The sequence below is a fragment of the Plantactinospora sp. CA-290183 genome (assembly GCF_050936375.1).
Lineage (GTDB): Bacteria > Actinomycetota > Actinomycetes > Mycobacteriales > Micromonosporaceae > Plantactinospora.
In genome coordinates this window covers 1-57,504 of the sequence record NZ_JBNJMX010000012.1, presented here as the reverse complement: position 1 = coordinate 57,504, position 57,504 = coordinate 1, and the positions used below count along the sequence as shown (strand labels likewise).

General features: G+C 69.2%; 56 protein-coding genes and 1 pseudogene. 14 read left to right on the top strand and 43 right to left on the bottom strand.

Annotated features, from left to right (window positions below; translation table 11 throughout):
- Window positions 1-274 precede the first annotated feature (274 nt).
- Both ACQEUR_RS18270 and ACQEUR_RS18265 read right to left on the bottom strand, forming a co-directional pair.
- Window positions 275-736, bottom strand: coding sequence for a prepilin peptidase (locus ACQEUR_RS18270; RefSeq protein WP_433032371.1), 462 nt, complete (start codon window positions 734-736; stop codon window positions 275-277).
- A gap of 307 nt (window positions 737-1,043) precedes the next feature.
- Entirely contained in the window at window positions 1,044-1,364 is a 321-nt protein-coding gene (locus ACQEUR_RS18265) for a winged helix-turn-helix transcriptional regulator (RefSeq protein WP_433032368.1), read from the bottom strand.
- Between the two features lie 608 nt (window positions 1,365-1,972).
- Between ACQEUR_RS18265 and ACQEUR_RS18260 the strand changes: the two genes are divergently transcribed.
- The 14 genes from ACQEUR_RS18260 (at window position 1,973) to ACQEUR_RS18195 (ending at window position 14,837) form a co-directional block, all read left to right on the top strand.
- Window positions 1,973-2,176 (top strand): hypothetical protein, encoded by a 204-nt coding sequence (locus ACQEUR_RS18260; RefSeq protein WP_433032365.1) that lies wholly within the window; start codon window positions 1,973-1,975, stop codon window positions 2,174-2,176.
- A 416-nt stretch (window positions 2,177-2,592) separates the two neighbouring features.
- The gene (locus ACQEUR_RS18255) at window positions 2,593-3,234 is read left to right on the top strand and encodes a hypothetical protein (RefSeq protein WP_433032363.1); all 642 of its coding nucleotides are present in this window, start codon (window positions 2,593-2,595) and stop codon (window positions 3,232-3,234) included.
- Window positions 3,228-4,085, top strand: a complete 858-nt coding sequence (locus tag ACQEUR_RS18250; RefSeq protein WP_433032360.1) for a hypothetical protein — start codon at window positions 3,228-3,230, stop codon at window positions 4,083-4,085. Before ACQEUR_RS18255 ends, ACQEUR_RS18250 begins: the two co-directional genes overlap by 7 nt.
- 107 nt (window positions 4,086-4,192) lie before the next feature.
- Window positions 4,193-4,786: an SAF domain-containing protein gene (locus tag ACQEUR_RS18245; protein WP_433032479.1), complete on the top strand. Its 594-nt coding sequence runs from the start codon at window positions 4,193-4,195 to the stop codon at window positions 4,784-4,786.
- Window positions 4,787-4,792: 6 nt separating this feature from the next.
- On the top strand, window positions 4,793-5,530 hold the full coding sequence (locus ACQEUR_RS18240) for a hypothetical protein (RefSeq protein WP_433032358.1): 738 nt from the start codon (window positions 4,793-4,795) through the stop codon (window positions 5,528-5,530).
- Window positions 5,531-5,538: 8 nt separating this feature from the next.
- Entirely contained in the window at window positions 5,539-6,867 is a 1,329-nt protein-coding gene (locus ACQEUR_RS18235) for a CpaF family protein (RefSeq protein WP_433032476.1), read from the top strand.
- A 2-nt stretch (window positions 6,868-6,869) separates the two neighbouring features.
- Window positions 6,870-7,715: a type II secretion system F family protein gene (locus tag ACQEUR_RS18230; protein ID WP_433032355.1), complete on the top strand. Its 846-nt coding sequence runs from the start codon at window positions 6,870-6,872 to the stop codon at window positions 7,713-7,715.
- Window positions 7,712-8,584: a type II secretion system F family protein gene (locus ACQEUR_RS18225; protein WP_433032352.1), complete on the top strand. Its 873-nt coding sequence runs from the start codon at window positions 7,712-7,714 to the stop codon at window positions 8,582-8,584. Before ACQEUR_RS18230 ends, ACQEUR_RS18225 begins: the two co-directional genes overlap by 4 nt.
- A 30-nt stretch (window positions 8,585-8,614) precedes the next feature.
- Window positions 8,615-8,815, top strand: coding sequence for a hypothetical protein (locus tag ACQEUR_RS18220; protein ID WP_433032349.1), 201 nt, complete (start codon window positions 8,615-8,617; stop codon window positions 8,813-8,815).
- A 9-nt stretch (window positions 8,816-8,824) separates the two neighbouring features.
- Window positions 8,825-9,271, top strand: a complete 447-nt coding sequence (locus ACQEUR_RS18215) for a TadE/TadG family type IV pilus assembly protein (protein ID WP_433032346.1) — start codon at window positions 8,825-8,827, stop codon at window positions 9,269-9,271.
- A gap of 86 nt (window positions 9,272-9,357) precedes the next feature.
- Window positions 9,358-9,738 carry a hypothetical protein gene (locus ACQEUR_RS18210; RefSeq protein ID WP_433032473.1) on the top strand — a complete coding sequence of 127 codons (381 nt, stop codon included), beginning with the start codon at window positions 9,358-9,360 and terminating at the stop codon, window positions 9,736-9,738.
- Window positions 9,735-10,175 (top strand): pilus assembly protein TadG-related protein, encoded by a 441-nt coding sequence (locus tag ACQEUR_RS18205; RefSeq protein ID WP_433032343.1) that lies wholly within the window; start codon window positions 9,735-9,737, stop codon window positions 10,173-10,175. The genes ACQEUR_RS18210 and ACQEUR_RS18205 overlap by 4 nt, the downstream gene beginning before the upstream one ends.
- Window positions 10,176-10,218: 43 nt before the next feature.
- On the top strand, window positions 10,219-13,398 hold the full coding sequence (locus tag ACQEUR_RS18200) for a BTAD domain-containing putative transcriptional regulator (RefSeq protein WP_433032340.1): 3,180 nt from the start codon (window positions 10,219-10,221) through the stop codon (window positions 13,396-13,398).
- A 125-nt stretch (window positions 13,399-13,523) separates the two neighbouring features.
- Window positions 13,524-14,837 (top strand): hypothetical protein, encoded by a 1,314-nt coding sequence (locus ACQEUR_RS18195; protein ID WP_433032337.1) that lies wholly within the window; start codon window positions 13,524-13,526, stop codon window positions 14,835-14,837.
- Between the two features lie 45 nt (window positions 14,838-14,882).
- On the opposite strand, the gene ACQEUR_RS18190 is transcribed toward ACQEUR_RS18195, so the two are convergent.
- The 41 genes and pseudogenes from ACQEUR_RS18190 to ACQEUR_RS17990 form a co-directional block, all read right to left on the bottom strand.
- A complete protein-coding gene (locus ACQEUR_RS18190; RefSeq protein ID WP_433032334.1) occupies window positions 14,883-15,164 on the bottom strand; it encodes a hypothetical protein in 282 nt (93 codons plus the stop codon).
- 106 nt (window positions 15,165-15,270) lie between these two features.
- A complete protein-coding gene (locus ACQEUR_RS18185) occupies window positions 15,271-16,131 on the bottom strand; it encodes a tetratricopeptide repeat protein (RefSeq protein ID WP_433032331.1) in 861 nt (286 codons plus the stop codon).
- Entirely contained in the window at window positions 16,055-18,190 is a 2,136-nt protein-coding gene (locus ACQEUR_RS18180) for a tetratricopeptide repeat protein (RefSeq protein WP_433032328.1), read from the bottom strand. Before ACQEUR_RS18180 ends, ACQEUR_RS18185 begins: the two co-directional genes overlap by 77 nt.
- A gap of 192 nt (window positions 18,191-18,382) precedes the next feature.
- Complete coding sequence (locus tag ACQEUR_RS18175; protein ID WP_433032326.1) at window positions 18,383-18,856, bottom strand: DUF4262 domain-containing protein; 474 nt, start codon at window positions 18,854-18,856, stop codon at window positions 18,383-18,385.
- A 240-nt stretch (window positions 18,857-19,096) separates the two neighbouring features.
- Entirely contained in the window at window positions 19,097-20,227 is a 1,131-nt protein-coding gene (locus tag ACQEUR_RS18170) for an HAD domain-containing protein (protein WP_433032323.1), read from the bottom strand.
- Window positions 20,224-21,276, bottom strand: a complete 1,053-nt coding sequence (locus ACQEUR_RS18165) for a hypothetical protein (protein ID WP_433032321.1) — start codon at window positions 21,274-21,276, stop codon at window positions 20,224-20,226. Before ACQEUR_RS18165 ends, ACQEUR_RS18170 begins: the two co-directional genes overlap by 4 nt.
- Window positions 21,277-21,734: 458 nt before the next feature.
- A complete protein-coding gene (locus tag ACQEUR_RS18160) occupies window positions 21,735-22,271 on the bottom strand; it encodes a hypothetical protein (protein WP_433032318.1) in 537 nt (178 codons plus the stop codon).
- Between the two features lie 572 nt (window positions 22,272-22,843).
- On the bottom strand, window positions 22,844-23,383 hold the full coding sequence (locus ACQEUR_RS18155; RefSeq protein WP_433032315.1) for a hypothetical protein: 540 nt from the start codon (window positions 23,381-23,383) through the stop codon (window positions 22,844-22,846).
- A 121-nt stretch (window positions 23,384-23,504) separates the two neighbouring features.
- On the bottom strand, window positions 23,505-24,167 hold the full coding sequence (locus tag ACQEUR_RS18150) for a hypothetical protein (protein WP_433032312.1): 663 nt from the start codon (window positions 24,165-24,167) through the stop codon (window positions 23,505-23,507).
- Window positions 24,168-24,550: 383 nt separating this feature from the next.
- The gene (locus tag ACQEUR_RS18145) at window positions 24,551-25,126 is read right to left on the bottom strand and encodes a hypothetical protein (RefSeq protein ID WP_433032309.1); all 576 of its coding nucleotides are present in this window, start codon (window positions 25,124-25,126) and stop codon (window positions 24,551-24,553) included.
- Between the two features lie 201 nt (window positions 25,127-25,327).
- On the bottom strand, window positions 25,328-25,933 hold the full coding sequence (locus tag ACQEUR_RS18140) for a hypothetical protein (protein WP_433032306.1): 606 nt from the start codon (window positions 25,931-25,933) through the stop codon (window positions 25,328-25,330).
- Window positions 25,934-26,240: 307 nt separating this feature from the next.
- A complete protein-coding gene (locus tag ACQEUR_RS18135; protein ID WP_433032303.1) occupies window positions 26,241-27,836 on the bottom strand; it encodes a VWA domain-containing protein in 1,596 nt (531 codons plus the stop codon).
- A gap of 20 nt (window positions 27,837-27,856) precedes the next feature.
- Window positions 27,857-28,993: an AAA family ATPase gene (locus ACQEUR_RS18130; protein WP_433032300.1), complete on the bottom strand. Its 1,137-nt coding sequence runs from the start codon at window positions 28,991-28,993 to the stop codon at window positions 27,857-27,859.
- A 324-nt stretch (window positions 28,994-29,317) separates the two neighbouring features.
- Complete coding sequence (locus ACQEUR_RS18125) at window positions 29,318-29,668, bottom strand: hypothetical protein (RefSeq protein ID WP_433032297.1); 351 nt, start codon at window positions 29,666-29,668, stop codon at window positions 29,318-29,320.
- Entirely contained in the window at window positions 29,665-30,192 is a 528-nt protein-coding gene (locus ACQEUR_RS18120; protein WP_433032294.1) for a hypothetical protein, read from the bottom strand. Before ACQEUR_RS18120 ends, ACQEUR_RS18125 begins: the two co-directional genes overlap by 4 nt.
- Window positions 30,193-30,388: 196 nt before the next feature.
- A complete protein-coding gene (locus tag ACQEUR_RS18115) occupies window positions 30,389-30,979 on the bottom strand; it encodes a hypothetical protein (RefSeq protein WP_433032291.1) in 591 nt (196 codons plus the stop codon).
- Between the two features lie 178 nt (window positions 30,980-31,157).
- Window positions 31,158-31,319: a hypothetical protein gene (locus tag ACQEUR_RS18110; protein ID WP_433032288.1), complete on the bottom strand. Its 162-nt coding sequence runs from the start codon at window positions 31,317-31,319 to the stop codon at window positions 31,158-31,160.
- 18 nt (window positions 31,320-31,337) lie between these two features.
- The gene (locus ACQEUR_RS18105; protein ID WP_433032285.1) at window positions 31,338-32,276 is read right to left on the bottom strand and encodes a hypothetical protein; all 939 of its coding nucleotides are present in this window, start codon (window positions 32,274-32,276) and stop codon (window positions 31,338-31,340) included.
- Between the two features lie 907 nt (window positions 32,277-33,183).
- A complete protein-coding gene (locus ACQEUR_RS18100) occupies window positions 33,184-33,684 on the bottom strand; it encodes a hypothetical protein (RefSeq protein ID WP_433032282.1) in 501 nt (166 codons plus the stop codon).
- Window positions 33,685-33,913: 229 nt separating this feature from the next.
- Entirely contained in the window at window positions 33,914-35,008 is a 1,095-nt protein-coding gene (locus ACQEUR_RS18095) for a hypothetical protein (RefSeq protein WP_433032279.1), read from the bottom strand.
- Between the two features lie 200 nt (window positions 35,009-35,208).
- Window positions 35,209-35,592, bottom strand: a complete 384-nt coding sequence (locus ACQEUR_RS18090; protein ID WP_433032276.1) for a hypothetical protein — start codon at window positions 35,590-35,592, stop codon at window positions 35,209-35,211.
- A 789-nt stretch (window positions 35,593-36,381) separates the two neighbouring features.
- Complete coding sequence (locus ACQEUR_RS18085) at window positions 36,382-36,840, bottom strand: hypothetical protein (protein ID WP_433032273.1); 459 nt, start codon at window positions 36,838-36,840, stop codon at window positions 36,382-36,384.
- Between the two features lie 26 nt (window positions 36,841-36,866).
- Window positions 36,867-37,292, bottom strand: coding sequence for a hypothetical protein (locus ACQEUR_RS18080; RefSeq protein ID WP_433032270.1), 426 nt, complete (start codon window positions 37,290-37,292; stop codon window positions 36,867-36,869).
- A gap of 940 nt (window positions 37,293-38,232) precedes the next feature.
- Window positions 38,233-39,450 carry a hypothetical protein gene (locus tag ACQEUR_RS18075; RefSeq protein WP_433032268.1) on the bottom strand — a complete coding sequence of 406 codons (1,218 nt, stop codon included), beginning with the start codon at window positions 39,448-39,450 and terminating at the stop codon, window positions 38,233-38,235.
- 264 nt (window positions 39,451-39,714) lie between these two features.
- Window positions 39,715-40,251, bottom strand: a complete 537-nt coding sequence (locus ACQEUR_RS18070; RefSeq protein ID WP_433032265.1) for a hypothetical protein — start codon at window positions 40,249-40,251, stop codon at window positions 39,715-39,717.
- Window positions 40,252-40,767: 516 nt separating this feature from the next.
- Complete coding sequence (locus ACQEUR_RS18065; RefSeq protein ID WP_433032262.1) at window positions 40,768-41,214, bottom strand: hypothetical protein; 447 nt, start codon at window positions 41,212-41,214, stop codon at window positions 40,768-40,770.
- A gap of 471 nt (window positions 41,215-41,685) precedes the next feature.
- A complete protein-coding gene (locus ACQEUR_RS18060) occupies window positions 41,686-43,653 on the bottom strand; it encodes a hypothetical protein (protein WP_433032259.1) in 1,968 nt (655 codons plus the stop codon).
- 119 nt (window positions 43,654-43,772) lie between these two features.
- Window positions 43,773-44,114, bottom strand: coding sequence for a hypothetical protein (locus tag ACQEUR_RS18055; RefSeq protein WP_433032257.1), 342 nt, complete (start codon window positions 44,112-44,114; stop codon window positions 43,773-43,775).
- 122 nt (window positions 44,115-44,236) lie between these two features.
- Window positions 44,237-45,310 carry a M23 family metallopeptidase gene (locus ACQEUR_RS18050; RefSeq protein ID WP_433032254.1) on the bottom strand — a complete coding sequence of 358 codons (1,074 nt, stop codon included), beginning with the start codon at window positions 45,308-45,310 and terminating at the stop codon, window positions 44,237-44,239.
- Between the two features lie 70 nt (window positions 45,311-45,380).
- Window positions 45,381-45,683 carry a hypothetical protein gene (locus ACQEUR_RS18045; protein WP_433032251.1) on the bottom strand — a complete coding sequence of 101 codons (303 nt, stop codon included), beginning with the start codon at window positions 45,681-45,683 and terminating at the stop codon, window positions 45,381-45,383.
- Window positions 45,684-45,875: 192 nt separating this feature from the next.
- Window positions 45,876-46,553, bottom strand: coding sequence for a hypothetical protein (locus ACQEUR_RS18040; protein ID WP_433032249.1), 678 nt, complete (start codon window positions 46,551-46,553; stop codon window positions 45,876-45,878).
- A gap of 305 nt (window positions 46,554-46,858) precedes the next feature.
- Window positions 46,859-47,581, bottom strand: a complete 723-nt coding sequence (locus ACQEUR_RS18035; protein ID WP_433032246.1) for a diguanylate cyclase domain-containing protein — start codon at window positions 47,579-47,581, stop codon at window positions 46,859-46,861.
- Window positions 47,582-47,673: 92 nt separating this feature from the next.
- A complete protein-coding gene (locus ACQEUR_RS18030; protein WP_433032243.1) occupies window positions 47,674-48,435 on the bottom strand; it encodes a hypothetical protein in 762 nt (253 codons plus the stop codon).
- 121 nt (window positions 48,436-48,556) lie between these two features.
- A complete protein-coding gene (locus tag ACQEUR_RS18025) occupies window positions 48,557-48,955 on the bottom strand; it encodes a histone-like nucleoid-structuring protein Lsr2 (protein ID WP_433032240.1) in 399 nt (132 codons plus the stop codon).
- A 129-nt stretch (window positions 48,956-49,084) separates the two neighbouring features.
- Window positions 49,085-50,245 carry a monooxygenase gene (locus tag ACQEUR_RS18020; protein ID WP_433032237.1) on the bottom strand — a complete coding sequence of 387 codons (1,161 nt, stop codon included), beginning with the start codon at window positions 50,243-50,245 and terminating at the stop codon, window positions 49,085-49,087.
- Between the two features lie 472 nt (window positions 50,246-50,717).
- Entirely contained in the window at window positions 50,718-51,299 is a 582-nt protein-coding gene (locus tag ACQEUR_RS18015) for a hypothetical protein (protein ID WP_433032234.1), read from the bottom strand.
- 115 nt (window positions 51,300-51,414) lie between these two features.
- Window positions 51,415-51,918 carry a hypothetical protein gene (locus ACQEUR_RS18010; protein ID WP_433032231.1) on the bottom strand — a complete coding sequence of 168 codons (504 nt, stop codon included), beginning with the start codon at window positions 51,916-51,918 and terminating at the stop codon, window positions 51,415-51,417.
- 264 nt (window positions 51,919-52,182) lie between these two features.
- Window positions 52,183-52,566: a hypothetical protein gene (locus ACQEUR_RS18005; RefSeq protein ID WP_433032229.1), complete on the bottom strand. Its 384-nt coding sequence runs from the start codon at window positions 52,564-52,566 to the stop codon at window positions 52,183-52,185.
- Window positions 52,567-52,687: 121 nt separating this feature from the next.
- Window positions 52,688-53,671: a hypothetical protein gene (locus ACQEUR_RS18000; protein WP_433032226.1), complete on the bottom strand. Its 984-nt coding sequence runs from the start codon at window positions 53,669-53,671 to the stop codon at window positions 52,688-52,690.
- A gap of 486 nt (window positions 53,672-54,157) precedes the next feature.
- Window positions 54,158-55,069, bottom strand: a complete 912-nt coding sequence (locus tag ACQEUR_RS17995) for a replication-relaxation family protein (protein WP_433032223.1) — start codon at window positions 55,067-55,069, stop codon at window positions 54,158-54,160.
- A gap of 211 nt (window positions 55,070-55,280) precedes the next feature.
- Window positions 55,281-57,504 (bottom strand): annotated as a pseudogene (locus tag ACQEUR_RS17990) (type IV secretory system conjugative DNA transfer family protein); the annotation flags it as partial.

Below are 57,504 nucleotides of genomic sequence, written 5' to 3'. Positions count from 1 at the left end.
CATGACGCCTCCTTCATACCTGTGGGTGGCGCATAGACAGGATGGCATTTGGCCGGCCATTGTCGTAACCGGCTCGGCCTTGGTTGTGGATTGGTTGGGCTTCGCGTGGCGCGCTGGGTCCCTGGAAGCGGCGGTGCCGCGTGATCCGTACGGCTACGTCGTCGAGTAGGGGTGTGAGACGGGCGCTCGGCGTCCCGGTGGTGGACGGCGGGCGCCGTGACGTAGCCGCGTTGGCGTACGTCGGCTGGCGGCCACTCACCGTCCCGGTGAGGTGTCATGGTGCGAGGAGGAACCGGGTCAGTAGGGCGCCGCCGACGAGGTACGGTCCAAACGCGAGCCGACCGGGCCCGCGACTGTGGCGCTCGCTCAGATGTAGGAGGGCTTGAGGCACGGCCAGGACGTACGGCAACATCGCTCCGAGCAACACGGCGGGCCAACCGATCGTGCCTAGGCCCAGACCGAGTAGGCCCGCGAGGCGAACGTCGCCCATTCCGATGCCGCCGCGGCTTGTGAGGGAGAGCAAGCCATAGCCGCTGGCGACAGCCGCGCCGGCGATCAGCGCGTCGAGTACCAGTCGGGGATCGTCGGTCACGCAGGCCGCTGTGCTCAGGAGGGTCAGCACCACCACGGCAGTCCTGGCGATCAGTGGCGTGGGTAGCCGTCGGACGAGGACGTCGATGGCGGCCAACATCACCCCGACGCCGCTCAGCACGAGCCAAGCGGCAAGCATCAGCATGTCGCGCACGGTCCCTGGCGGTGGCCGCCACGCCAGCGCGGCGGACGTCACCGCGAGCAGGCAGCTGAACAACGTCCACGGGGGGCCACCCCTTGCGCCGTGGCCACGACGACCGCCCAGGGTGAACCGACCCGGCATCCCTCGACGGATCGGCGGGTCATAGAGATGCCGACGGACCAGTGGCGCGGATGCCTCGGGGACGGCCCAGCGGTGCACCACCCGGGGCGCCAGAGCGCCGGCGGCGGCGCCGAGCACCGCGCACGCCACGATCTGAGTTGCCAGGAGCCGATTCATGGGGCCGGGGCAGTCATCCCGGCGTGGTGGGGGCGTTGCGGTGGGCCGCGTCCCACTGGTCCAGGTCATGGATGAAGGCCCCCAGCAGCGGTAGCAGCTGTCGGCCCGCCGAGCTCAGCTGGTAGCGGCCCCGATCTTTCGCACGGCCCACGAGTTGTTCCACCTGGAGGCGTTGGAGCGCTTCGTGCAACGATTTCGGGCTCGGTCTCGGTTGGATCGTCTGCAGAAGGTCCGTGAACCGCATCGGCTCACTCTCCAAGGCCGTCAAGATCTCTAGAGTCCACCGATAACCGCAGATTCTGAATGCGATATAGGCGGTTGAGAAATCCCGCACCCGCCTCCCCCTCCCCAAGCTTGGCTGTGCGGCGAGTGTACGACCGTGCAGCGGTTGCGCCTAGATGACACCACTTGACGCGCTCGCTGCGGTGTCGAATACCGTGAATGGTGAATCGGCGGCCGGCTCCCTGCATCGCCACCCACGCCGGTCGCAGACGGGGGTGCCGTTAACGCCTGACGAGTCCGATGCCGCATCCGTGTCGAAGATCCGGCCTCGTCGGGTCAAGTAGTGGCAACGCATGTCAACTAGTCCCACGCAGCGACGCTGCATAGCGTGAGGTGGAGACAGCCGGTAGATGTGGCTTGAGTCGGCCTTTCGTTGGTCTCGTGGGAATGCCCGCGTAGGCCGTTGCTGTCCGAAAGCTGGAACTCAAGCCGGAGAGGAGGGACATCGCCATGCGAAGCCGAAACTCATTGTTCGCCGTTGTGGTTGCGGTCTTGGTGGCCGTGGCGGGGGTCGTTGTAGCCGCCACGGGAACGTCGGCTCGGGCCGCTGCGTGTAGGGCCTCGCCCTACTCGGCGACGTTGGCGGAGAGTATCGACAGTGATTCCATGTCGCCGGTCTGGCGCACCACGAGTCAGTGCAGCGATATTCAGATCCTAGGGATGAGCTGGCCCCAGTCGGACCGGTCGTACATCGCATGCGTCATCTTCATCGACAGAACAAACGCCTGCAACTACTGGTCGACGGTGAACGCCGGCCGGTGGACGAACCTCGCAACCAGCGTGCGGGACGGAACCCGCTTCCGCGTCTTGGCGGTATGGGACACCAGGCAGTACTACCGGGCCATGGGGCGCATGGAGTTCTAGCCAACCGCTCCTTGCGGCAACCATAGGGATCGGCGCGGCAATGGGCGGACGACTCAGGTAATCGCGCCGTCGATCCAAGCCGCGACGGCTGGCCGTGATCAGTAGTGGACAAAGGTAGGTGTGACGGTGGAGGGCGCCCCTTCAGTCGAGGCGGCGTCCGCTGCTGCCCGCCGCGCCTCGTCGACAGCGTCTCGTGTTTCTCGCAGGTAATCCGGCAGAACTCTACCGATCCTCATCGACTCGGGACTTCCGGCGCCCGACCGTTCGTTTTGGGTAGATGCATCCGCATCCGGCGGCTCCGGGACGGGCCCGGAAGTTGGTGACTACCGATAGGTGATCACGTTGCGGTAATCGCGGGGGTCGGGTGTAGGAGTGAATATAGGACCGGGAATGCGTAACTTCACGGAGGTGTCTCGATGGTCTGGATCGTGCGGGGGCGGCGTCAAGCCGCCGGGAGTGTGAGCTTCGAGGTCTCGGCGGCCATGCCGGGCCAGCAACGCGAGGCCGTCAGGCTGCGGCCATGGCATCGACCGCTCGTTCTCATGGTGGCGTCGTTACTGCTCGCCGCCGCCGGGTGTGGAAGCGACGACGGCCGCTCCGCGCCGGACCCGACGCTGTCGGTGTCCGCACCAGTGCCGGACGCGCGTGCGATGGCGGAGGAACAGGCGCTGCAGGCATACCGGGGGATGTGGCAGGCGTATGCGACAGCAGGATTGGCCGCGAACGCCGATGAGCCTGACCTGCCTCGGTACGCGAGCGGGCAAGCGCTGACGACGTTGCGGCAGGGATTGGCCGCCCTCAGACGTGATGGGGAGGTCATCAAGGGCGAGTACGGCTCCAGCCCCAGGGTCGCCGATGCCTCTCCGGCAGATCAACCCGCCACCGTGCGGATCCGCGACTGCCTGGATGGCAGCAACTTCCTGACCTACAAGGCGACTGGCGAACTGGCCGACGACGAACCGGGCGGGCGCCGGTCGACCGAAGCCACGGTGGCCGGCACCGGAGCCGAGGGCTGGAAGGTCATCAGATTCGCCATCCAAGAGGTGGGCACATGCTGACCAAGAGGGGCACGCGGGTCGCCCTCGGCCTGCTGATCGCCCTCATCGGGGTGGGCCTTGCCGGGGCCCCAGCACTGGCTGGGGACGGCTGGGGCCGCGTCGACTGTGACGCTACGCCGCACGCCTCGGGCTGCCAGGTGGGCGTGGGAACTCCAGGTACGCCGGTAGATGCCGACGGTGCCGGGCAGGAGACGACCGGTTCCGGATCGGGACGTGCCGGCGGTGACGCGCCGTGCCGGTATGAGCGGTTGACCGAGCAGGCGCCATCACCGCCGGGTGCGGGTCAGGGTGCCTGGTACCAGCGAGTCTGTCTGCAGGACAACGGGGTGTCGACGAGCCCGGCGGTGTGGCTGGAGCAAGGGCAGGCCGGCGCGGAGGCGTTGGCACGCGAGGCGGTGTCCCGGCTGCGCCTGCCCTCGCCGGTGATCCGCCGCAACCCGGCCTCGGCGGCGGTGTTGGTGCAGGTGCCGGTGTGGCTGTGGGTCGATCCGGCCGCGTGGGGGCCGCGTCGGGCGACGGCATCGGTGCCAGGGCTGTCGGTGACCGCGACCGCGACGCCGACCCGGGTGGTGTGGAGTCCTGGGGACGGTTCGGCCGGCGTGGTGTGTCAGGGCCGGGGGACGCCGTGGCGGCCGGGTATGGATCCGGGGGCGGCGTCGTCGTGCGGTCACACCTACCGGATGAGTTCGGCCGGCGCTCCGGGGCACGTGTTCCGGTTGCGGGCCACCGTGACCTGGGCGGTGTCGTGGTCTGGCGGTGGGCGCAGCGGCACGGTGGCGCCGTTGACGACGACCTCATCGGTGTTGGTGCCGGTGGCGCAGTCCCAGGCGATCGTCGCGGGGCAGCGATGAGCGTCGACCTGTCTGGTCGGCGAACGGTGGCCACGGCGGCGCGCCAGGCGGGGCCGGCGGGCGGCGCCGGGCGGGCGCTGCGGCCGGGGCAGCGTAACGGCCGGCGGGTGGTGGCCGGGGCGTTGCTGGTGCTGCTGACCGTGGTGACGTTCTGGCAGGTCGACCTGCGTCGGCACCGGGCCTCGTCGTTTTTGACGGTCATCCGGCCGGTAGCGGCCGGACAGGTGATCGGCGACGCCGATGTCGAGGTGGTGCGGGTGGCGAACGCCTCTGGGTTGGCGTTGGTGCCAGCTGACCAGCGGGGACGGGTGATCGGCGCGAGGGCGGCGGTGCCGTTGGCGGCGGGCACCTTGTTGACGGCCGGGCAGGTGGGGCCGCTGGCGTGGCCGCCGGCTGGGCAGGCGGTGATCGCCGTGCCGGTCGCGCCGGGTCGGGCCCCGAGCGGGTTGGCGGCGGGGGCCCGGGTGCTGGTGCTGGTGGTGCCGCAGGTGGGCCAGCCGGCGCCGCAACCGCAGGCGAGCGGGACCCAGGCCGGGTCGTCCGGGGTGCGGCGGGGTGTGGCAAGCGTGGTGTCTGCGCAAGCGGGTGGCGATCAGGCCGGCGATCAGGTGGTGACGCTACTACTGGCCGCTGACGTGGCGGAGGCGGTCGCCGCCGCGGCGGGGGATGTGTCGCTGGTGCAGCTCGGTCCGGAGGGGTGAACGGCGATGTTGGTTGCGTGTGTGTCGGCTTCCGGTGCTCCGGGGGTGTCCACGGTCGCGGTGGGGCTGGCGGCGGGCTGGCCGTGGCCGGGTGCGGTGTTGGTGGAGGCGGATGCCTCCGGTGGGGTGATCGCTGCCCGGTTCGGCCTGTCGCAGCAGCCGGGGTTGGCGTCATTGGCGGCGGCGGCGCGTCACGGTGGGGTGTCCGGGACGGTGGCCGAGCATGTGCAGCGGTTGCCGGTCGAGGTTGATGCGGTGGTGGCACCGGGGTCGGCGGAGGTCACCGGCGGGTCGGTCGCTCTGCTGAGCCGGCATCTGGACACGGCGCTTCGTCACGTCGCCGCCGTGGTCGTCGCCGACGTCGGCAGGTTGTATCCGGGGAGCCCGGCCACGGAGCTGGTCGCCTCGGCGGACGTCGTGGTTGTCGTGGTGACGCCGGAGACGGAGTACCTGGATCATCTCGATGCCCGCCTGGCCGGGCTGCGGGATCTGACCGACGGTGGCCGGCTCGGGTTGGTGCTGTCCGGCAAGGGTCTGTACTCGGCGACGGAGATCGTGGCGCGCCTGGCCGTGCCGGTATGGGCGGAGCTGCCGCACGACCCGCGCGGCGCCGGAGTGTTGGGCGGGCGTTTCATTGGGCGGACCTGGCAGCGGACCGCGCTGGTGCGGGCGTTGCGGGACTTGGCCGCCACGTTGCATCAACGCGCGCCGCGCCGCCCCGACACCGAGGCGGTGCCCCGGTGACCGCCCCAATCGCCCCCACCGCGCGGGCTGCATCGACGCGCGCGGCGCCGGGAGGTGCCGCCGCTCCACCGGAGGTTGTCGCCCGGCTTCGTTCGCGCGTCAGCGACCGGCTGAGCGTGGCCGGCGCGGGTCTGTCGGTGGCCGAGCGGGACGCGGTGATCGCCGGCTACATCGCCGAGGAGTTGGCCCTGCATGCGCAGGCGGACATCGCCGCCGGTCGGGCACCGTTGACGCCGCAGGTCGAGGCGGCGGTCGCCCGCACGTTGCGGGACAGCTTCACCGGCCTGGGCGCGCTGCAGCGCCTGGTCGACGACCCGTACATCGAGGACATCTTCGTCAACGGTTGCGACAACGTGTTCGTCCGCTTGACCGACGGCCGGGTGCGGCGGGTCGCGCCGGTGGCCGCCTCCGATGAGGATCTGATCGAGCTGGTTCGGGTCGCCGCGGCCCGCAGCGGCCAGGAGGAGCGCCGTTTCGATCGAGGTTCGCCGGGGCTGTCGCTGCGGTTGCCGGGAGGGCAGCGGCTCTTCGCGGTGATGGCGGTGGCCAAGCGGCCGAGTCTGTCGATCCGCCGCAACGTGTTGCGCAAGGTCACCCTGGATGACCTGGTTCAGCGGGGCGAACTCACCTTCGGGCTGCGGGATCTGATCTCGGCGATGGTCCGCGCCCGCCAGAATCTGATCATCTCCGGGGGCACCGGGGCGGGCAAGACCACCCTGTTACGGGCCGCCGCCGCGGCGATGAGCCCGATGGAGCGCATCGTCACCGTCGAGGACGCCTACGAACTCGGTCTGGACGAGGACGTCGAGGCGCACCCGAACACCACCGCGCTGCAGCAGCGGGAGCCGAATCTGGAGGGCGTCGGCGGGATCGACATGGCCACGATGGTGCGGTGGGGGCTGCGGATGCGCCCTGACCGGGTCATCGTCGGGGAGTCGCGGGGCGCCGAGGCGGTGCCGATGCTGATGGCGATGTCGCAGGGCAACGACGGCTCCATGTGCACCCTGCACGCCAGTTCCTCCAAACAGGCCCTGACCCGGCTGGCGACCTACGTGATGCAGGCCCCGGAGCGGTACCCGTTCGACGCGGCGAACATGCTGATCGGCCAGGCCGTCGACTTCGTCATCCACCTGTCCACCGCCAGTGACGGAACCCGGGTGGTGTCTTCCATCCGGCAGGTCCTGGAAACCGACGGCACCCAGGTACCCAGCAACGAGATCTACCGACCGCGCCCGGACGGGCGCGCCACGGCGGCGGCGCCGATGCGCGCCGACACCCTCGACCTGCTCATCGCCGCCGGCCTGGACCCGACCCTGCTGGACAAGGACCGGTGGTAGCCGTGGTCGCGATCCTGCTGGGGATGGGCTGCGCCGCCGGCCTGGTCATGATCATCGACGGTGCTCGCCACCGCCCACCCGGTCCACCCCGTGGTGCCCGGCTGCGTCGGGCGTGGACGTCTGTCGACCGCGTCCGTGCCCTGGTGGCCGTCGGCGCGGGCTTCGCCGCCGCGGTGGCGACCCGCTGGCCGGTCGCGGCCCTGCTGACCGCCGCCGCAGTGTGGACCCTGCCCGGGGTGTTGGGACCGGACCGGGAACACCACCGCACCCTGGCCCGCATCGAGGCCATCGCGACCTGGGCGGAGCTGCTGCGCGACACCCTGTCCTCCGCCGCCGGGCTGGAGCAGGCGATCACCGCCACCGCCACGGTCACCCCGCAACCGATCCGCGTCCCCGTTCAACAGCTCGCCGACGCCGTCCGCTCCGGTGTGCGGCTGCCTGACGCGCTGAACAGGTTCGCCGACGAGCTGGCCGACCCGACAGCGGACCTGGTGGTCCGGGCGCTGCGGCAGGCCGCCGGCCACCACGGCGGTCAGCTCACCGAACGCCTCACCAGCCTGGCCGCGACCGCCCGCGAGCAGGCGCAGATCCGGATGCGGGTCACGACCGCGCGCGCCACGACCCGCACGGCGGCACGCGTCATCACCGGCACCTGCGTGGCCATGATCACCGGTCTCGTCGTGCTCAACCGCGGCTTCCTCGCCCCGTACATGAGCCTCACCGGACAACTGGTCCTGCTGCTGCTCGGTGGGCTGTTCGCCGGCGGATTCTGGTGGCTGACCCGCGCCTCCCGCATCCCGCAACCACCCCGCGTGCTCGCCAACACCGCCGAGCGGACACCGGCATGAACATCCTGGTCCTGATCGCGGGTGTCGTGGCCGGCACCGGGGTGTGCCTGGCCGCCACCGGCCTGTTCCCCGCCCGCCCGCCGCTGGCGCAGGTACTCGAGCGCCTCCACCGCCCGCCCACCAAGCCGGCTGACGCGATGCCGTGGCGCACCCGCATCCTGTCGACCCCGCTACGGGCGCTCGGCCTGCCCCGGGCCCGGATGCGGGCGGACCTGACGGTGCTGGAGCGTCCCGCCGCCGTGTACCTGGCCGACCAGAGCCTGGCCATCCTGGCCGGGCTGCTGCTCCCACCGCTCGTCATCGCGCTACTCGCCGCGGGCGGCACCAGCTTCGCCGTCGAGGTACCGCTGTGGGCGTCCCTGGCTGGGGCGGCCGGCGGGTGGTGGCTGGCCGAAACGACCATGCACGCCGAGGCGCAACGCCGCCGCGACGAACTGCGCTACGCCCTCTCAGCCGTGCTCGACCTCGTCGTCATCTCCCTGGCCGGCGGCGCCGGCCTGGAACAGGCCCTCGACGACGCCTGCGCCGACACCAACGGCTGGGCCGCGAACCGGCTGCACCGCGCCGTGGCCACCGCCCGCCTCCTACGCATCCCCCCGTGGCAGTCCCTGGACCAGCTAGGCCAGGAAACCGGCGTCAGCGAACTGCGCGAACTCGCCGCGACGATGAGCCTCGCCGGCGCCGAAGGCGCCCGCATCCGCACCTCCCTCGGCATCCGCGCCGCGACCCTTCGCGCCCACCAGGCCCACGCCCTGGAAGCGAAAGCCAACAGCGCCACCGAGCGGATGTCGATGCCCGTGATGCTCCTCGCGATCGCCTACATGCTCTTCCTCATCTACCCCGCCGTCGCCGCCGTCGACGCCCTGTAACCCATGCGACCCGCACGAGGAGTGTGCGCCGTGCCCAGAGTGCTAACCCTGCTGACCCTGGCCAGACTCACCCTGACCGACCGGATGCGCCGCCTGCGCGACTCCGGAGACCGAGGATCCGAGACAACGGAGAAGGTGCTGTGGATCGCCCTGCTGGCCGTTCTCGTCGCCGGCGTCTACGCCATCTTCCAAAGCAAGATCATCTCCAAGATCAGCAGCATCGACCTGTAGCCGACGGCCATGACCTACCGGACCAGACGACACCGCACCGGAGACGACCGGGGATCGGCCACCACCGAGGTGGTCCTCTACGCCCCGCTGCTGATGCTGTTCATCCTGCTCGGGGTGCAGTTCGCGATGTGGGGCGTTGCCCAACTCGCGGTGCAGCACGCCGCCAACCACGCCCTGCAGACAACCCGGGTCTCCGGCGGCACCTCGGCGGCCGGTCATACCGACGCCAACACCGTGTTGGAGCAGGTCGCGGGCAACCTGGTCAACGACCGGCAGGTGATGGTGACCCGGACGCCAGACACGGCCACCGTCCAGATAAGCGGAACCGCCCTACAGGTGGTGCCGTTTCTGAGCTTCGGGGTGGACGCGGCGGTGAGCGCGCCGGTCGAACGGTTCCGCCCCGACACCGACACCCTCCTGCCGTCACAGCGACTGCCGACAGGAATGACGCGATGACCGGCTCACCGCAATCATCGAACCCGGCCCGTCGCGGCGGGCGGACAGCCTCGCTGAACGGCGACGCCGGCTCGGTGAGCACCGAAATGGTGCTGGCCTACGTGCCGCTGATGATCCTGGCCGCGCTCGCCATCGTGGCGTGCCTGCGGCTGGTCACCGCCGACAGCGACGTCCACTCCGCCGCCGCGGCGGCGGCCCGGCAGGCATCGCTGACCCGAACACCGGCCGCCGCCGCCGTCAGCGGACGCGACGGCGCCGCGGCGACCCTGCGGGGACGCGGGATCACCTGTCAATCCCACACTGTCACCGTGGACACCGCGGCGATGGCCCCCGGTGGCCAGGTCGCCGCGACCGTGGAATGCGTGGTGAGCCTTCGGGACCTGATCGGACTGGGCCTGCCCGGCTCGCTGGCGATCACCGCCACCGCCCGCCAACCGGTCGACACTTACATCGGCTCCACGTCATGACTCGGCTGCTGCGACACCTCGCACGGCTGCGTCGCGACGAGCGCGGCCAGATCACGCCGTGGACCGTCGTCGGTGTCCTCATCGTGCTCGTCCTCGCCGGGCTCGTGCTCGACCTGGGCGTGGGCATGTCCGAGAAGGTCCGGCTCCTGGACCTCGCCCAGGGCGCCGCGCGAGCCGGCGCCCGCGAGATCGACCTCGCCACGTACCGGACCCGCGGAGTGCTCCAACTCGAACCGGCCCGCGCCGCCGCCGCGGCGCGCGTGTTCCTCAGCCAAGCCGGCGTGCCTGGTCAGGCCAGCGCGTCGAGCACCACGGTCACGGTGAGCATCAGCGTGACCCGGCCCACGCAGCTGCTGCACCTGGTCGGCGTCACGGCTCTGCCGGTGTCGGTGACCGCCACCGCCACTCCGTTGACCGGTGTCACCGCACCCACCTGACCACCGAAAAGACAGTTCTCTTCCCACTCGCGGGAGTCGCCCAGTGATCGCCTTCCTCACCTCCGCAGCCCGCCGTCTGGCCGGCCTCGCGGTGCTGATGTCGTTGACCGCCGGGGTCCCCTACGCGCTGGTGCGCCACATCGGCTGGCCCCTGCCACACCACCTGCCCACCTGGCAGCAGATCGGCGGCGCACTGGCCTCACCGCTGACCGACGAGATGCTCGGCAACGCCCTGGTCTGCCTGCTGTGGCTGGCCTGGGCCGCGTTCGTCTGGTCGCTGGCCGCGGAAATCGTCGAAGTCCTCGCCGGCATCCGGCTGCCGCAGCCCAAGGCGATCGCCCCCGCCCGCGGTCTCGCCGCGCTCCTGGTCGCCGCCGTCACCGGCGGTGTGCTGGCCACCGCCGCCCAAGCCTCGCCACCGCTGGGCACACCCGCCGCCGCTATCGGACACGGCCCGGCCGCGACCGCCGCCCTGCACCCCGACAACCACCGCCACCCGTCGGCGTCCGTTCAACCAGCACCTGCCAACGCCACGACGGTGAGCCTGCAATCGCAGGTGTCCCCGCAGCTGACCGACAGCCGGGCAGCCGACCAGAGCGTCGCGGGCGGCCGGCAGGTGACGGGTCAGGTGACCCTGGTCGCCTCCGGTCAGAGCTACACCTGCGTGGTCAAGCGCGGGGACACCCTCTCCGAGATCGCCCAGGAGTGGCTCGGCGACGCCAACCGCTGGCCGGAGATCTGGGCCTTGAACCGCGGCACCCACTTCGACACCGTCGGCGGCACCTTCACCAGCCCTCACCTGATCTACCCCGGCTGGCGGCTGGAGCTGCCCGACGACGCCACCCCACCGGCCCGCGCCCGACCAGCCACCCCACCGGCCCCATCCAAACCGTCGCCGCAACCGCAGGCACAGCCGCCGGCGACAGCACAACCGGAAGTCCCTGCACCGGCCGCCCCTGCCCAACCGCAGCCGACACCGGCGGGAACGACGACCGTGACTCCGAGCCCGAGCGGCAGCGCGGCATCACCGCCCGCGACAGATGACGGCGTCAGCGACCCTGTCCCACCAGCGCTGCCGCCCGCATCTCCCAGCTCAGCGTCGGCCACGCCGACCGGATCGCCTACCCCCAGCGCATCACCGCACCAGCGGGAGCAGCCGACGCCGGCACCGAGCACGCCGGGGGTGGCCCTCGACGGCGGTAGCTGGCTCGACGCGGGACTCGTCGCGGCGCTGCTGGCCGCCGTCGCCCTGGTCTGGGCACACCGCCGCCGCCGCTACATCCCACGCCCACCCAAGCCGCACCTACGCCTGGACGACCCCACCGTCGAGCCGATGCCCGACGTGGTCACCCGCATCCGGCGTGCCCTGCGCCGTCCCGCCCATACGACGCCCACCATCAGCCACCCGGTCGGCCAAGTCGACACAGGCCCGGACGAGGAAGAGCACGACCCCGACGACCAGCCAGCGCAGGACAATGACGCCCTCGGACCGGTGACGCCGGCGCTGTCCAACCCGCTGATCCAGGTGTGGCCACCGGCCGGGTTGGGCCTGTCCGGACCCGGCGCGGAGGCCGCCGCCCGCGGCTTCCTCACCGCGGCGCTCGCCGCCGGCGGCCTGGACGAGCCCGACGCCCGCAGCCACGTCGTCATCCCCTCCGGCACCCTGGCCACCCTGCTCGGCGCCGCTGCCGTCACCGTGCCCGACACCCCACGCCTCACCGTCACCGGCGGGCTCACCGACGCCCTCGCGCTGCTGGAAGAACACACGCTGCACCGCAGCCGAGCGTGTTTCGAGGGCGAAGCCGACACCGTCTCGGCGCTGCGTGAAGCAGATCCCATGGCCGAACCCCTGCCACCGATGCTGCTGATCACCGACACCACCGCCGCCCACGAACGCGCCCGCATCGCCGCACTGCTCACCCAAGGCCAGCGCCTGGACATCCACGGCATCCTGCTCGGCGCCTGGCCAGACGGTGACACCGTCGTCGTCGCCGAGGACGGCACCACCAGCCCCGCCGACGGCGGCGCCCGCCGGCACGGCGCCCACCCCGCCGACATCGGCCGGCTCAGCGTCATTGACCCCACCGAAGCCGCCAGTCTGCTGCGGATCCTCGCCGAATCCCACAACGGCGAACCACAACCACCGGCACCCGCCGAACAGCCACCCTCAGCCAGAAACGAGCCCACCGACACCACCAGCCCGCAAGACGACCAGAGCAGGACCCCCAACGACGAAAAGACCCCACCTGCGTCGACACCGGCCCCAGCCGAACCGGATCCCACACCCGCCCCCGCATCCCGCGCCACCACCGGCCGTCTGCCCGTAACCGATGACGTCAGCAGCGGCAGCGCCAGCCCGTCAACCACCGACGACGGCAGCAGCATCACCAGCGATCACAACCGCCAACAACCAGCGGAAGCGGCGGACATCGCCGACGCTGCGGCTGGGGGCACACCCGGACACGTCGAGGTGCAGCTGCTCGGTCAGCCGCGCATCATCGACCTCGATCCCACCGAGCCCCTACGCGGCAAGGCGCTGGAACTCCTCGTCTACCTGGCCGCGCGCGGCGGCACCGCCAGCCAGGAGGCGATCCTGGAGGACCTTCTACCCGAGGCGAGCACCAGCAGAGCGCCACACCGGCTGCACACCTACGTCTACAACCTGCGCCGCGTCCTCAAACGCACCGGTGGCCCCGCCACCTACCTGTCCCACCCGGACCGGCGATACATCCTGCACCGCGACACGGTCAGCGTCGATCTCTGGCGTATGAGCGACGCCCTCGCCGAGGCGAACACCGCGACCACCGGCGTCGAGCGCGTCACCGCCCTGCGCCGCGCCGTACAGGCCTACCAGGGCCCACTCGCCGACGGCAAGGGCTACGAATGGATCGAGCCGTACCGGGAGGCCGTCGGCCGGCAGGCCGTCGACGCCGCACTCGCCCTGGCCAACGCCCTGACCGACGCCCCCGACGAGGCACTCGCCGTACTCACCACCGCGATCAGCCACAGCCCGTACGTGGAGACCCTCTACCAAGCCGCGATGCGCGTCCACGCCACACTCGACGACCCCGCCGCGATCCGCGACCTGCAACGCCAACTCGCCCGCCACCTCGACGAGATAGACACCGAGGTCAGCGACGAAACCGCCAGCCTCGCCCAGGCACTCATCACCCGGACGCAGCGCAGCCGGCGGGTCAGCGGCGAAGGCAGAACGTCACCATGACCGACACCCATCCCAGGCTGCCAGCGAACACCGCGATGCCATGGCAGCCGACCCGGCCCTCAGCGGACAGCCGCGCACCCAGGCCGCGAACCCACCCGCGCCCTGCCACAACCAGCATCACCGCGATGACCGCCGAGCACCTCGACGCGCAACTGCTTCGGGCAGTCAAGCACACCGCTCGCATGCGCCTGCTCTTCTACGCCACCGTGCTCCTCGTCGCCCTGACCGGACAGGTCATCGGCGCCGTACAGACCCTCCACACGCCCCCCATCGTCGCCATTCCCGCCGTCAGCGCCCTGGAACTCGGCGGCGTCGTCGTGATGGCCAACGCCGACGTGCGCCGCCGCCTCGGCGAACGGGCCCTCGGATCCCGGCTGCTGTCCGCCGCCATTGCCGCCTGGGCCGTCGCGTTCAACTGGCTGGTGCACCCCGACCACCTCCTCGGCGGGATCTTCGCCGGCATGTCCGCCCTCGGCTACCTGGTATGGCTGATGCACGTGGAAAACCAACGCCGGGACCGGCTCCGCGCCCGCGGCGCCCTTCCGCCGACCACTCCCGCCTACGAACTGGTCGGCCACTGGCTGTGCCACCCACTACTCACCCGCCGAGCCCGGGCGCTGGCCAAGGCCGACCCAGGGCTCGGGCTGTACGACTCGTTGGCCGCCGCCCACAGTCAGCTACACCGCGAACGCCGCGACGCCGCCATCGCCGAGATCCTCCACAGCAAGATCAAAGCCGCCGTCGACCCCACCACCGCCACCATCGCCGTGCACGTCTACGACCTCAACGAAATCGCCACCCGGCTAGCCAACTCCGCCGACTACGACGCCCTGACCAACCTCGTCGCCGCCGACCTCGCCCCAGCGCGCATCCTCGCCGGTTCCGCCCACGCCCGGCCCGGGGGACTCCGGAACAGACTCCGGCGGCAGAAACAAGCCTCACCACCGCCGATGCGCAGCCGAGAGAAGCCGAACGCCACCGACAACCCGACGAGGCCGGACGAGCCACCGGCTCGCTCCCAACCCGTACCGCCCCCCGACGCGACGCCTACCCGCACCACTGACCCACCGAGCGCACTGCCTCCGCCGACAGCCAAACGACCAGAGCATGGGCATGTTGGTACGGCCGTGCCGCAAAACGCAGCCCAGGCAGCGGACGCTCGCCCGGCTCACATGCCAGACGCGAGCATCGGCAGGTCGAAAGCCGAGCGGCCTACTACGTCGCCGACGCCCAGCAGCTCCGGAAAGGTGCCGAACTCCGGGGAAAAGCTCGGCGACGCGCGACCGTCGGGGACGACCGCCGCCGCTGTCGCGTACTGGCTACAGGTGGATCCTCACATGAACCGCGACGAGATCGCCGCCAAGATCGGCAAAAGTCGGCGCACGGTGAGCCGGTACATACCGCCAGGCCCCCGACAGCCAGGCGAGACGCGGCCGTAGCCCTGAAACCGGTGGCCCGCCACCGCCAACCCCCAACAGAGCGGCTTAACAACCAGCCCAGCCACTGACCTCTACCGCCGTGCCGGTTGCAGGTCCCCCCGTCAGATACCGGCGGTTGACGCCGAAGACACCGACATCCTTATGCAGGCCTGTCGTTGATACCTCGATGCGTTGCCGGTTGGTCGTCACGATATCCGCTCTGGCGACGGGCACCATCACGACGACACCAGCGAATGCCGCTACCCACCAGTGAAGGTCAAAGGCAGGCCCGGCGACCACGAGGCCGAGGTAGACCAGTAAGTAGGCGAGGCGTACTCGTCTGGCCATGTGCCCAGCTTAGGAACGGCCGGTCACAAGCGAAGCTCAAGCACCTTCCTTGGCACGACGCAGCTCATCCAGCAGACTCCAGATCGACGCGGCGGTATTCGCCAGGCTACGGCTGCTTCGTCGGCCGCGGATCGTCCGTTGCGATGCGCTGGGCGAGCAGGTCAATTGCTCGTCGGGTACTGACCGTCGTGAGGTGGTTCGGGCCAAGCGCCTCGATCTGGGCGGCCAACACCGACCGGAGTTCGTCAGCCGCTTCGCCGTAGCGACCCTGCTCCGACAGCACGCTGGCCAGGTTGTGGCGAGTGTTCAGGGTGTCCGGGTGGTCGGGACCCAGCACTTCGATCCGGGCGGCCAACACCGACCGGTACTCGTCGGCCGCCTCGCCGCGACGACCCTGGTTCCAGTACACAGTGGCTAGGCTATAGCGAGTGCGCAGTGTGTTCGGGTGGTTGGGGCCGAGCGCCTCCATGAGATCGACCAACACCGACTGGTACTCGTCGGCTGCCTCGCCGTAGCTACCCCGATCCAACAACAGAGTGGCTAGGTTGTGGCGAGTGTTGAGGGTGTCCGGGTGGTCGGGGCCCAGCACCTCGATCCGGGTGGCCAACGCCAATCGGAGTTCGTCGGCCGCCTCGCCGCGACGACCCTGCTTCCATAGCACTATGGCTAGGTTTTCGCGAGTAATCAGGGTGTTCGGGTGGCTTGGGCCAAGCGCCTCGATCTGGGCGGCCAACACCGACTGGTACTCGTCGGCTGCCTCGCCGTAGCTACCCCGCTTCAACAACAGAATGGCTAGGTTGTGGCGAGTGTTGAGGGTGTCCGGGTGGTCGGGGCCCAGCACCTCGATCCGGGAGGCCAATACCGACCGGAACTCGTCGGCCGCCTCGCCGTCACGACCCTGCTCTGAGAGGATGCCGGCCAGGCTTTGACGAGTGAGCAGTGTGTGCGGGTGGTTGGCGCCCAGCACCTCGACGAGTACCGGCCAACACCGACCGGTACTCGTCGGCTGCCTCGCCGTAGCTACCCCGATCCAACAACACAGTGGCCAGGGCGTGGCGCGAGCTCAATGTGTCCTGGTGGTCGGGGCCCAGCACCTCAATCCGGGAGGCCAGTACCGACCGGAATTCGTCGGCCGCCTCGCCGTCACGACCCTGCTTGTACAGGATATCGGCCAGGTTGTAGCGAGTGTGCAGGGTGTCGGGGTGGTCGGGACCCGGGACCTTGATCTGGGCGGCCAAGACCGACCGGAGTTCGTCGGCCGCCTCCCCGTAGCGCCCCTGCTCCAACAGCACAGTGGCCAGGTTGTGGCGGATGTGCAGGGTGTCCGGTTGGTTGGGATCGACGGTGTTGTGGTCAACATAGGCGCGGAGCAGGGTAACGGTTGTGGCGGCCAGCAGATGTCGCTCTGCGTGCTCTGGGATGATGCGGCGCAGGTCCCGCAGCTGTATGGCGGTCAGGGCTTTCCCGTTCTTAGCCAGGCTCGCGGCCAGGACGTGATCCAGGGACAAGGCGGCGGCTGTGGTGGCCGTGATCGCCGCCGTAGTCATCGGGTATGGATCGGCGGCGAGGATCGCGGCCAAAGCATCGTTGGCCTGGGGGCTGTGGCTCATCGCGCGGCCGATCGACGTGATCAGATGGCGGGCGCGGTTGTCGTCGGTGGAGGTGGCCGCCGCCAGAGCGGAGGCCAGGGTGGGACTGTTCGCCACCGTGTATGCCGCGTGCTGCTCTATCAGGACGGCGGGCAGGTGTGGGGCCAGCCAGTCCGGGACCCGTTGCGGGTATGTGCCTCGAAGCCAGTCCGCGACTCGGCGGCGGGTATCCGCCGTGCCTGGGCCGGCCAGCGCGGGTAGGCAGGCCAGCAGCCGCAGCGCCATAGGTTCGTCCACGGCACCCACCAGCGCCGCCAGCAGCAGCGCCTCATGCAGGGTCGCGCCCGGCACATTGTCTAGGCCCGCCTGTCGAAGGCTGGACCGCCAGCGCGCCCGTTCGAGGGCGAACAGGTCAGCGACCACGCTGTCGAGGTCGACCGCGCCGTGGTGTCGCGCCGCGAACGCGAACGCCGCGGCGGCGTGCACCAACAGAACCGGAGGGGGTGGATCCTGCGGGGTCAGCGTCGCCGGCGGGAGCAAGGTCCCCTCCGGGGTGAAGTACCGCAGCGCCTGGTCGAAGACCTGCTGCTGGTTGCGAGCATCACCCACGATCGACGGAACAGCGAGCTGCGCCCGGTATGGCAGGCCGGTCACGGCGTGCGCGGGCAGGCCGGCCCGCACCGTGGGCCACCACTGCGAGGTCCGGGCGACCAGGACCACCCGCACGATGCCCGCACCGGACTTGCCCAGGGCGGATAACAGTGCGGGCACATCGTCTCGGGTGTCGGCGTCGTCGACGAGCAGCACAGCAGGGACGGCCAACCCGGCCGCAGCCACCACCGCCGCTTCGCCGCAGCCGGGCCGCACCCAGCCGCACCGCGCCGGTACCTGCTCGGCGAACTCGACCAGCAGCCGGGTCTTACCGCACCCCGCAGGCCCCTCGACATACACCACCCGCTCGGTGATGTTTCCCCGGTCGTCGGCCCACCGCAGCAGCTCACGTAGCAGTGACTGGTGTTGAACGCTGTACCGGACGATCCGATGCTCAGGCAGCAGCAGCCCGAGCACGCTCTCCTCGCCAGGAGCCGTAGCGGTTGGGTCGGCCAGGCCGTCCCTGAGGGCCGCCGCCCATGCGTCCTCCCGCGCCCGACGATCGGCGCGCCGTTGCCACTGGACCGAGCCCGCCAAGCCTGCGGCCCCGGACAGCGCGCCCAGCCCCGCCGCCACCAGCCACGGAACAAAGTTGGCCACAGCAGCCATCACACCCGCGGCCACCAGCAGCGCCGCCCCGGCTAACCCCACCGCCGGGCCGGCGCCCCGCGATCGGCCTTGTCCCTGCGGTCGATCAGCCACCTCGACTCGCCTTCCGCTGTTGGTCGTTCCATCGTGGTGACACGCCGCGATCACCGGCACCGGATGATCGGCTATCAGTTGCATCGTGCCGCGTCTGGCCATTTGCACGTGCCGCAGGCCCTGTCGGCCGAATCTCGTTGCCGCGACGAGTACCTGATCAGCGTCAATCTTAGTCAGAGCAGTCAACGCTGGAGGTATCAGTTATCGCCGGGACGTCGGGAGGCTCGGCGCAAGCCGAGCCTCCCCACGCTCGATTGTGCTTGCACACAGGTGTGACTACGGCTTGCCGATCAGCGGCTGGCGCTCCTGGTCGTACCCGTACCCGAGATCCCAGGGGAACCTGCCCTGCGGGTCGGGCCAGACCACCTGTTGCAGTTTCACCTGGTCGGCGCCGTACCGGGCATTCGCCGCGCGCGGGATGATGATCGAGGTGGCCTCGCCGTCGACGATGATGGCGTCGTAGCCGGCGATGAGGTCGGTGATCCGCGTGCCGTGGGTGAATCGTTCATTGCGGTCCCAGACCCGCGTGGCCAGGTCGTTGAGAAGCACGTGCGAGGGTGGTGCGTCGAGGGCCGTGATCACGAGTTCGGGAAATTCGTGGGCGGTGAGTCCGACGGTGTAGGCGAACGGGGCGGTCGGTGCGGTGTCGCCTGGGTGGGGAAAGACATATGTCAGCGCAAATATCACCGCCCAGCCGAGGCGGTCGATGTTCTGATCCTGGTGGCGCATGAAATCGTCTGTGCCGGCCATGGTGCTGGCGCCTCCTTGATGGATGCTGCGAGAGGTTGTTGTGGGTGCCCACGATTGGGGACTATTTCGAGTTGGAATTTCCCGTCTTCACGCGGATGTCGGCATGGCGACTGTCCGCGTTGCGGGTGTGTGTGACGAGGGCGGCCGGCATCGGCCCGCAGGCGGGACCGCGTCAAGCGCTGGGATGCGCACCTGCCAACGGGGAAACGTGGCAGGCGTACCGCCCGATAGGATCGTCCGTCAGTGACGGGTTTCGTCTGCGACCGTGCCGTCGCTCTCCGGGGACTTCGTGATGGTGGGTGGGTCTACCTCCACGAACCCGAAGAGTCGCTCGATGACCTGCAGTGCCTGTGTCGAGTAGCGGTCGGCGAACCCGCGGCAGATAGCCGGCTTGACCGCATTATTGGCTGGTCCGGCGTACGGCAACGTCTCGTGGCAGATAATGAACGATTCGTCCCGCAGCGTTTGATTTACCAGGTCGCGCAGCCGGCCGCCGCTCAGCTGCATCAGGTTTCCGGGCCGGAATACGCATGTGTCGCACTGCCGGGAGAGCAGACGCGACTTGCGTAGCACCGGGTCGCCGACGCTGAGCCGCTCGGTCGGCTCCTCGTCAACGCCGTGTTCCGGCTCAGGAGCGGGGACAACCCTGTCGCTCCACGGAGCGCCGGGATGGGCGCCGCTGGCGTGAATCCCGCCCGCGGGTTTGACCCTTGGTTCGAGACCACCGTGTCGGGTCCGGGTGGCCGGCCGCCGTGGTGGGTGGTGGACCTCGGCGCGGGCGGGTAGGGATCGCAGCCAGGTTGCGACCTGGTCGATGTGCGCGCGTTGCAGGCCGATACCCGGATCGATGGGGACCAGCAGGGTCGGTGTACCGGCGGCGGTGCGACGGGTGGCCTCGTCCGGATCTTTGCCGCCGATCTCGTCGTCGAGGACGACGACCGGTCGCTGCCCGGTGTACCTGTAGAGCGGGCCGAGTTTCGGCTGACGGCCGAACCGGACGCCGCCACCTTCGCCGACGTCGATCACCGGCAGGTCGGTGGGTAGACCGAGGCGTAGCGCGAGCCACGAGTTGGCCAGTTGCCCCCAGCTCGTACACCACACGAGGTCGGCGCCCTGGTCGGCAAGTTCGCGCAACCAGGCGCCATGCTGCGGGTGCAGCCAGATGACACCGGTCACCTGCGCGCCGGTCGGACTGGGCCCGTCGTAGTGGTGCGGCAGGTAGCCGAGGGCGCGGGCCGTGGACGGTCGATCGGGGTTGAGAACGCCGTCGACGTCGATGGCGACGACGGGGCGGCTATCTGCGTTGGGACGCCCACGACCGGGAGGCGTGGACCGTCGCTCGAACGCACTCCTGCCCGGATCGTCGGTCATCGCGGGCCCCCGTCCATCGGGAAGGCGTCACCGGGAACTGTCAGGGTAGGTGGCCACACGGCGCGGCGCGTCGCCCAGCCAACCTCTTCGGCGAAGCTCACCGATGATCCGCAGATACGGCACCAGATCGAGGTGTCCGTGCCGTAGCCGGCTGTTGAGGGCAACTCCTGGTAAGCGATGTCGTAGCCGCTGGCGCCGCAGACCGTGCAGCGGGCACCGCCTGGAGCGTGGGAGCCGAACACTGGCGGATTCGTCAGGTGCTCGTCGGTCCCGGAGGAGCGGATCATCGGGGGTCTGACCTGCGTGGCCCGCCAGCGGTTGTCGACAATGGGGTACCAGCCGTCGCCGTCGACGTGGATCGGCTTCATGCCCACCGGCGTGGTCGCGGCCGGTTGCCCGTAGTCGAGGTCTCTCACCGCGCCGGCCGCGCGCATCAGGAACGCCTCCAACCCGTTGCCGTAGTCGCGCAGGACCAGTAGATCTGCCGGGCGCTCCGGGTCGCGCGCGGCGCGGGCGTCGGAATCGACGGCGATACGAACCACGGTCTGCGGCTCGAAGCGCGCTACCGGGGCGCCGCTGTGTTGGTAGCCGCGCGCGATCTGGCCCGGGTAGGGGCCGAGCCCGCCGATGGTGAGGTAGGCGGGGATCCAGGTCGCCCGTGCGGGGGCGGTGTCGGTCTCGTAGGCGGCGAGGGTGTGCAGCCTGGGCGGTATGGAGGCGTCCAAGACCAGCCAGCGGCGCCCGTCGCTGGCTGCGTCGCGCAGTTGCTGTAGCACGTTGGCGCCGTCCGGGTCCGGCTCGGTGAGCGACCGCCGGTACAACGGCCACTCCTGCCGTGGGACTGGCCCGTCGGCGTGCACAACGCTCAGGCGCCGCGACCGGGGCCTGGGTGCATCGTGCGGGGTGAACCACAGGCCGCCGGTGTTGACGTCCAGGACGAGCCACGGCTGCGGCGCGTCCTGCGCCCCGTGAGGCACATGTTCTCCGACTGCCACTTCTTCAGCCAGGTGGAGCGCCTCTAGAAGGTCGAACCATAGTTGCCTGATCACGTGATATCTCCTTCCAACACGAATCAGCCCTGGTGCCAGGCGGCCGAGGGCATGGGAGCGAGTGGTGTTGCCGGTGCGCCCACGGGCAGGGCGGAATGCGCGCACGGTCGCCCTCGGGCACGGCACAGGGACAAACGCGGGTGTTTGTCGGCGCGGGTGCCTCGTGGTGCCGTCGAAGTCGAATCGGTGGGAAGCCGGCCCGGCCGACGCCCGTGGGACGTTGATGCCGGCCGGGATTGGGCAGGGCGAGCTACTGGCACAGGTTGGCGGTGCTCTGTGGCAGCGGCCGGACGTCGCGCGAGGTCCGGCCGGCCATGGTGGGCGCGCAGATCGGCCTCGTTGCCGAGACGAACTGGTAGGTCCCGGTCAAGGGTCATCACGTCGGCGTCTCACGGCTGCGGGAAGTTCCTCGCGCGGGTATCCCTGCCACCGGCGCAGCGGCGCCTAGTCGGCGACGGTCACGATGACGGCGGAGTCTCCGGGCGCGTCAGGTGGGTCAGCCGTCGCAGTAGGGTGAGGACCTCGTGCCCTCCCGGATCGTCGACCGTGGCAAGTAATGCATTCGGTGCGTTTGGTAGGCGCTTGATGGTGCGGCAGATGTCGTCAGTGTCGACAACGTCAATGAATCTCGCCACCACGGTGCCAACGTCTTCGTGGCTAATCTGTTGCGGATACATGAATAGGTACGCCAGGATTTTCTCGTCGGTGTGCCCGGCAATGGCGGCGAGATATGCCTGCTGGAGAGGGTGGTGTGCCTCTTCAGTGATGAGGCGCAGGGCGCCGATTGCCCCGTCAGGATGGCCCCACCAAAGGTCGGGGTCGAGGACGATCGGAACTATTTTGACGGTGAGGGCCGCCGGGTCGGGGTCGGTCGGGACTGGTTTTTCCTGGATCCAGCCGAACAGCACGGGGCCGGGCCACTGCTGGGAGGATGCGTACGTGTCGAGGGCGTGCAGGCACAGGAGGATGGCATCCCGCTGAGCTGGTGACAGCATCGGTAGGTCTTTCTGTCGTTGGCTGGGTCCGTGTGGTGCGGTCGGTTGTGGAAAGATGATGGTCCGCTGCGCCGCGTTGTCGAGTGGCTGCTGGTAGGACCGTGGGTGACCGTTGAGTCTCTATGTTGGTCTCCGTGCGCCATTGGTGGTGTCCACTTGTTGGGCGATGACGACGAGGGCGTCAGGTGTCGCGCGGTGTTGATTCGCGTGGGGAGTTGCGGATTCAGCGCCCTGCCTGCTTGCCCGCCGCATGGGGTTGGACCGGCCGGCCCGCGGTAACGGGCCGGCCGGTCACGGGGTGGCGTGTCAGATCGGAGGGCGGCAGTCTCCGTTGGTCTTGCCTGGAGGCCGCGCGAGGCGTGCGGTACCGGAGGCGGCGCGGCGGGTTGTTGCCCCGTTTCGCCAGCCGACTGTGGGGCCTTTGCGTCGCGGTGCTCCTGGCGTCGGTGGCGCCGAGCGAGGCGTCCGCCAGGGTTGCTCGGTCCTTGCGTCCTCGTGTGGTGTCCCAAGCGGTACAGCGCGGTGAGGACGGGCAACGACTGGTCGGGATGCCGTGGGGGTGCCTTTGATCGTCAGGGTCGTTGCGTGGGGTCGGGATACGACAGGTCCATCAACCGCCTCAATAGGGTGAAGAATTCCTGGCCGCCCGTGTCGTCGACCCTGGTGAGTAGCGCGTGGGGTTCAGTCGGCAGATGGGTGAGGGTGTAGCAGGTGCCGTCGGTGTCAATGGCGTCGATGAACCTCACCGGGATTCTTCCGAAGCTTTCGTGGTCGATGTGCTGCGGGTACATGAACAGGTAGGCCAGCGCCCTGTGATCGGTACGGCCGGCGTTGGCGGAACTTCGCGCCTGGTGTATGGGGTGATGTGCTTCCTCGGTGATTTGGCGGAGGCCGCCGACCGGCCCTTCCGGGAACTTCTGCCATTGGGCGGGCTCCAGCCTGAGCGGAACTAGTTCGAGCCGTCGGGCGGTCGGGTCCGGGTGGCCTCGCTCTGGGGAGTCCTTGAGCCAGCCGAACACCACGGGTCCTGGCCATGGATGGGAGTTGGTGGCCTGCATGTCGATCGTGAACAGGACGTTGTGGATGGCTTCCCGTTGGATTGTTGACAGCATCGATAGGGCTTTCTCTCGTTGTAGGTCGCCTGTATGTCGGCGAGCGCAGGACGGTGGCTTGAGTCGCTTGTCACGTCGAAGAAGGGGTTGAGGTAGATGTTTGTTGGGGCGTCCCAATCTCCTACGTGCGACTTCGCGGGCCGTGGGCGAGGGTCACTTCCTCGGTGATGACGGCGAGAACCTCAGCCGCGGCGCGAGTGCCGCCTTCGCTGGGAGTGAGTCGCCACCGGGCCAGCGGTTTGGTGGCTATCCGCGTCCCGTCGCCGGTGGTGATGACGACCATCGCCTCGCCGGTGGCAAGGGGTGCGACGGTCAGCTCTTGTGCGTGTGGTGGTAGCAGTCGGGGCACGTCACGCCCCTTGCCGGCGGCGAGGCGCGCGGCGCGGGCCAGATCACGAACCGTCGCCCAGAAGTTCGGATCGGCACGGTGGAACTCGGTCACGGATACATCGGGCGCGAGTTCCCGGGCGTGGGCTGTATCCAGCCACCGCAGCCAGCGTTGAACCTCTGCCGCATCAGGACTCGGAATGCGTTTGGGCGCCAGCGGCTCACCTGGCTGGTGCGTGGGATCGATCCAGAACCGAACGACACTGGCCATGGCACGCGCGAGGACGTCATGGATGTCCTCAAGCCTTCCGTGTAAGATCGCGTCTCCGATGATCACGGTGTAGTCGCTGGGCCTGAGGTGTCTGGTGAGGTAGCGCGGTACGTCGTGCAGATTCGGCAGTCCGGGGAAACCGCCCCTGACAGGCGTTTCCGGTCCCGCCTTGATTGTTGCGTGCATCGTTCCCTTCCACTGCATGTAGTTGTTTGTCTTGAGGGCTGATGTGGGGACGTGGTGTTGGTCGAATGGGCCTGGAGGAATCGAGGCCCGCGGTCGTCTGCCGCACGGTCACGGCAGCTGATCAACGCTCGACTCTGCGGGCGGATCAAGTCCTCGCCCGTGAGATCCGGCCATTCCGTACGGGGGAGTGAGCTGGCGGCAGCGCCGCTGCCCGTCGGTCAAGGCCGTTTGCACCATCACCGCGCCGGCGTCGGTCATGGCCGGGGACACCGGGCGGCGATAGGCGACCCGTGCGCGGGTAGGGAGATGTGGCGCCTGATCGGGCGGGCGGCGTCCCGTCCGTTCCGATACGGCGGCGGCGCCACAGCGGTCGGGGCGTGCCGCTATCCGGAACAGACGGCGATCAGACGGTAGAGGGCGTCGGTGATGTGACTGTGTCGTTGCGCCAGCGCCGGCTGGCTCTCCACGGTGACTTCCGCCTGACTGCCGCGCTCCCGGATGATCTGGTAGAGGCGGCCGTCAGTGTCGTACGCGGTAACCGTGCGGACCTCGTGGTCGGCCATGGCCGGCACCGCGTCGAGGTCGCCGTACTGGTAACCGGTGTAGCCGGAGGTCGTCCAGCCCTCACAGATGAACCCGACGGCGAGGAGGGCGCGGCCGTCCTGGTGCAGCCAGCCAGGCAGCCAGGCTGACCCCAGCGGTGAGGCGACGACGTCGACCACGGCTCGCAGCACCATTGGCACGGGCAGATTGGTCCTAGCTCGGTGCGGGTGTGCCACCGTCCAGATGGCTGGTCCGAGGGGGAACGGAACTACCTCGATCCGTGGGCCGTCGCGGTGGGGCTGGTGGAACACGCCGATCAGCACCGGACCGACGTTCCAGCCCGCGTGCTGGTCGACAACGTTCTCGGTATGCGTGAGAGCAGCGACGATGCTCTCTTGGGTAGTGGGTGCGAGCACGACTCGGTCTTCTCCTGCCTGGTGTTGGTGTACGTGAGCGGCCCGCCCCCAGTACGGGCGGCGGGCTCGGGAAAGGGGTGTGCCGGTTCCCGGGTGAGCGGGGTCAGGCTCGTTGCGTCCGAAGAGTGCACCGGATCTTGACCGTTTCGTCGTTGTCGCCGAGGAGCCTCACCGGGTGTTGCCCATGTATTGCCTGCTCGGTCAGCCGTACAGGTCGGTCCGTACGCCCTGCGGCCGTGGGGTGACGTCCCGCCACCGGCCCTCGTGCCAGCCCTGCCACCAACCGTGCGGCCCCGGCGGCGTCCGGTCCAGCAGCTCGTCCCGCAGCGCGTTCCACTGCGTCTCGCTGACCGGCATCGGACTGTCGGTCCGATACCGGGGGTAGGGCGGCCAGTCGGCGCGTTCCGAGCCGTTCTCGAGGATGTGGTCCATCAGGCGCAGTAGCAGCCGCTGCTTGGCCGCAGCACCGCGCGCCTTGCGCGCCCAGTCGGCCTCCTCGATCAGCTCGTCGAGCAGATGCTCGGCGGTGACCGCAGTGCCTTCCTCGGTGCGGCACCGGGCGGCGTACGCCTCAATCTGCTTCTCGCCGTACGTGCGCCAATCGCGGGGTTGCAGCAGGGTCATGCCGCCGTGCCCCTCGTTTTCGATCGTGCCAACGATCTTGCTGTCGACCCGCAGGTTCGCCGTGAACGCCACCCCGTCGCTGGTGGTCAATTCCCTGTACGCGGTGACGGACAGGCTGGTGTCGGGTACTCGCAGCCCGGTGTGCGGCAGCCGTATCAGGGCGTTGGCCGTAGTCTCGGTCACGTTCGCTCCTTCGGTTTGTTCGGTGGCCGGCTGAGTGCCGGAGCCACTCGATGTTCGAACCCCGGACATGGCGGGATCGGGCGCGGGCAGTGCCGGATCAGCTGACGTTGGTCGGCAGGGTGGGCGCCGCAGCGGCGAGCCATGGACCTGGAGGCGTCCGGGCCCGTGGCTCGCCTGCCCAGGCGATGACCGGTTGATCGACGCCCGACTCTGCGGAAAGATCAAGCCATTGCTCGGGGTAGCCGTCGCGGTTCCTGCATCGCGAGTGAGCCGGCGGAACATCGACGCAGGGCCGCCGAGGGTCGTGTCACGCCGTTTCGAGGGCGGTGACGGCGGCGTTGGCGATGTGGGTGATTGCCTCGACGGGGTCGTCGACGGTGATGGTGGTGGTGTCGCGGTAGGTGTGGCCGCGAAGGTTGGCCGGGCGCAGCCACAGCACGGCACAGCCGTCGCGGTGCAGGGTGCTGATGAGCCGTTGCGCAGGTTCGCGGTCGGGTAGGTCGCCGTCGGAGACGACTGCGAGCATGCGGACCGTTCTTGGACGGCGTAGGTCGAGGAGCTGGTCGGCGAGCTTGACTGCCTCGATGAAGGTGCTGGTACCGCCGACGGCTTCCATCTGGGATACCTGGGTGGGCCGCTGCCGTGGTGGTACCACGACGGTGACGGCCTCGGCGAACGCGATTGTGGTGGTTGTCGCGTCGCTGCCGCGTGCCCCGTTGGCGAGGATCCAGCCGGCCGATGACATCGGGGCGGTGTAGCGGCGCATTGAGCCGGACACGTCGACGAGCACGGCCAGGTGCAGGGCCGGTTTGTGCGGACGCTCGGTGGTCCGTTGCTGCCAAGGGGTGGCGGTGGGCAGTTGCCCGGCGGCGCGTTGGGCGTCGGCGGTGATCGCGGCCCGGGTGCGTAGGCGCCCGGGTGGGATGGCCGACGGTCGTGTGGCCGGTTCGAGGCTGTTGGTGCGGGCCTGGCGCAGTCGGGCGGTCAGGTGCCGGGCGGCCCGCTGCTCGTCTGGGGTGGGGTCGCGGCGGGTCCAGGTCGCGGGGGCGGCGTGCCGGTCGGCGACCAACTGGGTGAGGTAGTCACCCGGGGTGAGTCCGGCGGTGGCGGCGAGGTAGCCGCCGAGGGCTTCGGCGAGGGCGCCCGGGAACACGCCGAGGTCAACCGGGGGCAGGGTGGGTTGCAGATCTGGGTTGATGTTGAGGATGCGGCACCACCGCCGGGCGAGCTGGATCATGGCGTCGGCGTCGTCGTCGTCGCAGGTGTGCGCTTGCCGCCACACATCCCGCAGCTGGGCGAGCCGGTCGCGTCCGAGGACAGAGGTGACCGCCGCGCGCACGGCCCGGACGTCTTTGCTGGTCAGGACGCGGGCGTCGACGCGGGCGAGGAGTAGCCCGGCGAGCTGGCCGGCGTGCCACACGTCGTCGACGGGGGCGTCGTCGGGGCTGATCAGCGTTTGGACGGTGTGCCGCAGCCAGCGCCGGTCGCTGCGGCGGCGGCCGCGTTGGCGGCCTTCGGCGCGGGATTCCTCCAGTAGGTCGGCGACCGCGGCGAGGACCGGTGGCGTGCCGGTCGGTGCGCGCCAGCGGCTGTGCGCGGCGTGGCCGGCCTCGTGGACGAGGAGCCCATAGCCGGTGGGGGCGAGTTTCTTGTGTCCGGCCCGGTGGGGGTTGGCGATGGTGGGGTCACCGATGTGGGTGGCGTCGACCTCGACGCGGCCGGTGTCGGGGTAGAAGCAGGCGGGTGCTCCGCCGCCGGCGCCGGGCGCGACGACCACGCTCAGGTCGGTGCGTCCGGTCAGGGTACGGATCTGGCGGGTCCAGGCCAGGTCCCAGTCGGCCCAGGCCGGGTCGGCGGCGGTGTGCGCGCCAGCGGCCGGGTGCAAGTGTGTGCTCGGATGCATAAGAGGAATCCCTTTCCGGGTTAGCGCTGCTTGCCCAGCGACAGCGCGGTGACGGTGGTGTTGAAGTGCTGCGACAGGACGGCGATGACTTCGGCGCGGTCGTCCTCTGGGGCGCGGCCGGCGAGGTTGGCGACGGCGGCGGGCAGGCCGAGGGTCTTGCGCACCCGGGTGAAGCCCAGCCCTTCGCGCAGCTGAGGCGCCCAGCTCACCTTCCCGCTGCTCCTGTGCTGGTTGAGAGCGATAGCGGCGTCGACCGCAGCGGCAGGCACCCCCAGGAAGCGGGCGAGGTCCCAGTCGGTGGTGACCTCGATGTGCACCTCGAACCGGGAGGCGAGGGCCTCGGTGAGGACCGCCCCGTGCACGCCGGGGTTGTGCCCGGCCACGACGTAGAACCCGTCGACGGCTTCGACCCGTTCGTTGCGGTAGCCGGGAATGGTGATGACCCGTCGGCCGTCCATGGCCGGGTACAACACGGCGAGGACCTTGGGCGGGATCAGGGTGGCGTCGTCGACCAGCAGCACCCGGCCTTCCCGCATCGCGGTCACCAGCGGGCCGTAGACCCACTCGTAGCCGCCGCCGGCAAGCGGGATGAAGTTGCCGAGGAAATCCTCCACGACCGTGTCGCCCGTGCCGGCCACGGTCAGCAGGTCGTCGAAGGCGGCCTCGACCATGGCGGTCTTGCCGGTGCCCGGTGGCCCGTATAGCAGCACGGGGATGCGCTTGTCACGCAGCCGGCGCAGTACGTCGACATCCGCCGCGCCGGCCAGATTGCGGGGGAAGTACAGGTCACCATTGGGGCGGGCGACGGAGTGCCGTCGCGACCTCCGCCCGCCCGCGCCGCCCGCCCGCGGCGTGGGTGGCAGGTTGCCGGCGGCGTCGATGCCGGACTGGGTGATCTGGAACCGGTGTGGGGTGGTCTGATGGGTGGCGTATCCGGCGGCAGCCATCCGCTTCAACGCCTCGAACACAGCGCCGGACGACGGGGCCCCGATCGCCTTCGTCACGTCGCCGACCTTCAGGACGCTGTCGGGTTCGCTGGCCAGATAGAGGGCGACCTGCCGGTAGAGGTACCCGGATCGAGAGCTGCCCGCCCCGGGTGGGGCGGCGGTGCCCGAGCCGGCGCCGGCAGGCGGTGCGGGTGGGGTTGCTGGGGTCATGGGATCTCCTGATCGGAAATAGGGCCCGCGCACCCGTCTCCGGATGCGCGGGCGTCGTGCAATGTCCGCGCAGCGGAAACGGGTGCGTCGGCCCGGCCCCGAGCAGGGGTCTTGCCACCACACCCCGGTGGTGAGAACTGTCAACTCACGGCGGCGAAGGCTGCCGTGACGTAGTGCGGCGTAGTTGGCCACCCCGCCACCTCAGAGGCCGGGACAATGACCACGATGAACGCACCACACTGGTGCTAGATCAAGTGCATCCAGGCCGGGATTGGCGGCGCCGGGTGCGGCGTACGTGGCGGTGAGGCGTTCGATCCCCTCGGCTCATGCATCGTCTGTTAGATCCGGATCGAGCCGGGGCTGGGTCGGCGGCCGTGTCCCGCCCGGTGCTGCCTGTGGACGGGGTCCGCCGCCGGCGAGGCGCCGGCCGAGGTCCCGGCCTTCGGCGGCGGTGAGGGTCGGCAGGTCATCGACCGGCAGTCCGTCGCGTCGTGCCTTGTCGGCGGCGTGGCGGCGAATCACCGTGCGGATCTGCTCGTCGGTCATCTCCGGGTTAATAAGTGAGACGCCCCGCTCCGCGGCGGCGATGACCAGCTCCTCACGGGTGAGCTCCTCCAGCAGCGAGTCGGCTATCACATACGCCAGGATGCGCATCACTGGGATTGCTGGGGTCATGGGATCTCCTGTCCGGAAGTTGAGTCTGCGCACCCGTCTCCGGGTGCACGGACGTGGTGCGGCCCAAATCTCCCCATGCCCCCGCTGTCTCGGCGGATGAGGAAGCAGTCGGGCACGGCAGGATCGTCGTGCCGGTAGTCCTCCAGCCGGGCGTCGTAGTGTGCGGGTTGGCCGCAGCCGCCGCAATGCAGCGGAACGTCGCTGTCCAGGTGCTGCCCGTTCGGGCTCACAGTGGTGGTGTGATCGTGCGCGTTGAAGGCGCAGCGGCGATAGGTGCAGAAGGTGCGGCCCGGCGTACGTAGCCGCCGGCTGACCTCGTTCTGGACGGCGCTGACGAGATCGCGGTCCGCCTGATTGCGGTACGGCACGGCGGCGTCTTCGAGATAGTCGTTCGCGTCGAGATAGCGGTGCAGGTCGGCGAAGTTGCCGACGCCGGGTGGCACGATCCCTTCGGCTATATCGCCATTGATCTCTGTCATGATGTGGTCGGCGTAGAAGGCTACGCGAGGATCGGGTGGTTGCATCGGATTGCCTCCTGAGTCCCTTGGCAGGGTTTCGTTGAAAGCCAGCCCAACCTGTGACGGCACCGACGGCCGTGCGAGCAATGCTCCTTTCGGATCTACTGATTCGGCGCGGGCTGTGACGCACGCTCGCCCCCGCCATCACCGCGAGCGGGCCGGGACGGGCGCCTGAGGTAGTCCCGATGGGGCGGGAACGGTCTTAGACGCGTTTTGCCAGCTCGGTTAGGGCGCGTAGGCCGAGGACAATTCCGCGGCGACGGCTCCAAGGCGGCAGCTCGGGCCAGCTACGCGCGGTGGGCGTTTGGTCGCCGTTTAGCCGCGAGACTCGGTGTAAGCCGAGGTCGGTGTCGACGGCGGCGACTATGCGGACCTCCCGGCGAAGCGCTGCGGGTGCCTTGGCGAGGTCGCCGCGCCGGTAATCAGGCATCATGGGTGCGGCCCAGGCCTCAAAGCTCAGTCCGAATCCGATGCAGACGCGGCCGTCTTGCCGAAGCCAGTGCTGCAGCCACGCTTGGGTGCCCGGTGCGGCGAGTTCGCGGGCGAGGCGTTGCAGTACGACCGGTACGGGCAGCGACTCGTCGGGCTGGGTCGGGTCGGGCGTGGTCCACAGGTCGGGTGCGGCCAGGGTCGGGTCGACCTCGATCGTCCCGCGGCTGGAGCTGTTGGCCAGGTCGACGCGGCCGAACATGCCGAACACGATCGGGGGCTGGTCCCAGCCGTACTGATGGGCGGCTGACTCAACACCGGTTAGCACCGCCGGTATGGCGGCGCGGGTATCAGCGTGCAGCACAGTGGTCCTCCTTTGAGTTAGGTGCGGCTCGGCCGCGATAGCGGAAACCGAGCGGCGAATAGGGATGAACAGCAGCGGCTCTGGACTTGAGCGCGCCGTGACACACCGCTCCGAGCGAGCGGTGTCGATCTCCGCTGGGCTCGTCGGGCGGTGATCTGCTCAGTTCCGGCGGTCGGGTCTAGCGCAGTGGTTGCCGAGCGGGCATTGGCGGCGCCGTGGCGGCCTGCGGCCAACTGAAGTCGGCCAGCGGGAACGCCGCACCGGGCAGGTCCACCAGGTGCGGATGCAGCCGGCGGTACTCGGCGCGGCTGATCTTGCCCATGAGTAGCGAGTCGCCCACCGCGATGCGTGGGGTTACTCAGGCGGGAATGGCGGCAAGGCGCAGGGGTCGCGGGAGCACCCCGGCTTCAGCCAACAGGTGTCCCAGGTAGACGGTTATCCGTAACCGGGCGACCGCTGCGGTCAGCGGGTCGATGTCGACGCCGTCGACGCCGGCGAGGATCCGGCGGATCGCTTCCTCCGGCCTGTGAGCCTGCCCGCCGGTGACGGCTGTTTGTCTCACGGATCGGGGATCCATGCGGCCGGTGGTGTACCACTGCCAGAGATAGTCGACGGTGCGGACAAGGTAGTTGCCGGTGCCGGCGGTCGGGTCGACCAGCCGCAGCACCGGCTCGTCACGGAAGGTGATGGCTGCGGGGTGAAGCGTCAGGTCGAGGATGAAGTCCGCGACGAAGTGTGAGGTCTGCACCAGGGCGTGGCGGGCCCGCCGCTCGGGCGACAGGATTTGCAGCAGGTCACCGATGGCCCAGCCGCTGATCGACGGCGGGTAGCCGCGCTGGTCGGGCCAGGCCAGCGACGGTGCCTGGGTGGCCCACCAGTCGATCAACTCGTGGCAGGCGGTGGCGCTGGGCGCGCCGGCCCACAGCATCGGGTTGTACTCCGGGTGCAGCAGCCATTGGGTCGCCGGGTGCCGGGTGAGGGCTTCGAAGGCCCGGCCGAGCCACAGCGGCGCGCTCGCCGCGTTCCGCACCACCCCGGGCGGGCTGGTGCGCAGCAGCGGCGGCTCCACGAGGTGATGGTCCTCGGCCCAGGCGGCGACGCAGGTCATGTAGAGCCAGGCGGAGGCTACCTGCTCTCGCCGTTCCCGCTGGGCCGTCGGACTTAGGCCACCGGTGGGGTCTTTCAGGGTGACCGTTGCGGCCAGGGCGCCGACACGCCGCTGCAGCGCGCGCCGGAAGGCGGGGTCGTCGGCGGGATTCGCAGTGCCCGGCCCGCGCGTGGCCCGGCGGGCGCTCACGAGCGGTCCTCGGCGTTCGCGGGGGTCCAGCGCCACCGGTAGGCGCCGATGGCGTAGCAGCCATCGGCGTCCCCGGTATCCGGTCGACCTCGACCCACGAATTGGGTTCCTCGCCGACGGCCCCCGTGTCCCACAGCTCGATCGCGACGGTTTCGGAAACATGCAAAACCGGGTACTCGCCGGGCAAGTCGGGCGGCAGTTGCACCATGCGCTCCACCTCGGCTCTGGGGAACCGGCACAGCAGACCGCCGTCCAGGGCGGTGTATCCGTCGGCGACCAACGCCCGATACGGGCCCCCGGGAACGATGGGACAGGTGACCGTCGCCGGTACCCAGGTCGCGTCGGGGGGAAGGATGTCGCCCCGGCTCTGTGACAGGAGGTACCGGTCGTTGCTGTGCCTGCTGGCGAGGCGGGGATCGACCCCCAGCCACTGCACCTCCTGATCCTGGGCGAACCGGAGTAGGCCGATCAGGTCGCGACGCCCGTCTATGTGCACCACCTGCAGGGGTAGGAACCCGTTGTCGTGGTCATCGGAGGGCGGGGGGTTGCCGCTGGCGCCGGTGGCGGTGTGGGTCCAGGTTTCGGCTCGCACCCGGTGCTCGGCGCCGTCGGGGCCGTGCCAGCCGGGGAGGCCGTTGGAGGACAGCCAGTCGCCGTGGTCGTCGCGTGACCACATCAGCCCGGGCTCCGACCAGCCGCGGACGTCTGCCTGGTGGGGGTCGCGGTGCTTAAGGGCGGCGCAGGCGTGTTCGGCCAGTGGAAGGATCTCCTCCACACGCCACCAAAGTCGGCGGGTCATTGTCGTTTCGCTCCTTGCGCACGGAAGGGCCACCCGGTGCCGGAAAGCGCGGGGTCGGGTGACGGTTGAGAAGGCGGTCGAGTTGCTCGTCTGTCCGGTCGGGGCCCGCTACTGGGGAGGGCGGCGGGGACGGCGGCGGCCCGGTGGCAGCGGGTTGCCGGAGGTGACGTGGTGCGTCCGGGCAGCCAGGCCATCACCGTCGCCGCCGGCCTCCTGCCGTCCGGTCAGGGCCGCGGGCAGGGCGGTGGCCGCCGGGTCGTCGATCAGCGGCGGCCGGTCGAGCTGCGCGAGGATGACGCTGCGGCTGCCGATGTCGCGCAGGGCCTCGTGGAGGTCCTCGTCGATCTCGGCCAGCAGGTCGCACACGGCGGCGAGCGCTTCGGCGTCCTCGATGAGCTGCGATGGGGGCCTGCCGGCGAGCCGGTCCCGCAACTGCTTCGCGGCCTCGGTCAGCAGGCGGTGGGTCCTGCTCGTCGCGGTATAGCGGGCGGCTGCGGCGATCCACTTCGCGACGTGCTCGGGTTGCTCGATAGCGGCCGGGGTCAGCCGGTCGGAGGTGAGGTGGTAGCCGGCGGCGCCGGCTGCCCGCTGTAGGAAGGCGTCGTCCACGGGGTCGTCACCGCCTCGTCAGGGCCAGGCACCGTACGGCGCTACCAACGGGGTCTGGATTCGGGAACATGGTCAGTCCTTCTGCGCGACGGTGCGCGCGGGCGGACCCGACGCCCCGGCCGAGACCGCTCCTGCTGACATGGACCGGCCAGCCGGCCGGCGCAGCAGGTGTTCGGGCCCCGGCCGGGGCGATCGCGTCAGGTTGAACGGGCGAAATGAGCCGTCGCGGTTACGACGGCAGGTGGTGCAGGTTCAGGCAGGCGGCGGTGACCTCGAGCGGGGACAGCACGGCGACGTTCGGGTCCGCCGCCCAGGTGCCGGCCAGGGGGCGGGGCAGAGCGACGCCGCCGCGTCCGGGCCGGCCGTCACCGAAGGTGGGTGTGACCATCAGGGCGTGTGTCGGCGCGACCAGCCACACCACGTGTGGCGTGCGGTTCGTGCCGAGGACGGCCGGTGCGTGCGGTGACAGGCCGATGATCGCGGCACAGATCGTCGACAGGGGGAATGCGGGGATGTCCGGATGCTGGGTCCGGAACTCGTCCTGTGACACCCACCGTCGCACCGGACCCACAGCCGAGACCGTGCGGAAGTCGTAGTCGAGAACCTGTTCCTCGGGCAGCGTCCAGGGCAGGATGTGCGGTCCGATGACGAGTTCTTCGTTGGCGTCGGCCGTGATGCGCTGGACCTGCTCGTGGTCCGTGCCCGGGTACCAGGTCACGGTGACTGTGCCGTCGGCCGTTATGCCAACATCGGGCATGCCGTCGGCGCGGTCGAGGTCGAGCGTGAACGTGACCGTGAGAATGTCGCTCAGGGTGGCCAAGTCGAGCTTGACGATGATCTGCCCTTGCCCGCGATTGCTTTCCAAGATGCGCACGGGCCAGCTCATGTACTGCCCGCGCAGGCCTACAGCAGCCGGCCGCCACCAATGCGATTCCGGATCGTCGCTGCCGCTACCGATCGGCAGGTTATGTGGCAACGTCCGGAGTGGGTGCATGCTGTGGTGCAGCCATCGGTCGTGGATCGTGGCCTCGTAGACCAGGATCTGCTCTGTGCGCGGGTCGATGAGGTACAGCCACTCGGCGACGTTGAGCGAGGTCGCGCTACGCAGGTCGCCCTGGACCTTGGCCGGCCGTGACGCGGTGGCGGAGTCCCGCCCCTGCCTCAGCATGCCTTTGATGAACTCGTCGGTCTTGCTGTCGAACATGTCGGCCCACATCCATCGGAGCCACGAAACCATCTCGGGCTGATCTGCGGCGTCGAAGGGAACGGCGTCGAAGGTGTACCCGTTGTCGTGGATGCGGCCGATCAGGCTCCAGGTGGACATCAGGACCACCACCTCCGCGCCTGCGGGTGGGTGTCGCTCACGTCCCCATGGTCTCGTCGGGTTGGCCCGTTGTGCCCGCGACGGATGAACGGATCGTGTAGGTGGTGCATGTGCTCTCCTTCATGAGGGTGGGTGCTGATGGTGCTGTCGATGACGGGGCCGGTTGACCCCGGCCGGTCGAGCCGGTGGTCTTGCGGGACTCACTGCGGGATGCTCGTGGCCGGTTCGGGGCGCTGTGCCATCCAGAGCCGGGTGATGGCCCGCAGGTGTTCGATCTGCGCGGCGCGCCTGGCGAGCAGCGTGTCGAAGCGGGGCCCTCGCGCCTGGAGTACGCCGGTCGTCTCGATGGGAGGGATCAGGTCGTCCGCACCGGCGGCGAGGACCTGCCCGACCTCCCGGAGGCTTCCGTCGATCTTGGAAACGAGCTCGGCGAGTTGTATCTCGGTGCTGCTGAGTGCGGTGAGCGCGTCGCGCAGTTCCGAGGCCACGGTCGGTTGGCTGGTGTCGGCGCGCACGGCGTCGGTCAGCGCCTGAGCGTTGATCCGCTCGCCGCAGTACTTCAGGACGAGATGGGTTTCAATCACGATGTGCTCCCTGCTCGGAGGTGGGGGTGAAGGTCGCGCCGTACCAGGTACGGGCAGACGTGGACATCTGGCGTTGGGGCGTTCAGTGGCCGTGGACCCAGGGGTGAGGACGGCCGATCCTCGACCGGTCAGGGTCTCCCGAACGATGCCGACGTGATTCGGTGCAGATTGCCGCAGTTCGGTGGAGTTGGTGGCCGAGCTGGCGAGCCGATGCTGGCGGACCGGCTTGTTGAATGTCGGTGGTCGTTCGGACTGCTCTTTCTTGTTCGGTGGCCCGGGCAGGCAGCGGGCTACGGGGTGACGTCGCTCGGCGGCGGTTCTGCCTCATGGGGCGGTGCCCAGTTCTTTCGGTGGGCTCAGTGCGTTCCGTCCGCACCTCAAAGCGGAGCCGCCGGAGTTTTCATATCCTGGTGCTCGTATTCCTTGAGCGGCAGTGCGGGTTCATGTGGCACGGGGATGCCACTCAGGAGTTCGTCGACCTCCTCGTAGCATCTCTTGCAATACAGTGCCCTGTCGTCGATGGAGATGGTGACCGCGGCGAGGCAGCAGGGCGACAGGTACATCAGCCCCCAAGAAGCCTCGATGTAAGGCAGTCCGTAACGATCGATAAATATAGGTTCGGATGGTGGCGATGTTGGCGCCCTGGCAGGCATTGGTCATCCCTCCACATTTGGTTCGGCCCCGCCGGTTGCGGCTCTGGTTAGCCGGTAAAGGTGGCCCGTAGGTGCCCCGGCAGTGTTCCGGACCTGTCCAGATGTTTCCTGGAACAGGCCGGGATACTGGAAGATGTCACAGGCGGCTTTTGAGTAGCCGACCACCTTCAGTGCGGTCGTATAGGATTACCCAGTCCTGCTCCCAGGACGGGGCGCATATCGCGCAGATCCTATTGATGTGTCCGCACAGTTTTGTGGAAGCGATAGCGACCTTCTGGAGTTTGCTGTCGCCCTCGCCCTTGTCTTCCGGCTGACGTATCACCGTTGCCACGTAGGTATGACCGCTCTGGCCGGTAGTCTTGAGTATCTCTCTGTTGTGGAACGCGTCCAAATCCAGACTCTCCCTGTTCGTTAGTTTCGGGTTACTGCGATGCCCAGGCAAGCCCGGTGCGCGGTCATTGCCGTCAGTACTGGATCGCGTGAAGTCGGTCTGCGTCGCGCTGATCTGGGCGGAGATCTGCCATGGATGTGCGGGATAGGTGCGCTCGCCAACCAGCCGCTCGACGCGGCGAGGCGAGGCGAGGCGAGTGTGCACGTCGCGACGCGCCCCGCCCCTGGGGCTCACCCGAGGGAATGGACGCCAACCAGCTCGCCACTGCCGCTGTGCACGGCCACATTGTTGTCGGCGGCGTTGATTAGGTAGATCCACGAGGCACCGAGGTCGATGGTGCGATCGAGCGTGAAGAGCGTGAGGGACTGGGGTCCGACGTCGCCCAACGTCATCCCCACTCCCGCGATCGGGCGTTGTCCGCTGAACCCGGCGGGGCCGGGCACACAGGACGGGCTGATGTCGGGTGCGAGGTACTCCCAGTCGTGGGCAAGGACCGCGTCGATGAGGGCCTTTGTGTCGCGGCTCGCGGTGGTCGTCCAAATGCCGCGCAGCTGCGGGATGAGGGAGCCGGGATTGCCATCGAACTGGACGAAGCGTGCGTGCACGGTTTCTGGTCGGTCGGGGTCGGTGAAACCGACGTAGCAGGGGGTTCCCATGAAGCGTGCCTCCTTGTGTGTTACGGACGTTTTCGTGCGCCCCGCTCGCCGTGCAGCAGCCGCGTCTCGCCCGGTCCCTTGATGCGGGGCATGGATCAGAATCGGTACGCCTGGACCTATGCGGCGGCGGCCAGCGCCGCTCCGGGAATCCGGCGTGGCAACCGCTGCGGGATCCGAGGTCGCAGGTGCGTAGCCGTGGCGCCGAGACCGGCGGTGAACCAGCCGACGAGGCGTCCTGGGTCGCGCCTCTGCTGCAGCGGCAGCCGGCGGTTGGTGGCAGTGGGAGCGGGTGGGCGAGCCACCTGTGACAGCGTCGCGCGAGAGACCCGCATCGCTCGCTGCGCGAGCCGTGCGGCCAGACACGGTCCGACTTGGTCGGCGCACTGCAGGTTGACACATCGGTCGTCGGGCCCGCGCTGATGGGCGGTGAGGACGTCGACGGCCTGCCGCCACAGCAGCGGGTCGGTGACGTCACTGGGAACGCGGGCCTGGTGGGACGGGCGGTTTCGGCTCCGGTCGAACATGCGGGTGACCTTCCATCGTTTGGGTCAGGCGAGTCACCGTCCGTCCGACTCGGCTGTGTGGTGCCCTGATGGAGCGGGCCGGGCGATGACGCCCTGATCGACGCTCATCTCTTGTCGTAGATCAAGTCGGCGCCTCGGGGTGCGGGTGAGCAAGTCGACGATTCAAGGCGGCGGCCAGAGCCCCAGGTCACGTACGTCCGCTGGAGAGCGCCGCTAGTGGGGGGTGAACACCTCCACTAAGGCGTAGCTCTGGTTCGGGTAGGCATCTCGGTGGATCCGGACGCGCACGAGGTGGTCGTCGATTCAGCGGATCTCAGTGAGGGCATAGCCTTCCCGGTGCTCGCCGAAGCTGCGGTCGACCACAGCCGTGCGGGGCGGCTTCGTGTCGCTTTCGTCTGGCTGCGTTCTATCGCTGCTCACTGGTGATCCTCCGGCAGGTCAAGACCAGCCGTGGCGTAGGAGGCGGCGCCGAGGTGCTGCGCGGTGAAGCTCAACCCGTTGATCGCTTCGTTGAGCGAAGCCCGCGCCGCGTAGGCGTGGGTTTCGTCGAGGCCATAGCCGTCGAGGCTCCGAGGGCTGTCGGCGAGGTGGCGGAGCCCTCCACTCAGGGTGTGCGTGAAATAGGTCAGGGAGGTAGCCAGATCGGCCAGATCCCGGGCCGTGGGGACGGCGGTGGCCCGGGCCCCGCCGAGGCAGTTCGCCAGGTAGCTGATCAGGGTGCCCATGGATCGGGCGGCGGTCTGGGTCAGTTGAGGGCTGAAGGTCGCCTCGTCTCCAAAGGCGGAGCTGATCTGCGCGGCTAGGAGTTCGGCGGATGCTTCGAACATGTCTGACGTGCGCTGGTTGGTCTTGGCCTCCGACGTCAGGTGATTGCGGGTTGATCGGGGCCGTGTCTGCCGCCAGAGCCGTCGAGCGAGGTTCGTCAGGGCTCGCCAGGTCGTGCCGGTAGGCAGATCTGGTGAAGCATCGTGCTTGTCGGTTGGCGATGGGGGTACGGTCGCGGGCCAGGTTGCCGTGGCCGCCGCGATTTTGCGGGCGTAGGACCAGGCAATGCCTGTCTCTCGCGCCGAGGCGGCGGAGAGTTCTGCGGCATCCTGCAGCAGCACCCGGACCTCGTCGGCTACGTCGATGACCTCACCTGAAGTCCCGTTTTGGTCGCCGGAGCCGGTAGGACGCCGCTGGTGGGCGTAGTCGAGAAGGTAGCTCTGCGTTTGTGCGTGCACGCGGGCGAGCAGACGTGAGGTCCGGTGAAGGTGGCCGATAACGAACGCGACATCTGCGGGCGTGGGCAGGGCCGTCATGGCGCTGATCGGCCCGGTTGCCATGTGTAGCCAACGGTCGAGGTGTCCAGCCGCCGCGATGGCAGCGCCCAGCCGGCTAGGGCTGTAGGGGCCGTCGTGTGCGAACAGCTCGCGCATCGTGTCGAGCCAGTCAGTTGTTGCTGCTTCGGCCGGCATCCCATCCTCGATGGAGACGGGCTGGGACAGGCTGCCGTCGCTGGCTGGGCAGATGGGCGTGTCTGTCGCGAGGTGCCACCACGGGTTGATAGCGCTGCGGTAGGCGCTGTCGAAGCCTGAGGCGGGTTGGTCTGCCACCGGCTGCGTGCAGACGGGGCAGATCATGATCTCGACCATTTTCTAGTCCTTTCCTAGACAGAACGAGGACGAGCCCAGGGCGGTCTCGTCCCTGCCTCCGGGTGTGGGCGGGATCCGACCCGCCGGGGCGGTGAGGTGGGCGGGAGCGGCCCGCAGGGCGGGCAGCCGGTCGTGAAGCCAGTCGGCGATCAGTTTCCGAACCTCGCGGACGACTTCTGCGCCAGGGTCCGGCATCGCCGTGCCGAGTTCCGGATACCGCGCGGCAACCGCCCGGACCAGAGCACCAGCCGCGCCGAGTGCGGCTTAGGCCAGGCGGGCCCGTCGTTGCTCGACCTCCTCGATGGCGGCGATGATCAGCCCGGCGACCTGTGCTGTGGTGGTGTGCTCGGGTACGTCGACGCTCCAGCTGGTCCCGCCATCGGGCCCTATGGTGAACTCGCTCGTGTCGGCGACGGGCTTTCGACGGCCCGGTGCCTCGAACCAGCCTGTTCCTGCGGCGATTGACCAGCAGCCGATGCCGTTGGGGTCGGTGTGCGTGGTGCCGGCGTAGATGGTGGCGGTGTTGCCGCCGGTGTGCTTAACCACGGCGGGATGCCCGCGACGGCTCACCGCGGCGACCACCGCGTCCATGTCGATGCGGTCAGGCTGGCGGCCGTCGTTGAAGGCGTCACGCAGGGCGGTGAGGATGTCCTCGTCGACCTTCTCGTGCAGGCGGATGGCCCGGTGGCGGCGGGCGTGCGCCCACAGTTCGTCGTCGGTGGGCAGCCCGGTGTCGTTCCTGCGGCTGGCCTCGCCCCACGCCGTTGTGACATCGAGCAGATTCAGCCAGTCCTGGTCCACGTTCTCCTCCTCTCGGATTGGGTTGAGATGCGGTTGATGGGCTCTCGGCATGGGAGCCCGGTCCCGCTGGACCGCTGTTCTCCCGACAGGGGACAGCACCGCATGGCTCGCGGCAGGCAGGCTGGTGACTAGGTGACCTGCCCCGGCGCGGGCGGTTCGGCGTACTCCCAGTTCCATCTGTTGAGGCGGTAGTAGCCGTCGGGGTGGCCGTGATCGTGCTGGTCAATTGCCCAGGGGTATCGGCCCGTTCGGTCTGGTGGACGACGCCGTCGACCAGGCGGACGCGAGTCGTGCCGGCCGATTCGCCTACCCGTGCGGCGAGAAGGTCGCAGTCGGCGACGATCGGGGCGATCGGGGCGATCGGCCGACCTTCCGGACTGAGCAGGCCGCCGACACCGCGCAGTGCCATCCAGGCCGGCGTCCAGACGGCCACCGATTCTCGGGCCTGCGGGGGGAACTTGAGCGGTGGGTGGGGTGCTCGACCACGTCCGCGGCGTCGCGGACCAGCCGGACCCGCTAGTCCTCACGCAGTGCCTGATAGGCGTGCCTATTGGCGGTCTCAGTCGTAACTCGGCCGCGCAATTCCTGCAGACTCGTGCCGGCTTCAGTCTTCCAAGTGCCCCAACCCTTGCATGGGTAGCCCGCCACAGCGGAGGCGCAGGCGTCCGGCGAGACATAGCTATGCCCGTCGTTTGTCATCAAGCGACCGCCGGGGGTAACGGCGGCGTAGTAGGTTTTCTTGAGGCGAGGTCGGTGCCACGCCACGATCTGCCCAGGCTGCAAATAACCTGCAGTCAGGATCTCGGCAAGGAGCCCTTGATCGGCGAGTGGAGGATCCGCCATTCGAAACTCGAGCCGCGGCAGCCCCAGCACCTTTCGGATGACATCGTTGAAGCTGTCGCCAAATTCGCCGCGCTCGCCGAGCGCGGCGATCACTTTGTCATCGACTTGAATCTTCGGCATGGAACGTCCTTGCTGCGTGTTTTGCATGGTCGAGGTTTGCCGCGGCCCCCCGCGCTTGAGGAATTCGATCGCTTCATGACATATACATTTGAACCTGGCCGACTTCAAGTCGTCGATGTTGAAGTAACCCTTCTTTCGCCTGCCGCCAATAAATAGTTGCCGCTATGCTCGTATTGTTGAGGGCAGGGAGATGTACCGCGCGAGGATGCGGGTTCAGGAATGGGTGCTGGCGCGCATAGGACTAGAGCTTGAGGTCGGCGGGTTCAAGATGCTGGTTATGCGACCGGCGTCGAGGCCGTGTGGCTGGCCGCACCACGGTGCCGGCCCGTTCTGCGTCGGCGCAGGCGGAACCGCTGGCCGCCTCGCGGGCGGAGTCACCCGCTGTCCTAGGGGAGCGGGTGCGGCGACCGATGGATGCGGTTTGAGAACCGGCCAGGTGGCGCGGTGATCCGGCGTGGCTGGCAGCGTGGGTTACGTGGGGTCGGTGTCGAGGCCGAGTCGCTGCCGTTCGAGAGCTATCAAGGCCCAGGCGGGCGCCTGCCAACTGTCGTCGTTGGCCGGTATGGCTGTCCGGCCGTCGGCTAGGGCTCGCAGGGCTGGGACCTGTGCGGCGTACTCGCCCCCGAGTGCCTCCAGTTCCTTGCACGCCCGCGAGGTGACGTCGCGCATCCCCTGCGCCCACGGGCCGGGCTTGCCCCAGTGCTCGCGCCAACGGCCGCGCATCGGCCCCTCACACAGGTGGTAGCCCAGCCAGGCCACCGGTGGATGCACCCCGACCGCCTCAGCCAGCAGCGCCACCTTGTCGTAGTCCCAGGCCCGGCCGCCCCTGACCTGCCGGTGTCCGGCGCGCTTGGGGTTGATCAACGTACGCCAGTAGTCCGGGTGCACCGCGGTGGAGGCGATCATGTCCTTCACGTCTTTGAACTGGCCGGCGGCCAGCGCGTGCGGCAGGCGGTCGGTCAGCAGATGCGCCAGGTCGCGGCGGCTTCTCGGCACCTCGGGGTCATGTGCGCTGGACAACCGACGCCCGGCTGCGGGCTCCGGGTCCGGCAGGGCGACCAGATCGGGTAGGGCGGCGCCGTCTGCCAGGAAGCCCAGTAGCAGCGCGGCGAACTCGCTCAGTAGTTGCTCGAAGCCACGGGACCGGTCGTGGTAGTCGAATATCGGCTTCCAGCGGCCACCGCCACGGTGACCTACCCGGTGCGCCGCCTCATGTAGCAGGGTGAGTAGCGTCTCGTGGCGGTTGGCCAGCACGTCGCGGTGAATGGCCACGTTGCCAGTGCGGGGGTCGTAGAACCCGTCCGCGCACGGCGACTCCTCGCTCTCGGCGTACACCCGGACCCGGTGCAGCGCGAACGGCCCGATCGCGCGACGCACCAGCTGAATCCCGTCGTCACGCACCGCCTGCTCAGCAGTGGTGAGTGACTTCTCGGGCACCCAGGTGGTCTTGCTCCGCGTCTTCTCGTAGTGGCGGACCTGCCGCACCTTGGGCGCTTCGACACCGAGACGCCCCATGAACGCCCACTTTTCGTGCACGGACAGGCCGCTCGCGGTCACCTCGGTGTATCCGAGGTCAACTAGATGGAGCACGGTCTCCTCGTCGCCGGAGGCGTTGTAGTAGGTGTTGGCGGGCAGGTGCTGACGCGCCCATCTACGCCACGCGGCCGCAACCCGGGCAGGAGACGGATGGCCGAAGAACCGCTCCGGCTCGCGCAGCTTTCCGCCGTCGAGCACGTGTGTGGCGAACCGGCCGATGACCTGCTCGTCTTCGCTGGCGGCGAGGATGGTGCGGACCGCGTTACGCAGGGCGCCGGCCTCGATGACCGTACGGTCCCGGTTCTGCAGTGCCTTGTCGGTTAACGGCAGGTCGTATGAGGCGAGGAAGCCGGGGACGGTCGACACGAGCACGCCACCGATCCACACCCGCCCGGGTTCCCCGTCGAGAACGCACACCCCGGGAGGCGGGGGCGGGGCATAGCCAGGTTCGCTGAGCGCACGGAATCGCCCGATGGCCTCCTCCGCGAGTTCTTGCCGACACTCGACGGTGATGACCGTGCCCTCGGTGCGCTCGTTGCGGTAGAGGTGGTAGACGAGAAGCTCGGCGCCCTGGGCGGAATGTGAGGGGATCAGGCCCTCAAGCAGTCGGCGCCGCTCGACCGTCGGAGTGAACCCGTAGCCGACGGTTTCACAGCGCACCGTCCTGATCTCGTCGCTGCGGGCCAAGACCAGGTAGGCGAGCTTCTTGCCCTCTCCGAACTGGCCGATCTGCTCCGCGGTCTTGGTCGAGTAGCCGAGGATGAGTCCCTCCTCGGGGATGCCGGGGCCGTCGTCGGCGATAGTCAACACGCCGTTGTTCCAGCTGACGCGTGCCTGCGGATCCTCGTCGAGGGCGTTCGCGATGAGCTCGCACAGCGCCCGCACCGCTGTCCACGATTTCACGTAGTCGGGCGATATGGGATAGGCGAGGGTGTCGGCGATAGCCGAAACTGGCACAGGTGTGTCCTCGCTCCCGCCGGCGTGGCCTTGCCCGCCGGGCGTTCTCGTGGGGTGGCTCATATTCACGAGGGGTCTCCATCAAGTGATAGGTTCAAATTCAGGGGGTGCGGATGGAATCGGGAAATGGCATAGGGGAGCCGACGGCCCTGCGCGGGTGTCGCGACAGGACGAACGGAATACCAGCTGCCGGTCTTGATCAAGTCGATCGCGACGCTTGCGAAGGCGGCTTGCGGACGCTGGGCTGGGCTATCCGGATCGCCTGCGACGACGAGGGAGGTGTCCGCGTCGGCGCCGGGCAGATCCACCAGGTGTGGATGTAGGCGTCCGTGGTCGATGCGGTTGATCTTGTCGACGAGCAGGGCGTCGGCCTTGGGAGTCGAATCAAGGTCGTGCGTGGATGTCACCTGATAAAGCAGTGGCAGGGTCCCCGACCAGGCCGCTTTTCATCGAGTTGGCGCAAGTGCCAACTAGGGCGCCACGTTGATGAGAAAGCGCCATCTTCGATGACGCCCACATCATCATGTCGCTACATCGGGACGCCTCGCGCCCGCATAAAGGCGACCGGCTCCGTGGCGTTATTGGCTGTGGCGGGGTAGCCGAGGTGAATTTCGAAGTGCAGATGCGGGCCGGATGAGTTTCCACTCGACCCGACTAGTCCGATCGGCTGACCGGCGATCACCGACTGTCCAACCCGTACGCCCGGCTCTTTGACCATGTGGCAGTACCGGGAAACGATGTCCCCGGGGTGACGGATGTCCAGGTACCAGCCGCACCCGCCGAGGCCGGGGTATCCGTCTCGGTCACACCGGGTCGGTGCGCCGTTCGGTTCATGCGAGGTGTTCCCGATGTTGCATCGCACGCGGGCTACGACTCCGGCGGCGGCGGCACGAATGACGCTGTTGTGCGGGGCGCCGATGTCGACACCGTCGTGGCCTGGCCGGTGCGCGGTGCGGTAGCCCGACCCGACGTGGCCTGGAACGGGTCGGGTCCACCCCTGGGCGCTCACGGCTGCCGGGTCGCAGCTCGGCAAGGTGGTGGCGCCGCTGATGGTGGTGACCAGCAGGGTGGCATCCGGTTCCCACTTCGCGTACGCGTCGGGGTAGGCGCTGATCTGTACCGCCTGCGCGGCCGCGCTCAGCGGCATCCGCTGCCACCCGGCGACGGTTGTCAGCTCGCGGTAGAACTTCTCCGCCGCGTAGACCGGGTCACGTAGCTGCTGCGGGGTGCCCCAGCCTTGGCTGGGCCGTTGCTGGAACAGGCCGACGGAGTCACGGTCGCCGCCGGGCAGGTTGTGCAGGGTGCTCTCCTGCATGGCGGTAGCGACCGCGATGACCCACCCCCGAGCCGGCACGCGCAGTCGCGCGCCGGTGGTGACGATCGCGGCGGCGTTCGTGACCTGGCGGCTGTTCCACTGACCGACCGGCCGCCAAGAGGGCGGGGATGCCGCTGTGGCGTGGGTCGAGCTGTCGCTGGCCGTTGCGGGCTCGGCTGGAAGGCAGGTGGCGGCAGCCCCGCCGAGCATGCCCGCGAGCCCACCGCAGACGAGGATGAATGCGGCGGTGACCACGATGGCGAGCGAAACCAGGGCACGGACGCTCATCGTTGCCTCCCCGCCGCTGCGCCCATGCGACGGCTCGCTGGCCGGTGGGCCGGGTTCGGTGGCGACTTCATTATCTGGCCCATGGCTCGGCGTACGGGGGCGGCGGCGTACCGCCACTGGTGGGCTCGGCTGGACCGATGGTGCCCGTCTTCGCCTCGCCCGGGAGGGCGCGGTGACGCTGGATGCCCTCCCAGAGGGCGGCGGCCGGCCATAGGAACTCGGCCGGCTTTTCGGCTAGCGCGGACTGAAGGGACGTCTTCGCGAGCCACGGCGCCGGCATCGGGTGCTCGGGAAAGAACCGGTCCCGGGTAGTGGTCAAGATCGGCTCGACGGTGGCGACGGGCTGTTGGGGATGCGGGTTGGCCTCGGACATCAGGTGTTCCGCTCTCTCTTGGAAGGTTAGGGATTGAAAGGTGTTGGGTCCCCCGGCCAAGGGCGGGCGGCCGGGGGACCCAACACGTACGAGAGGGGCCAGCGGGGTGAGTTGGTGTTGGTCTTCGAGGAAGCGGAGGGAGATGGTGTAGGTCTTTCCTGCCTCACTTAGTCACGTCGCTAGAGGCCTTCCTCATCCCTGCGCGTCGACGGCGGCCACGCGCCAGCGGTTGACGTCGAAGGTCGCCCGAGCCTGCAAGGCCGCTGGTCGGGCAGGCCCGACCACGTGTGGTGCGCCGGTCATGTGACCGGCTCGTGGGATGCCTTGCCCTGAACTGGTACCGCCGCTCGGGTCGCGTCGTCCGGCGCGCAGGTCCGCGAGAACCTGCCGAAGTCTCGGCGGCATGTCCGTGTCGGTGTTGCCCGGGTGGAGACGCAGCTCGGTGTCGAGCCATCGCACGCCGGCGCCGTCCACCCACGCCTGGGGACTTCGGTGCGGCCGGAACGACCAGCTGGGCTGGTAGAGGTGCCGCAACGGCACCAGGTCGCCGGGGTAGCGCTTCCAGGTGGCGACGTCCCACTTCACGACCGTGCCCGGTGCTCGACCCATGTCGGCGGCGTCGGCGCAGGTCTGACAGACGCCGCCGTTACGGCGTTGGCTGCCCTGGCAGTGGCTGCACAGTTCGTGGTTGGCCGGGTCTCGGGTGGGGTCGTATGTGAGGTCCCATGCGCCGGTGACCTGGCCACCCAGGCGGTAGCCGTCGATCCTGAGGGCACGTCGGCGGCGTCCGACGAGCCGGTCCAGGTGGTTGTCGACGGTGTCGATGGTGGCTCGGGCCGGCACGAGCACGGCCAGCATGATGTGTCCCATCAGCGCCCGCCTACTGCTGTGGCGGTCAGTGGGCCTGCCCCCGCCGACGCGGAATGGTCTGCCTCGCCGGGTTGAAGCAGGTGGATGTGAGTTCGGGTGAGTTGTTGCTTGCCCTGGTCTGGGACGTTGCTGTGTGGCTTGCGGGGCTGGTCGAACATGGCGACTCCTGGTCTGGTGAGCGGGGTGCCGGCACACGGAATGCCGAGGTTGGCGGAGAGAGGGCGCGGCGCCGTTGGGAAGCGGACAGCCCGGATCGGGAGGACGCGGGGGCCGTCTGCGGCCGGAATCTGATGGCTTGGGTGCGGTCAGCGCCGGCGCGGCCAGTCGCGGGGTCGCCCGGCGCGTGGCCTGTCGCCCATGTGGGGGGCGTAGCCATACACCTCACAGTGGTTGGCCTTCGCCCAATACATGGCGACATCGGCGCGGTGCAGCAGATCCTCCGCGCCGCGATCGGTTTCGTCGGTGACCGTGTAGCCGACGCTGGCGGTGACGGTGACCTTCTCGTTGCCGATCTGGAAGGCGGTGTCGCTGATCTCGCGCCGCGCTGTGGCCGCGATGGCCGCCGTGTCGGCTTCGTTGCCGTGCACGATGAGGGTGAACTCGTCGCCGGAGAGCCGGGCGGCGTAGACGAAGTGGCCGCTTATCCGACGCAGCCGTTCGCCAACCTGGGCCAGAAGGGTGTTCCCGGTGCGGTGTCCTAGGCGGTCGTTGACCTCCTTGAAGCGCGCGAGGTCGAGGACGACCACGCCGATCTGCTCGGGAGCGTTGAGCGCGTCGGTCAGGTACGCGGTAGCCGCGCGGCGGTTCGGCAACCCGGTCATCTGATCGTGGGTCGCTTGCGTTCGGTACTCGTCGCGTTGGGCTTCCAGTTCCAGAATTTCCGTTTCCGCCTCGTCCTCGAGTGCGAGCAGGCGATGGCGGGTGGCCACTAGACGGTTGCGTAGCGACAGGGCCAGCAGTGTTGGGGGAACGAGTCCGGCGACGACGCCGCCGGCGGCGGTGACGAGCCAGGTGGCTGTTTGAGACACTTGTGTCGCTCCTTGGTGATGAAGGAGCACCGGGGGTGGGCGTGCGTGCCAACGTTGACGCCCGCCCCCGGGCTGCCGAGATGGAAGGTGGCCTACGGGGCCTGGTAGGTGGCGATGTTGTCTTCGAGCCGCTGGACGCTGCCGTCTTCGGTGAGCTTGTTCAGTGCGTTGGCGACGGCGCCGTTGCTGAATTTGCTGGCAGTCGTGCCGGCGTTGAGCAGGTGGCAGATCTCCTGGACCTTGTAGGGCTTCCCCGGCTTGGCCTTCAGCAGTGCGAGGACGGCGGCGCGGAGTTCGCCCTTGCGGCGCCTCGCCCTAGCAGGCCGTGTGTTGGCGGACGAGCCCTGCGCGCCGTCCCCGCCAGCCGCAATCCCGAGGTCTTTTGCCTGAACCGTGGACCCGTTCAGGTTCCTGGTGGTTCCGACCTCCGGCCCGGGAGCGGCATCACCGCTGGCCGCGTTGTCGTCGTTGTCCGGCGCGTCGGCTTGGGCAGCGTCGTCCGGGTCGGGTTGAGGGGTGCCTGACGAGGTGAGACCGGTGACTGGGGCCCCACCTGTCTCGCTGGGTTGGCCGACGATCGCCGGTGTCTCCGTTGGGCTGCTGTGACGCTCGCCGGTCGACGTTGCTGCTTCGGCGCCCTGGTCGGTGAGTTGCCAGGTCACCGTGGACTTGCCGGTGCGGGTCTTCTCCACGTGGCCGAGACCCTCCAACTCCCGCAGCCGGGAGGTGGCCGTGGAGTAGCCGATACCGATGTGCCCGGCCAGCACCGCGGCGGTCATCGGCCCGTGCTCGGCTAGACCGGTCAGCAGCCGCTCGGATGCGCCGGGTGGAGGACTGGTCGTGCTCTCGCTCATGCGCGTGTTCTCTCCTTCTCTATGGCAGCGGACGGGGACGTGCACTGATGCACGCTTCGGAAGCAGTGAAGATCAAGTGGAGGGACCGAACTCTGGGACTACGTGGTCCGGGCCGGGTAGGTCATCGATCAGTGAGATGACGTGGGGCGTCTCCCGGGTGGGCTTCGTCGTATGCGGTCCGCACACTGGAAGGGATGGAGCCGCGCCTGCGGGGCTGAGGGAGTTCCAGCTGGTGCCAGTCCGCGGTGAACCACCAATTGCGGATAGCGGCGTTACGCTTGGTGGTCGCCCGGCTGGTGCGGCGCGGTGCTCGCCCACCGTTCGCCTGGCGGTGGATTCCGTTGGGCATGCGCCGGGCGGCATCGATGTACGGGGCGAGGGCGGCCTCGAACTTCTCGAGGTTCTGCGCGGAGAGGTCGATCTCGTAGGCGGTGCCGTTGACGCCGAACCGAACGGTTCGGACGTCTCCGGTGGAGCCGTCCAGGTCGTCGGAGATGAGGTAGATGGTCTTCTTGGCCACCAGTGGGTCCTTTCGCTGTAGGGCATGCTGAGACCCCCGCGAGGCTGGTGCGGGCGGGGGAGCTGTTTGTGCGGTTTGTAGATGGTGCCCTTGGGCTTGTGTCGGCGGTGGGGCGGTGCTCGTGGCCGGTCAGGCCGTGCCGAGTCCGAATCGCTGGCCGATGGTCGGTCCGCGGTGCACGGCGGCCACTGCGGCGGGCAGGTGACGGCGTTGCCAGCCCTGCAGTGCGGCGGGCAGGTCGGCGCCGTATCTGTGGTGCTGGAGCAGGGCGGTGACCAGCCCGGCGGCTTGTTCGATTCCGTTGTTGGCGCCGCGGGCGGTGTGCGGGCGCACTGGGGCGAGGGCGTCACCGAGCAGGGCGGCGTGTCCGTTGCCGATCGGCCACACCATGCGGGTGGGTGGTGCGATGTCCAGCACCGGCACCGCCATGCGGGTGTGCGTGGCGTGCACGACGGCGCAATGTTCCGGTGGCAGGAGATGCTCTGCGTGTTCGTCGACGTGGGCGCGGGCGGCGGGGCTGACGTGCTGGGGCAGGACGAGAAGCCGGCGGGTGGGACTGGCTCCGAAGTACTGGCGGTACTCGGCCGTGGGGCAGTCGAGGTAGAAGGTCCAGTCGCAGCCGCCAGGTACCGGCGCGAGGTTGAACTGCACACCGGGGCATGGCTCCAGCCGCAGGAAGTCGCGCAGGTCTGGATGCGGAGTGCATTCCGCCGTGCCGCGGTGGGCGACGTAGCCGGCGTACCGCAGCCTGCGGTTGGGATCCAGCAGTCGGCGCCCGATGGATGACCGGCCGTCGCCGAACACGACCAGGTCGGCGCGCTCGGCGTGCCCGTCGGCGAACTGCAGGACCGGTTGGCCGGACTGTTCGGCGAGCCCGGTTACCCGCATCCCGGTGCGTAGCACGTGGTTGGGCAAACGGGCGGCCAGGGCGCGGTGCAGCAGGGTCCAGGTGGTGTTGCGGCCTGGGTAGACCCGTCTCGCGATTTCGGCGGGCCGGCGGTCGTGGACCCTCATCTGCATGATTACTTCAGAGGTGTGGGCGACGAATTCCGGTTGGGGGATGCCGAGTCGGTCGAGCACGTCGAGCGCGGCGTGTTCCAGGCCGATGAGGCCGCCGGTGAGCGGCGCGGACGCGGGCGCGGCTTCGTAGACGGTGACCCGGTCGAATCCGGCCTGGATCAGCAGCAGCGCGGTCACGGGGCCGGTGAGGCTGCCGCCGATCACCGCGATGCGCAGCTGATCAGTTCCGGCCCCACTGCCGTGAGCGGCTGGGGCGAGGTCAGTACTCATGAGGGTTCCCTTCGGCAAGAAAGGGTGGGGAACCCCGGGCATGGCCGTGCGGCCGTGCCCGGGGAGTGCGCTGGTTGCGCGGGGGTGGCCGGGCATCGGCCAGGTCGTGCGAGCAGGAGCTGAGGAATGAGGGTGCGGGTTGCCGTGTTACTCGGCAGCCGGGGAGGTGCTCAGTCAGCCGCCTGGCTGGCGGTGGCGAGGATCGTCTGCGCACGGGCAATGAGCCGCTCGGCCACTGCGCTCAGCGCGGCCTCCTCGGGTGAACTGTGGGTGCCCGGGTGTCCGGGTGCCAGTTCGCCGCGGCTCGTTGGCCAGGACGGTCCAGGTCAGGTCGGGGGTGAGGACCTCGACCACCGCCGTGGACTGGGATTCGTGAGAGTCAGGGCTGATCCGTACTCCCAGGATGTGCCCGTCGGTGCGATGGATGCGGGTGAGGGTGTACCGGCCTCGGCGACCGGGGTCGAAACTGCTGTCAACGATCATCGCTGGTCCTTCCCTTGGAAGAGGTATGGGCGGCCGGTTTGCGGGCCGGGCTCGGTTGGGACGCCCCAGCCCGGGGCACTGGGCTGTTGCGCCGTGAGCGGCGACGTCGGGGCGTGGGGGCACGTGGGGAGCGGTGGCGGCGTCGGGCGACGGCGGGCTGCAAAGAGGCGTCGACGGTGAACATGTCGAAGCCGGCCGCGTGGCCCGCGCGGAGCAGGCCGAGCAGGCGGCTGTCGTCGATGAGCCGGAATTCCGCTTGGACACGCTTGCGGTGGCGTAGCGGTCCGCCGAGCCATTCGGTCCAGGTGATGCCGTGCCCGAAGCGGCGTCCGTGATAGGTGCTGTGGAACGGTTCGGCGTCGATGGCGTCTTCGTTGAAGCTCGGGTAGAAGTTCCCATCGATGTAGAGGCCGTCGTCAAGGTACGGGCCCCCGCCGCCTCGCATCAGGTACAGCGCCGGCGGGGCGTCGGGGACGACGTTGCCGTCGAGGTCGACGCGGTGTTTGGCGGTGGCTGCGGATGTGGCCATCTGCAGCACCTTGGTCAGGTCGAACCAAAGTCGTCGGGGCACGTTCGGTTCTTTCCTCTCATTGGTCGCCAGACATGCGGCTGGTGCGGCGGGGTGGAGCCGGTCGGAGCAGCGGGCAGTCCCGGCAGGAGGAAGGGGACAGCACGGGTTCCGACCGTCACTCGTGGTGGACATTGACGGCGGCCACGCGACGGTCGTGGGGATCCCGCCTGCGGTGACGCCGGATGACGCAGGCGCTCAGGCGGCCGTCGGCGGCGATGTCGATGGCGAAGACCTCACAGCCGGCCGTGAAGCCAGCGCGGAGCTGGTCGAGCAGACGACTGTCGTCGAGCAGCCTGATCTGGGCCTGGACCGGTACCGGGCCTCGGGGTGGCCCGCCCAGCCATTCGGTCCAGGTGATGCCGCCATAGCGGCGTCCGCCGTGAGCGGTGCGGAGCGGTTCGGCGTCGACGGCGTACTCGTTGAGGCTCGGGTGGAAGTTCCCGTCGATGTAGAGGCGGTCGTCGAGGTATCGGTCGCCGCTGCAGTCGCGCATCAGGTACAGCGCTGGCGGGGTCTCGGGGACGACGTTTTCGTCGAGGTCGATGCGGTGATCGCTGGTGGCGGCGATTTCTGCCATTTCCAATACCTTGTTCAGGTGGAACCACAGCTGTCGGGACATGCGGGGATGTCTCCTCTCTGCTCAGTGGAGTTCACCGGCCCGCTCTCAGATGGCCGGTGACGGCGAAGGGTGGAGCCGGCCGGGCAGCGCAAATCCCTTCGGGTGCAGGGGATCCTTGCGCGTGCCCGACCGGTCTCCGGTGATGCGTTGTGCGGTGGTGACGGGCCGACCGTCGTGCCTTGTCGGTATGTCGCTCGAATCAGGACGCGACAGGTCAGAGCTGGCGGCTCTGCACCGGTCACGCATGACGACCCTGCTGATGTGTCAGGGGCGGCGCGGACGAGCGAGCTTGCGGGCGCCCATGATCGAACCTTCCGTGTTTCGAACGGTGTCGTGGCATACCAGAAGGTCGTGGCGGTCGAATGCGGCGAGCCCGACGACGAGGGGCACCAGGTAATAGGTGCCCTTCACCATGGGCGGCAGCGGGGTTACGCCGTTGTTGCCCGAGCCGAAGTCGACCAGCTGGACCGGGATGCCGAGATGGAGGTCGTCGTCCCTGATGACGCGCTGTTCCAGCCTGACCGCCTGGTACTGCTCGGATGGTTCAATCACGCGCAGCGGGATGACACTGCCCGGCTCGATTCGATCCGGGGTGTCACTGGGGTAGATCGCGACAGAATGCGGCGTCAGGTTGACGACCTCTTTCATCTTGATCCCTTCGTTAACGCAGTAGGTTCGGCGGCTACCTGCTGTGGGTGTGCTTTCGTGGCCAGGTCGGTCGGCGAGGATCCCTTCGTGTGCAGGGGACGTTGTGCCAGGCCGGTCTCGGTCACTGGTGTTGAAGGTTGACGGCGAGCAGCCGCTGCGACTCATTCAGCGAGTCGAGGTAGCGGGTCGCCTGCTCCAGGTAGGTGATCCGGTCGGCGAAGTGCGCGCTGGCCGGTTGCATCCGCACGCCGTCCTCGGTGAGGAAGGCGTCGGTGCACAACGCCCATTGGGCGTGGTAGTTGGCGTATCCGACTGGGCCGGACTGGAACATCTCCAGATCGGCGAGGTCGAGCTGACCGGCGCCGTAGGTTGCGGCGTTGTGCATGCGCATCGCTTGCACCCGAGGTTGCCGGTGGAAATCGGCGATCGCCGCGTCCATGGGGTACTTGGACGGGTCGGACAAGTGCTGCTGCAGATACACCGGCCACGGGGTGGCCGGCTTCGTACCCGCAACGACACGCGCCCAGTGGGCGTGGCGCATGCTGGCGCCGGTGAACGCGCCGTCGCGCATACCGGCCAGGTTGAGCAGCCGGATGGGTCCGCCGGCGCAGTACCGGGGCCCGGTCTTGGCCTTGCGCAGGTCGATCAGCTGGCGCCGCTGCCAGGGGTAGATGCTGGGCGATGCCCAGTACCTCGGGCAGATGGTGCCGGAGACGCCGAGGTGCTTCTCCAGTTGTCGAGTGTTGCCCAGCGTCTCGAACAGTCCGTCGGAGACGCAGACGATCATGGTGCGAAGGACTGCCGGCGCGATGGCGGCGGAGGCCGGAACGGCCTCGTCGCTTGTGACCGCCGTGACCGTCGTGACCGCCGGGGCGGCCGGGGCGGCCTTACGGGCCGTGGTGGCCTTGGGCGCCGTGGTGGCCTTGGGCGCCGTGGTGGCCTTTCGGGCCGTGGTGGCCTTTCGGGCCGTGGTGGCCGTGGCGGCCGCGGGGGCTGCCGGGGCCGCAGAGGCCGTGATGGCTGCGGGAGCCGCAGGGGGCGCCGGGGTCCCGGCGGTTGCGGTGGTCCTACGCAGTGCCCTGGTGGTGGCCGACTTCTTGGTCATGTCGGGGGCCTCCCTCGAGGTAGGGGCGTGTCTGGGCACGCCGAGATAGCCGGTCCACTGGGTGCGTGGGTCGGCTGCGGGCGGGTTGCGGTGATGCGGGTGGTCGAAGCGACCGTCGGGGTTCGTCGGGGGCTCGTGGGCCGACCGGCCGGTGAGGGCGGGTGGGCGTCAGGTGCCGTGTACGGCGAAGGGGTCCGAGGTGGGACCGACCGGGTGGAGATATGTGTTGGTGCTGTAGTGCCGTGAACCGTAGCGGCCTGATCTGTCAGGCCGCGTTGCCTCGATGGGGCTTCGCAAAGGGCGTCTGACCTGCTCTGTCAGACGTGTTAGCCGCCGGTGCGGCGGGTGACTCCGCGCTTGTGACAGATCACCGCGATCTGACAGACGGGCCATCATCTTGAGCGAGCGCCGCCGGGGCGGGGCATGTGAGCGCAGCCGGTCCCACCCGTGGCAGGTGAGTACAGCCGAGGCTGTGATCTGGGGATGTCAGAGGTTGAGGTGCGGGGTCAGGCCCGCCGCCGGCTCGTCGAGGCGGGTGAAGCGGTTGGGGTTCGTCGCCGCGTAGGGGCCGTGGTCGCTGGGCAGCTCGTGCAGGCGGCGGGTCCGGTCGGGGTCGCTGCTCAGTCTCCAGATCGGGCCGGCGGGGTCACCGCCGTGGACGGCGGTGGCGACCGGCATGGCGGTGGGCACCCCGGCGAGGGCGTTGAGCAGGTTGCGTTCGCGGCCGGGGTTGGGCACCCACAGCAGGACGGGGTAGGTCGGGCCGAACTGGTTGAGCCGTTCGTAGGCGGGCAACTTGGCCAGGACTCGACCCAGCGGTTCGGTGCCCCGGTCGTGTTCGAGGAAGAACCCGACGCTGCTGTCGCCAACGGTCCAGATGCCGTGGCCGTCGGGGCGGACCCCGGCGCCGCCGTAGGCGCTGGTGGCGTGCTGTTCGGACCACCATCGGTCGAGGCGGGCCTGCGGGTTGGCGCGGGTGTGGGCGTACAGGTCGATGAAGAACTGGTTGGCGCCGAGCAGGTGACGCAGCTTGTTGCTGCCGACGATGCGGTCGGTGCGGTCGCGGTTGCTGCGCGGCGGTTTGGCCAAGGGGTTGTCCGGGTCGTGGTAGGCGTCGCGGTTGACCACGAGGCCCAGCGGCCCGAGCGCGTACAGGTACTGGGTGGAGTCGGCCTGCTCGCTGTCGACGAACCGCTCGACGGCGTGGATGCGGTGCAGCAGGGTCAGTCGGAGCCGGGCGCTGCGCCCGGACGGGAACAGGGCCTTGGCGACCTGGCCGGTGGACAGCAGGTAGTGCTCGGCGAGCCAGGACAGCAGGAGCCGGTCGCGGGGCGTCAGGCGCCGGGTGTCGCGGTAGGGGTCGGACTTGGCGGGGCGAGGAGGAGTTCGGCCGGACATGAGGATGCTCCTAGGGAGAGAGGGTTGCCCTCCATACGGAGGGTGTCTGGGTGAGGATCGACCACAGTGGTGGAGCGGCAGGCCGCTGTGCAGCGCGGACGCGACGTCGTCGCTGATCTGTCAGCGATCGGTGGCGATGGAGGTGGAAGGGGCAGTGGATCCCGTGACGGATCCCGTCAGGGAAGCCGTCGCCTGGTCACTGACAGACGGCTCACCGGGCCCGGTCGGTCGTGCCGGTGCGGCGTCTGCCGTCGGGTTTCTGGCTGTACTGCTTGACGAGGGCGTCGACGGCGGAGGGGTCCTGCGCCGGCACGGCTTCGGCGACCGTGCGCCGGATCGCGGTCGCCTCACCGACGACGGGCAGTGGTGGGCGGGTCTTGAGCGTGAACGCGGGTGTCTGCCGGCCGTCGACCACGAGGCGGGCGACCGCGGTGTAGGCGTCCAGGTGGCTCAGGTCGTGCTCGTCGAGTTCTGGCAGGGTGTGCCGGCCCAGCACCCGCGCGTCCTCGGGCGCGACCGAGAAATAGATCTTGTTGCGGGCGTTCGCGCTCACCGCGGCCAGGAGCTCGCGGGGGAACTGGGCGAGGTCCTGGTGGGCCAGGGTCATCGCCAGCCGATACTTGCGCGCCTCGGCGAGCATCGTGTCCAGAGAGGATGCCAACGTCAGGAAGTTCTGACACTCGTCGAGATAAATCGAGCAGTCTTTCCGCCGCTCGGCGGGGATGGTGGCGCGGGCGGTGGCGGCCTGCCAGACGCGGGCCAGGATCAGGGAGCCGAGCAGCCGGCTGGTGTCTTCACCCAGCACGCCCTTGGGAATGCGGACCAGGAGTACTCCGCCGTCGAGGATCCTGTTCATGTCGAAGCTCGACTTCGGGTAGCGCATTGTGCGGCGGACGAAGTCCCTGAGCAGGAAGGCGCGGAGGCGGGCGAGGACCGGGCCGATGATCTGCGAGCGCAGGGCTGGTGACAGTTCGTCGTACCACTGCCAGAAGCCGTGCAGGCCGTCCGGGTCGTCCAGGTCGACGGTCATCGCCGATCTGAACTGGGAGCTGTTGAGCAGCGGCGGGATGTGTTGCAGGGTGACGTTGGCGTGGCGCAGCAGGGTCAGGCAGGAGACCCGCATGACGTCGTCCATCCGCGGCCCCCAGGCCTTGGAGAAGATCGACCCGAAGATGCTGACCAGGTTGTCGACGACGAGGTCCGGGTCGTCGCCTTCCAGGGGATTCATGGCGGGTGGGTTGGGCTGGTCGGGGTCGAAGAGCACCACTCGGTCGGCGACGCCGGCCGGGAGCCGGTCCAGGACGTCGAGGACGAGGTCGCCGTGTGGGTCGATCACGATGGTTCCGCGTCCGGCCCGGATGTCGTCGATGATCAGGTTGGCGAGCAGGGTGGTCTTGCCGGAGCCGGTCTGGCCGACCATGTGGGTGTGGTAGCGGGCGTCGGTCACGGACAGGGCCACGGCGTGGCCGCCGACCTCGGCGTCACCGAGGACTTTGCGGCCCCGTCCGCCGGTTGGCACGGCGACGGGCACCGGCATGGACTTGGCGCGGGCCCGGTCCAGGCCCGGCACCGCCAGGTCCCGGGGCAGGGCGGCCATGCCGGCGAGTTCCGGGTCAGTGAGGGCCGCGGCCAGGCGGCGAACGCAGCCAGGCGGCGACCGGTCGGGGCATCCGGGCCCGGTGGGCGAGCCGGTTGCGTCCGGCGTAGATGGCGAACGACGAGGCGATCGCGTCGGCGATGCCGCGTAGCCGGTGGTAGGGCAGGGTCGCGTCGCGGTGCCCGCGGGAGGCCACGGCGTAGCGGACACCGGTGTCCCATAGCTGGTGGGAGGTCTTGTCGAGGATCGCCCGCACGTCGCGTTCCACGGTCGGGTCCGGGCGGGACGCGGCCTTCGCGGTGCCGCCGGTCTGGCCGCGGCCGGGCAGGAACACCTCGATCAGTTCGGTCAGGCCCCGGCCGATGTTGAGGCCCGGCAGCGCGGTGGCGCCGTGGCGCAGCCGGCCGGCTGCGCGGCGGGCCTTTGGTGCGGCGGGGCGGGCGAGGATCTGCACGCAGGCGTACTCGCCGTCGTGCAGTTGCGCTCCGGCGGACATCAACGCACGAAGCGGGTCCGCGTCGTGGTCGCTGGTCAGTGGTAGCCAGTCGGCTGCCACGGGCAGCAGGTGGCCGCCGACCGCGGCGGCCGTGTCGGCGGGTATCGGCGCGGGCGCGGGCTCGTTGGCGGTGGTGGCCGCGCCGGGCCACGCGGCGCGTACGGCGGCCTCGACCGCCCCGTTCGGGACGCTGCCGGGCACCCACAGGGAGATCAGTAGTCGCCGGCCGGTCCAGGTGTACTGCAGGCCGATGTGTGGGGCGCCGTAGAGCAGCCGTCGGTGTCGTACGGGGTGAGAATGCCGGCGAGATTGGCCCACAACGCGGCCGCTGTGTTCGTCGGC

Bases quoted from the DNA above. Each gene is read 5' to 3' on its own strand.
- ACQEUR_RS18270 (WP_433032371.1), bottom strand. From the start codon at position 736: ATGCTGATGCTTGCCGCTTGGCTCGTGCTGAGCGGCGTCGGGGTGATG.
- ACQEUR_RS18260 (WP_433032365.1), top strand. From the start codon at position 1,973: ATGAGCTGGCCCCAGTCGGACCGGTCGTACATCGCATGCGTCATCTTC.
- ACQEUR_RS18255 (WP_433032363.1), top strand. From the start codon at position 2,593: ATGGTCTGGATCGTGCGGGGGCGGCGTCAAGCCGCCGGGAGTGTGAGC.
- ACQEUR_RS18250 (WP_433032360.1), top strand. From the start codon at position 3,228: ATGCTGACCAAGAGGGGCACGCGGGTCGCCCTCGGCCTGCTGATCGCC.
- ACQEUR_RS18240 (WP_433032358.1), top strand. From the start codon at position 4,793: ATGTTGGTTGCGTGTGTGTCGGCTTCCGGTGCTCCGGGGGTGTCCACG.
- ACQEUR_RS18225 (WP_433032352.1), top strand. From the start codon at position 7,712: ATGAACATCCTGGTCCTGATCGCGGGTGTCGTGGCCGGCACCGGGGTG.
- ACQEUR_RS18215 (WP_433032346.1), top strand. From the start codon at position 8,825: ATGACCTACCGGACCAGACGACACCGCACCGGAGACGACCGGGGATCG.
- ACQEUR_RS18210 (WP_433032473.1), top strand. From the start codon at position 9,358: ATGGTGCTGGCCTACGTGCCGCTGATGATCCTGGCCGCGCTCGCCATC.
- ACQEUR_RS18205 (WP_433032343.1), top strand. From the start codon at position 9,735: ATGACTCGGCTGCTGCGACACCTCGCACGGCTGCGTCGCGACGAGCGC.
- ACQEUR_RS18195 (WP_433032337.1), top strand. From the start codon at position 13,524: ATGACCGCCGAGCACCTCGACGCGCAACTGCTTCGGGCAGTCAAGCAC.
- ACQEUR_RS18190 (WP_433032334.1), bottom strand. From the start codon at position 15,164: ATGGCCAGACGAGTACGCCTCGCCTACTTACTGGTCTACCTCGGCCTC.
- ACQEUR_RS18180 (WP_433032328.1), bottom strand. From the start codon at position 18,190: ATGCAACTGATAGCCGATCATCCGGTGCCGGTGATCGCGGCGTGTCAC.
- ACQEUR_RS18175 (WP_433032326.1), bottom strand. From the start codon at position 18,856: ATGGCCGGCACAGACGATTTCATGCGCCACCAGGATCAGAACATCGAC.
- ACQEUR_RS18170 (WP_433032323.1), bottom strand. From the start codon at position 20,227: ATGACCGACGATCCGGGCAGGAGTGCGTTCGAGCGACGGTCCACGCCT.
- ACQEUR_RS18160 (WP_433032318.1), bottom strand. From the start codon at position 22,271: ATGCTGTCACCAGCTCAGCGGGATGCCATCCTCCTGTGCCTGCACGCC.
- ACQEUR_RS18155 (WP_433032315.1), bottom strand. From the start codon at position 23,383: ATGCTGTCAACAATCCAACGGGAAGCCATCCACAACGTCCTGTTCACG.
- ACQEUR_RS18150 (WP_433032312.1), bottom strand. From the start codon at position 24,167: ATGCACGCAACAATCAAGGCGGGACCGGAAACGCCTGTCAGGGGCGGT.
- ACQEUR_RS18135 (WP_433032303.1), bottom strand. From the start codon at position 27,836: ATGCATCCGAGCACACACTTGCACCCGGCCGCTGGCGCGCACACCGCC.
- ACQEUR_RS18130 (WP_433032300.1), bottom strand. From the start codon at position 28,993: ATGACCCCAGCAACCCCACCCGCACCGCCTGCCGGCGCCGGCTCGGGC.
- ACQEUR_RS18125 (WP_433032297.1), bottom strand. From the start codon at position 29,668: ATGACCCCAGCAATCCCAGTGATGCGCATCCTGGCGTATGTGATAGCC.
- ACQEUR_RS18120 (WP_433032294.1), bottom strand. From the start codon at position 30,192: ATGCAACCACCCGATCCTCGCGTAGCCTTCTACGCCGACCACATCATG.
- ACQEUR_RS18095 (WP_433032279.1), bottom strand. From the start codon at position 35,008: ATGTCCACCTGGAGCCTGATCGGCCGCATCCACGACAACGGGTACACC.
- ACQEUR_RS18080 (WP_433032270.1), bottom strand. From the start codon at position 37,292: ATGGGAACCCCCTGCTACGTCGGTTTCACCGACCCCGACCGACCAGAA.
- ACQEUR_RS18075 (WP_433032268.1), bottom strand. From the start codon at position 39,450: ATGGTCGAGATCATGATCTGCCCCGTCTGCACGCAGCCGGTGGCAGAC.
- ACQEUR_RS18065 (WP_433032262.1), bottom strand. From the start codon at position 41,214: ATGCCGAAGATTCAAGTCGATGACAAAGTGATCGCCGCGCTCGGCGAG.
- ACQEUR_RS18050 (WP_433032254.1), bottom strand. From the start codon at position 45,310: ATGAGCGTCCGTGCCCTGGTTTCGCTCGCCATCGTGGTCACCGCCGCA.
- ACQEUR_RS18045 (WP_433032251.1), bottom strand. From the start codon at position 45,683: ATGTCCGAGGCCAACCCGCATCCCCAACAGCCCGTCGCCACCGTCGAG.
- ACQEUR_RS18040 (WP_433032249.1), bottom strand. From the start codon at position 46,553: ATGGGACACATCATGCTGGCCGTGCTCGTGCCGGCCCGAGCCACCATC.
- ACQEUR_RS18030 (WP_433032243.1), bottom strand. From the start codon at position 48,435: ATGAGCGAGAGCACGACCAGTCCTCCACCCGGCGCATCCGAGCGGCTG.
- ACQEUR_RS18020 (WP_433032237.1), bottom strand. From the start codon at position 50,245: ATGAGTACTGACCTCGCCCCAGCCGCTCACGGCAGTGGGGCCGGAACT.
- ACQEUR_RS18010 (WP_433032231.1), bottom strand. From the start codon at position 51,918: ATGTCCCGACAGCTGTGGTTCCACCTGAACAAGGTATTGGAAATGGCA.
- ACQEUR_RS18005 (WP_433032229.1), bottom strand. From the start codon at position 52,566: ATGAAAGAGGTCGTCAACCTGACGCCGCATTCTGTCGCGATCTACCCC.
- ACQEUR_RS18000 (WP_433032226.1), bottom strand. From the start codon at position 53,671: ATGACCAAGAAGTCGGCCACCACCAGGGCACTGCGTAGGACCACCGCA.
- ACQEUR_RS17995 (WP_433032223.1), bottom strand. From the start codon at position 55,069: ATGTCCGGCCGAACTCCTCCTCGCCCCGCCAAGTCCGACCCCTACCGC.